This window comes from Streptomyces sp. NPDC051183 (assembly GCF_040682455.1).
Lineage (GTDB): Bacteria > Actinomycetota > Actinomycetes > Streptomycetales > Streptomycetaceae > Streptomyces.
The window spans coordinates 1-56,595 of sequence record NZ_JBFBBA010000023.1; the positions used below are offsets into that span (position 1 = coordinate 1).

The following is a 56,595-nucleotide window of genomic DNA, read 5'->3' on the forward strand; positions in this document are numbered from 1 at the left end:
ACCGCGGCGGCGACGTCGGCGGCGGCTGGCAGGGAATCGGCAAGGTCGCCGGCGGCATCACCAACGACGCCAGCAAGGTCCGCTTCGCGGACTGGAACGGCGACGGCAAGACCGACTACATCACCTTCAACGACAGCGGCGCGGTCGGCGTCTACCTCAACCGCGGCGGCGACGTAGGCGGCGGCTGGCAGCCCACCGGCACCGTCACCACCGGCGCCACCACCGACCGCACCCGCATCCGGTTCGCCGACAACGACGGCGACGGCAAGACCGACTACTACATCGTCAAGCCCGGCGGAGGCATCGACCTCTTCAACAACCGCGGCGGCGACACCGGCGGCGGATGGAAGCCCATGGGCCAGATCGCCGGCGGCCTGACCAACGACCACCCCAAGGTCCAGTTCGTCGACTTCGACGCCGACACCCACGCCGACTACATCCTCGGCGACGCCAACAACGGCGCCACCGTCTACTCCTGGAACGGCGGAGACGGCGCAGGCGGCTGGAACGGCCTCGGCAAGGTCGCCGGCGGCGCCTGACCCACCCCAGCACAACATCTCCCGGCCGGCCGCCGCGACCACGCGGCGGCCGGCCGCGGTGCGTCGCGCCCCAGGTGCGTCGCGCCCCGTCGGAGGACCTCGTATTCGAGGTGCCCTGAACCCGGAGTGCGGCCTTCCGCTTTGACAGGCGACCGCCCCGTGCATGTAATGGTGGCGGTGTCGCGTGACGCCGGCCAAAGAGCAGTGGGCCGGCCGGCAGTCGGGCGAACACCCTTCACTCAAGGGATCCGCCATGAGCTCATGCTCCGCGCCCTCTTCATGACGTAGCGCAGCCGCACGTCATTTCCCCTCCCGCACCTTTCGGCACCGCCGTGCGCGCCATGCCGTGCCGTTTGCTGTGCGGTCGCTCCGTCCTGCGTACAACACGCCTGTCATCTTCCGGAGACGCAAACCGTATGCCCACGTCTTTCAACCAGTCCGTCATAGAGGAATTCCGCGCCAACGCCGGAAAGGTCGGCGGACCTTTCGAAGGCAGCGACCTGCTCCTGCTGACGACCACCGGCGCAAAGTCGGGGACCGAGCGGACCACCCCGCTCGGTTACGTCCGCCACGGCGATTCACTGCTGCTCATCGGGTCCAACCTCGGCGCCCCGCGGCATCCCGGCTGGTACCACAACCTGCTCGCCCACCCCGTGGTGCGCGTGGAGACAGGTACCCGGACCTTCGAGGCCCTCGCGGTCCCCGCCGAAGGGGACCGGCGCGACGAACTGTTCGCGCATGCCGTGCGGATGGCTCCCGGATACGGCGACTACCAGGAGCGGACCACCCGTCGCCTGCCGGTCGTCGTACTGGAGCGCGCCGACCCCGACGGCTGGGAGGCCCCCCTCGTGGTGGGCACCCTCGCCGACAAGCTCATGGAGGTACACACCTGGCTGCGCGGGCAGTTGAGCCAGGTGAAGGCCGAGGTCGACGCCCACTTCGCCGTACGGGCGGCTCACCGGGGCCCCGGTGAGCCGCCCGTCCCGAGCCTGGGGCTGCAGATCCGCCAGCGCTGCCTGGCCTTCTGCCAGGCCCTGCAGTTCCACCACACCAGCGAGGGCGACCACTTGTTCCCCGGGATCGCCCGCCACCACCCCCACCTGGGCGATGTGTTCGACCGCCTCGGCGAGGAACACCGCACGATCGCGCGTGTTCAGGGCGACCTGGCGGCCCTGTTGACCCGCATCGGCGTCGACGAGCCGGAGCGCTTCCGCTCCGAGTTGGCCAGGATGTCGGCGGAGTTGAACGCGCACCTCGACTACGAAGAGGAATCGATTCTGCCTCTCCTGGCCGAAGTTCCCTGGCCGCCGGCCCGCCCCTCGGACACCGGGGAGGACGGTGCAGGGGTCAACGTCTGACAAGAGGACCGGATGGTCCGGACGGTGGCGCCCCCATGGGCGCGGCACGGCCGTTCGGACCACTCCGGCGGGCCACAAGGGTGAGATCGCCGGTTTGTGCGTGACCCCCGCCGCGTTCGCCTGGCACTTTTCTCGACGTGCAGACCACTGAATCCGCCGGCTACGGAGAACACCGTAGGCCGAAGTCCGGTAACTGCTTCTGCGGCATCCTGCCGCCCTACATCCTCAAGAAGCTCGCCCACGCACGCGACCCCAAGGTGCGCGAAGCCGCCGAGAACACCCTCGCCATCGACGCCGCGTTCCGGCAGAAGCGGCAGGAAGCGCCCAAGACCGCGGCACCGACGGTCGGCCCGGCCGTCCTCGACCGAACGGTCTCCGACACCCACCACACCCGTGCGCTGCCCGGCGACGTCGTCAGGGCCGAGGGGGCCGACCCCGTGGAGGAGGGCACGGCCAACCGCGCCTACGACAGTCTCGGTCTCACCTTCGACTTCTTCGACAAGGCCTACGGGCGGCGCTCGATCGACGACGCCAACCTCCCGCTGGACGCGACCATCCACTACCGCCGCCAGTACAACAACGCCTTCTGGGACGGCGAGCGCATGGTCTTCGGCGACGGGGACGGTCTGGTCTTCAACGACTTCACCATCTCGATGGACATCGTCGCCCACGAACTCACCCACGGCATCACGCAGTACACAGCGGATCTCGTGTACGAGGACCAGTCGGGGGCCCTCAACGAGTCGATGTCCGACGTCTTCGGCTGTCTGGTCAAGCAGTTCACCCGCGGTCAGACCGCGGAGGAGGCCGACTGGCTGATCGGCGCGGGCCTGTTCACCCCCGCGGTGCGCGGACAGGCCCTGCGCTCCCTGAAGGCGCCGGGCACGGCGTACGACGACCCCATGCTGGGCGGCAGGGATCCGCAGCCGGACACCATGGACGACTTCCTGGAGACCAGCGAGGACCACGGCGGCGTCCACATCAACTCCGGCATCCCCAACCACGCGTTCTACCTGGTCGCGACCGCCCTCGGCGGCCCCGCCTGGAAGCGGGCGGGGCAGATCTGGTACGACGCGCTCACCTCCGGCGAAGTCTCCAAGAACGCCGACTTCAAGGAGTTCGCGCAGGCGACGGTCACCGCGACGCGGAGCCGCTTCGGTGCGGGCGAGGAGCTGGAGGCCGTCCTCAAGGCCTGGGCCCATGTGGGTGTGAACGGCAACGGCAATGGCTGATCCGCTCCCCACGGCGCCATGCGCATCCGGGTGACCAGGAGCGGCGGCATCGCCGGGCTGACCCTGAAGGCCGAACTGGAGACGTCCGGCCTGCCCGACGCGGCCGACCTCGAGCGCCTCGCGCTCGAGGTCGTCGCCGGAGGCCGGCCCGGGCCCGTCTCCGGTGTGCCCGACGGCTACCACTACACCGTGACGGTGGACGACCGTACGGTCGAATTCGCCGACCCCGACATCAGCGACGCCCAGGAGGATCTGGTCGAGCGCGTGCTCCGGGACGGCGCGTAGTCGCTCCCCGGGCCCCCGCCCCGAGGCGGTCCGTTTGGGCCGTCCGGGGGGTGCGGGGCCGTGCGGGGAGGGTGATGTGCGGGATGCGAGCCCCGGGCCGGCGTGCGATAACGGCACCATGACCGAGTCCCCGACAGCCAGGTCCGCGGAAATCAAGATCAGCTTTTCCGGCGTGGAGGCCGGGGCGGCCTTCGAAGCGCTGGAGCTCGACCGCGAGGACGGGCGCCGTCGGGCCATCCACTTCTGGGACAAGCCCCGGAGGTCGGCCGCGGCCGGAGTCGTACTGCCCCTCCTGGACCGGAAGGTCATCCTGCGCCTGCGCCGCGACCACGAGGAGCGCGGTCCCAAGACCGATGCGGACATGACCGTCAAACTGCGTCCGTGCCCCGCGCTGCCGCCCCCGTGGCAGGAGGACCTGGAGGGCGAGCAGTGGGAGTTCACGATCGAGGAGGACCGGACCGGTCCCGCGTTCACCACCGTCGTGGCGGCCTCGCTGCAGGCCGAGCGGGAATTCGCAGTGGCGTTCAAGGCCGCCGAGCGCGGCTCCCTGGACCACGTGCTGATCGAGCCGCAGCTGGAACTGCTGCGGACCGCCGGGGTGGCCGGGGAAGAGCTTGAGGACCTGACGGCGCTCGGCCCGGTGCGGGCGGTCAGGTGGAAGCAGGACTGGGACGCCGTCCCCGGCACCGTGGTGATCGAGGAGTGGACCACGGTCAGCGGCCTGCGCTTCCTGGAGGTCTCGGTGCGCGCGGACCTCGACGACGCGGCCGAGGTCCAGGCGCAGCTCGGGCGCACGCTGCGGGAGCTCGACATCACCCCACCGTTGTCCGGGGAGACCAAGACCCGGTCCGTGATGCTCGCCCTCGCCCGCGACCTGCTGCTCTGACGCCCGCGGTCGCACCGTCGTCGGCGAGCACGTCGCCCGCCGCGTCCCTGACCACCCGCTCCCCCGCGTCGGCCGCTCGGCGGCCCCCCGCGGACGAGCGCCGGAAAATCACGTGCCCGGAGCCGGTGTGCTCCCTAGACTCGCCGAGCGCGCTGCCCACGAGGACCGCACCGCGCAGTTGCCGCCGAGTCGAAGAGAAGGGGAACCGGGCCATGTGCATTCACCGCACCGCCGCCTTCGTTCCCCCGTCGCGGTACGACGTGATCCCGGTGTCTCGCAGTGCGCGGTGCCGGCCGCGCGGCCGTCACCGTATGCCCGTGTCACACCTTTAGCCTCCGCCTCCGCCTCCACCGCTGCCCGTACGCCGCCACGCGCCGTACGACGACGCGCGGACGGACGGGCGGAGCCGTGGCCGGGAATCGCGCCGCCCTCTTCCTCGTCGTTCGAAAGGCCTCGGGCCATGCGCACCAACAGGCGACCCCTCGCCGTCACTTCCCCCACCACCGTCCGGAACCTGGGCATCCTCGCCCACGTGGACGCGGGCAAGACCACGATCACCGAACGCATCCTGTTCGCGACCGGCGCCATCCACAAGCGGGGCGAGGTCCACGACGGGAACACCGTCACGGACTTCGACGCCCAGGAACGGGACCGCGGCATCACCATCTTCGCCGCGGCCGTGAGTTGCACCTGGGACGGACACCGCGTCAACCTGATCGACACCCCGGGCCACGTCGACTTCTCCGACGAGGTCGAACGTTCCCTGCGGGTGCTGGACGGGGCGGTGGCGGTGTTCGACGCCGTCGCCGGCGTCGAACCGCAGAGCGAGTCGGTGTGGCGGCAGGCCGACCGGCACGGTGTGCCTCGGATCGCGTTCGTCAACAAGCTGGACCGGGCGGGCGCCGACCTCGACGCGGCGGTCGCCTCGATCCGGGAGCGGCTGGGCGCCGTACCCCTGGTGGTCCAGCTGCCCATCGGACGGGAGGACGGCTTCACCGGCGTCGTCGACCTGCTGGGCATGCGCGCGCTGATCTGGCACGCCGGCGCGGACACGTACGAGACGGGGCCCGTCCCCGAGCCGCTGCGGGAGGAGGCGGACCGGCGTCGCCGGCTCCTGGAGGAGACCGTGGCCGAGCTGCATGCGGACGCGCTGGAGGAGTTCTGCGCGGCTTCGGCGCTGACCGGGCAGACCCTGGCCCGCGCTCTGCGGGAGCTGACCCTCCGCGGGGACGGCGTGGTGGTGCTGTGCGGCTCGGCGTACCGCAACCGCGGGATCGAGCCGCTGCTGGACGCGGTCCTGGCGTACCTGCCGTCGCCCGCGGACATGCCGCCGGTCCGCGGCACGGTGGACGGCGCGGTGGGCGGCGCGGAGCAGGAGCGCGCCGCCGACCCGGCGGAGCCGCTGGCGGCGCTCGCCTTCAAGGTGACGGCGACGGCGACCGGGCGGCTCACCTACCTGCGCGTCTACGCGGGAACCCTCCGCAAGGGCGCGTCCGTACTGGATGCGGCCACGGGCCGCACGGAGCGGGTCGGCCGGATCCTGCGGGTGCAGGCCGACCGCCACGAGGAACGGGAGGAGGCGGTGGCGGGTGACATCGTCGCCGTGGTCGGGCTCAAGGCCGCCCGTGCCGGGACGACCCTGTGCGCGCCGGGTGCGCCGCTGGTCCTCGAACCGCCCTCGGTGGCCGAACCGGTGGTGTCGGTGGCGGTCGAGGCGCGTCGCAGCAGCGACACGGGCCGGCTCGCGACCGCGCTGGCGCGGCTCGCCGAGGAGGATCCGTCGCTGGTCGTGCGGTCCGACGCGGAGACGGGCCAGACCGTGCTGTCGGGGATGGGCGAACTGCATCTGGAGGTCGCAGTGGAGAAGATCCGCAGCGGCCAGGGCGTGGAGGTCGTCGTCGGCCGTCCGCAGGTCTCCTACCGGGAGACCGTCGTGCGCGGCGTGTCCGGCCTCGTGCACCGGCACGTCAAACAGGACGGTGGATCGGGGCAGTTCGCGCATGTGGTCCTCGACGTCGAGCCGCTGGAGGAGGCGGTGTTCGAGTTCCGGTCGACGGTCGTCGGCGGCCGGGTGCCGCAGGAGTACGCGCGGGCCGTCGAGGCCGGTTGCCGGGACGCCCTCGCCGAGGGGCCGCTCGGCGGCCATCCGGTGACGGGGCTGCGGGTGACCCTGCGCGACGGGGCGACCCACTCCAAGGACTCCTCGGAGATGGCGTTCCGGGCCGCGGGCCGCTTCGGTCTGCGCGAGGCGCTGCGCGCGAGCACGCTCGAACTGCTGGAGCCGGTCGTGGAGGTCACGGTGAGCGTTCCCGAGGACGGCGTCGGGGCGGTTCTCGGCGACCTCGCCGCGCGCCGCGGCCGGGTCTGCGGGTCCGTCACGGAGGCCGGCACCGCGGTGATCACGGCGGCCGTGCCGTTGGCCGAGCTGTTCGGGTACGCGTCGCGGCTGCGCGGCCGTACCCAGGGCCGGGGCACCTTCACCACCCGGCCGGCCGGCCTGGCGGCTGTGCCGGCGTCGGTCGCCGCCGTGCCGGCGGCGCCGGGCCGGTAGCCGCGGGGGCGCCCGTCCGGCCCGGTCCGTCCGTCCCTCGGGGCGGGCGGGCCGGTCCGGCCGCCGTCGATGCGTGCGGTGGGGTGCTGGCAGTCTTGCCGGGTGTCGATGAGCAGATTCCACGATGACCCACTGGTCCGTCGCGTGGTACGGGCCTGGGCCGGGCGCCGGTCCGCGCCGGCGCCGGCCGGCGGATGCGACGGGGAGCCGACGGCCGGAGGTGACGGGGCGCTCGCCCTACCGGGCTTCTGGGCCGGCTACTTGGCGCGGATGTGGGCCACGGACGACTCGGTGGGCCCGCTCTTCGCGGACTGGTTCGGCACGGACGCCGCCACCGCCGACGCCGCGTGGGAGGCGCACCTGCGCGACGCGGGGCGGTTCCGGGTGCCGTTCGGCGGCGGCCACTCCGTGTGGGTGGTGAGCTGCGACTTCTTCCCCACGGACTGGGGGACGGAGTTCTACGTCACCCACCCCGACTGGGCTCCCCTGCGGGGCGGCGCCCGGCGCCTCGCCACGACGGACGACGATGTGCTGCGCCGGCTCGGCTTCGACGACGACGGCTACCGGACCGGCCCCGGCCTGTCCTGGCGGGAGCTGGTGCACGTCGCGGGCACCCCGGACACCGGCGCCCCGGACGTCCACGACCCGTACTCCCGGCTGCTGCTCCTGCTGCCGGCGCTGGGTGACGCGGACCTGCCGTCCGACGCCCCCGGGGTGGTCGGCGCGGCCCTGGTCTCGGCGGGTGTCCCGGCCGCGGGCGCCGCGGGTGCGGCGGCGTTCCTCCTGGGGCGGGCCCGCTGGGAGGCGGCCCACTGGACGGTGCCGGCGGGACGGGCGCCGGGCATCGCGCGGTGCGACGTCCCGTCGAGCCCGCGGTACGGTCCGGGGCTCGCCCGGGGCCTCTCCCGCCGGCAGGTACTGCGGCTCGCCCGCGCGCTGCGGTCCTGACCCGGTCGGGGTCCCGCCGTTCGGGGACCGGCCGCTCGGGCACCGGCCGTCCAGGGACCGGCCGTTCAGGCTGCCGTCGCGCCATGGCGCAGGGCCCGGGCCGCCGGGATCAGGGCCGCGGGGAGCGCGATCACCGTACAGGCGGCGGCCACGGCGCCCAGGGCCGCCCAGGGGACCACGGGGAGCGCGGGGAGGCCGAGCAGAGCGAGGGCGGCCCCCAGGCCCGCCAGGTTGAGGCCGGTGGTCAGCAGGCCGGCGGTCGTGCCGATGGCCACGACGAGCAGGGTCTCGCCCGTCACCAGACGCAGGAGCTGGGGCTTGGTCGCGCCGGCCAGGCGCAGCGCCGCCAGGTCGGGCAGCCGGTCGCGGGCGGCCATGACCAGGGTGTTGGCGACGGCGACGGCCGAGTAGAGCAGGGCGATGCCCAGGGTCAGGAGCAGGCCGAGCCGTGTGGTGCGCTTGGTGTCCGGGGCGGCGGCCCGCAGCCACTGCGCGCGCGTGGACACTTCGGCCGAGGGGGCCGCGGCGCGCAGGGCGGCGAGGGAGCCGCCGCGGACGTCGATGCGGTCCACCGGGGCGCCGACGGCGTTGCGCGGGGTGACGTAGGCGCCGTTGCCGCCGGTGCCGGTGCGCAGCACCGCGGCGATGCGCAGGGTGCGCGGCGTGCCGTCGGGGAGCCACACGGGGACGCGTGCGCCGACGGTGTGCTGCTGCCACTCCTGGTTGACGACGATCGAGTCGTCGTCCAGGTCGCGCAGGTCGCCCGCCACCAGCGGCAATCGTACCGTCGCGGCCAGCAACGACGGCTCGGCGGCGCGGACTTCGGAGCGGACTGGCGCGATGCCGTCCTCCACGGCGTACACCGTTCCCGCGGCGGAGGGGGAGACCACCGCGCCGGGCAGCTCGCGCAGCCGCCGCAGTTGCTCGTCGGGAAGGCCGCCCGCGGGCGGGGTCACGATGAAGTCGGCGAGCGTGCGGGTCCGCAGTTCTTCGGCCTTCGCCGCGTTGATCGTGGCGGTGGTGCCCAGCAGCGATCCCGCCAGCGCCACCGTGACGAGCACCGGCGCCGCGACCGCGGCGGTGCGCCGGACGCCGGCCGCGGCGCTCTCGCGGACCAGCATGCCGAGCGCGCCGGGAAGCCGGGAGGGGAGCCAGGCCAGCAGCCGGGCGAGCGGGCGCACCAGGAGCGGTGTGAGCAGGGCGCACGCGGTGATGAGCAGGAGCGGGCGCGTCATGTAGGTCTTGCGGTGCAGCAGGTCGCCCGGGTCGTCCGCCAGCGCGAGCAGCAGGGTGACGAGCGCGGTCAGGAGCAGGGCGCCGCCGGCGGCCCAGCGCCCCGGGGTCATGACGCGGCTGTCCACGGACGCCTCGCGCAGCGCCTGCACCGGGGCGGTGCGCCCGGCCCGCCAGGACGCCGCGGCGGCGCCGAGCAGCGCGGTCGACAGACCGGTCCAGAAGGCCAGGTGGTACGGCCAGGTGTGCTCGCCCAGCGCGAACCACGCGGGGGCGAGCCGCTCCCGTACCGTCCAGGAGGCCAGCCGCGGGGCGGCGTGGGCGGCGAGCAGGCAGCCCGTGGCGGAGGCGAGGACGCCCACCGCCGCGGCCTCGGCGTTGACCATGCGCCGCAGTTGCCGCGGGGTCGCCCCGGCGGTGCGCAGCAGGCCGAACTCCCGGCGGCGCTGGGCGACGGCGAAGGAGAAGGTGGAGGCGACGACGAATACGGAGACGAAGGCGGTGACTCCTCCGGCTGTACCGAAGAGGGCGTTCAGCGCCATGAGCGCCTGACCGTCGCGGTCCGGGTCGGCGTCGGCGAGCCTGCGGTCGTCACCGGTGAGCACCTGTGCCCGTTCGCTCTGCCGCACCACTTCCCGTACCCGCTCCGCGGCGGCGTCGACGACCACCCGTTCGCTGCGGGGGGCGAGCTGTGCGGCGCGGGCGTCGGTGTAGAACACCGCGTGCTCGAAGCCGAGTCCGCGTACGGTGCCGACGATCCGTACGGTGCCCCGGTCGGTCTCCAGCCGCTGCCCGGGGGCGGCCCAGCTGCCGGTGGCCACGGCTTCGTCGTCGGCCAGGGGCGCGCGGCCCTGCTGGAGTTCGTAGCGGGCGAACGGCGCGGTCGACCAGGGGTGTCCGACGAGGTCCGCCGGGCCGCCCCGGGCCCGGACCGGGAAGGCGCGGTCCTCGGTGACCGGGCCGAGCTGCCGCAACTGCCCGATCAGTTCGGGTGGCAGCGGGTGCGGGCGGTCCAGCCTGCCGGTCTTCGGGCCCCGCCCGGTCGCCACCGGGAAGGTGTCCGCGCCCTGTACGACGACGGGTGCGGCGGCGAAGCGCTCCGGCTGCGGCTGCGGTGCGTCGAGGGAGGAGGCGAGCACGAGACCCATGACGCCGGTGAGGGCGACGCCGAGGCTGAGGGCGAGGAAGCTGCCGGCGAAGGCGGACCAGCGGGTGCGGAGCGTGGCCAGGGCGAGGGTCAGCACGGCGCGTCCTCCAGGGTGGTCATCCGGGTGGCGATGTCCGCGGCGGTCGGACCGGTCAGCTCGCCGTCGATGCGGCCGTCGACCAGGAAGAGCACCCGGTCCGCGTACGCGGCGGCCACCGGGTCGTGGGTGACCATGACGACGCTCTGGCCGTCGCGGTCCACCAGTGCGCGCAGCAGTTCCAGGACCTCCCGTCCGGTGCGGGTGTCCAATGCCCCCGTCGGCTCGTCCCCGAAGAGCACCTGGGGCGAGGTGACGAGCGCCCGGGCGAGCGCGACCCGCTGCTGCTGGCCGCCGGAGAGTTCGCCGGGCCGGTGTCCGGCCCGCTCGGCGAGCCCCACCTGAGCCAGGGCCTCGTACACGCGGCTCTTCGAGGGGCGGCGCCCGGCCAGGCGCAGCGGGAGCGCGACGTTCTGCGCGGCGGTGAGCGAGGGCAGCAGGTTGAAGGCCTGGAAGACGAAGCCGATCCGGTCCCGGCGGAGCTTGGTCAGCCGGGACTCGCTGAGCGCGCTCAGCTCGGTGCCGGCCAGGGTGACGGTGCCGGAGGTGGGCCGGTCGAGTCCGGCCGCGCAGTGCAGGAAGGTCGACTTCCCCGAGCCGGAGGGGCCCATCACCGCGGTGAAGCTGCCCCTGGGGAGGGACAGCGAGACCCGGTCCAGGGCCGTGACCGCGCCCTCCCCCGATCCGTACCTCCTGGTCACCGACCGGAGGGTGATCACGTCGTCGTCCGTGTGGTCCGTGCGTTCCTGATCCATGGGCTCCAGCCAACCGGCGTGCGGCGGGCGGCACATCATGGCCGGCCCTAGTCCTGGGGTATGCCTGGCCCTACCCCCTTCACCCCCACTGGACGGATGGTCCGGTCCGCGCGCGGCTCCTAGGGTGATCACATGCATCCGACTTCCGTGTGGCAGGCCCTGGCGCAGCGCCGTTATCTGCTCGGCTCCTGGCCGTGGCGTGCGACGGGCTACCTGCTCGGCGGGGTGTGCGTGGGGGCCGTGACGCTGGTGGCGCTCCTGGTGCTGACCCTGAGCGGAACGGTGCTGGCCGTCGTCGTGGTGGGGCTGGTGCTGCTCGTCCTCGCCGCGCTGTGCGGGATCCCGGTGGCCGCGGTGGAGCGGCGCAGGCTTCGTCCGATGGGCGCCCCGCCGGTGCCGGACGCGCATGTGGTGCCGCCCGTGCCGGGGTTGTGGGGGTGGTTGCGTACCCGGTTGCTGGAACGGGCGACGTGGCGGGAGCTGGCGCACGCGGTGCTGCTGGCGTGTGTGGTGTGGCTGCTGGAGGCGTTGCTGGTCCTGTGGGTGCTGGTCTGTCCGCTGGCGGCGACGGCCACGCCGGTGCTGTTCGCGACCGTCGGGGGCGGGCGCGAGCTGAGGGTGGTGAAGCTGTGGACGGTGACCTCGTATCCCGGAGCGTTGGGCGTCATGGCGGTCGGCCTCGTCTGCCTCGCCGCCGCCGGGTACGTGCTCGGGGTGGCGGCCGGCGCCCGGGCGGCGCTGGCCCGGGCGATGCTGGTGCGGGAGGGGCCGGAGGTACGGGAGGTCGTACGGTCCCGGGCGCGGCTGGTCGACGCGTTCGAGGCGGAACGCAGGCGGATCGAGCGCGATCTGCACGACGGGGCGCAGCAGCGGCTCGTCGCCCTGTCGATGGCGTTGGGGCTGGCCCGGCTGGACGCCCCCGCGGGACCGCTGGCCGATCGGCTGGCCGCCGCGCAGGACGAGGCCGGCAAGGCGCTGACCGAGTTGCGGGAGCTCATTCACAACATCCACCCGCAGGTGCTGGCCGACTACGGTCTGGAGGCCGCCGTCCAGGACGCGGCGGACCGCTCCCCCGTGCCCGTCGCGGTGGCCGTGGACCTTCCGGAACGGCTGCCCGAAGCGGTGGAGGCGGCCGCGTACTTCGTGGTGAACGAGGCCCTGGCCAACGTGGCCAAGCACAGTGGCGCCGACCGCGCCTGGGTGCACGGCGGGCACCGGGCCGGCAGGCTCGTGCTGGAGATCGGCGACGACGGCCGCGGCGGCGCCGACTTCGCGGCGGGCAGCGGACTCGTCGGGCTGGCCGACCGGGTTGCGGTGCTCGATGGCACACTCTCCCTGAAGGCGCCGGCGGGCGGCCCGACGGTGTTGCGAATGGAGATCCCTTGCCGCTGCGCGTAGTACTGGCCGAGGACAGCGTGCTGCTGCGCGAGGGGCTCGTCGGGCTGCTCGGCCGCGGTGGCCATACGGTGGCCGCCGCCGTCGGTGACGCCGAGTCGCTGCTCGGAGCGGTCGCCGAGCACTCCCCCGACATCGTGGTCACCGACGTCCGGATGCCCCCGGGATTCCAGGACGAGGGGCTCAGGGCCGCGGTCCGGCTGCGGACCGAGCGTCCCGGGCTGCCCGTGCTCGTACTGAGCCAGTACGTGCAGCGTGCGTACGCCGCCGACCTGCTCGACTCCGGCGACGGGACCGCGGTCGGCTACCTGTTGAAGGACCGCGTGGGCCAGGTGGAGGAGTTCCTCGACGCGCTCACCGAGGTCGCCTCGGGTGGCACGGTGGTGGACCCCGAGGTCGTACGGCAGTTGCTGCGCCGCCGCCGCGATCCGCTGGAGCGGCTGACGCCGCGCGAGCGGGAGGTGCTCGCGCTGGTCGCCCAGGGCAGGTCGAACGGGGCCATCGCCCGGGAGCTGGTGGTCTCTGAGGCGGCGGTGGGCAAGCACATCGGCTCCATCCTCACCAAGCTGGACCTGCCGCAGACCGACAACACTCACCGCAGGGTGCTCGCGGTGCTGGCGTTCCTGCGGGACTGAGGACTGCTCCCGGGAGTTGCTCCCGGCGCTGCACCTGGGGACTGCTCCTGAGGACTGCTCAGCCCTGGGTGAGCCACCACCACAGCAGCGTCATCCCGACCAGCGCGGCGCCGAGTTGCATGTGGAGCCTGGCCGGCGGGAGGGGGGCCGGGCCACTGAGCGGGTTCTCCTCCTGCGCGACGACCTGCCGTATCTCCTCGCGGCGACCGGCCAGGCCCAGGGGAACGGCCAGGACGGCGGCGCTGTACATGGGCAGCAGGTCGGCCGCACCCATCGCGCGTACCGTCATCGAGGCCAGCCCGAACGCCATCATGACGACGGGCACCAGGAGGATCTTCGCCCTGGACCGCTTCGTCGGCATGAGTCGAGGGCAGACCGCCAGGAATATCAGGGTCCCGGCCGCGGCGATGGTCCACCAGAGGCCGAGGGATATGTTCGGGGGGTTCAACTCGAAATCTCCTTCAGGCCGCCGGGCCCTGACGGGCCCGGCGGAATTGCGGTTCCCCGTGACGGCTAACTGGTGAACCAGCCGAAGACCGGCGAGGCGGCGTTACCGAAGAATCCTACCGCTTTCTTCAATCCGGAACCGGCGCCCCGTACTGCATTCCAGGTATTGCCCATCCGCACGCCGAACCGGTCGAGTGCGACTCCCATTACGGAATTCGCGAACTCTTCGCTCCGCCAGCCGTGGGCAATGAAATTGAGGCCGACGGATGCCACGCCGGTGATGAGGGAGGTGACCCCGAAAGCGGCCGCGAAGACCTGGCCGCCCGGTACCAGTGCCAGGCCGGCCGCTATCGCGCCGGTGTACATGCTCCACTTGCCCATGTAATCGGCGTAGGAGGCGGCGGTCCAGCCCTCGTCCTTCTTCTTCTCTATCAGGTCGACCTGGTCGTTCTTGGGGTCGTCGGTGGGCCGGTGGTTGTTCTTCTCGTTCTCCTGCGCCTGCTTCTGGGCCGCGGCCGCGGCGGCCTCCTGCTCCTCCTGGCGCTTGGTCTGCTCGAACTCCTTCGCCTCGCGCGCCGCCTGGTTCGCGGCCGCTGCGTCCTTGCCGGCCGCCAGCTCCGCCTGGCGGGCGCGTTCCGCCGACGCCGCCGCGTTCGAGGCGGATGCCGCGGCCTGCCGGGCCGAGGCGGTCGCCTGGTTGGAGGAGTGGTTCGCCTGACGGCTCGCGGTACGGGCGGTGGCCGCGGCCTTCTTCGCCGTCTCGGCGGACCCGGCGGCCTCCTGGGCCGACCTGTCGGCGTCGTTCGCGTGGTTCTTCGCCGCGGCGGCGTGGCCGCGGGCCTCGTTCGCCGAGTTGCGCGCCTGCTGCGCGTAGCCCGCGGCCTCCTCGGACTTGCCGCGGGCGTGCGCGGCCGCCTCGGCGGCGGTCGCGGCGTTCTCGTAGGCCTCGGAAGCGGCCTTGGCGGCGATGCTGATCTGAGCCTGGACCGCCGCGACGTGGGCGTCGGTGTCCTGGTCGGCCTGGCGCGCCCGGTACTGGACGCGGTCGACGAAGGCGCGCTGCATCTCGGGCGTGCCCTCCAGGGCCACCTGTGCGGCCATCTGCACGCTCGGGCCGCCCTGTCCCTTGATGCGCAGCGTCTCGAAGCGGTCGTCCTCCGTCTGCGCCTTCGGGTAGTGCGTCGAGAGGAACTCGTGCAGGGCGCGGGTGGAGCCGTCGTCGAGCGCCTTGGTCGCGGCCGCCTTGACGGCCTTGCCCGCGGTGTTGATGATCCGCAGCGTCTGGAACCGGTACTCCTCGCGCTGCGCCTCGTACGCGCCCTCGTTCAGGAACGCCTGGATTTCGGCGGGCCCCTTCTCCAGGGCCTCCTTCGCGGCGGTGGCGGTCCTGGCGGATCCGATCCTGGAGAAGTAGACCGCCTTCTCCCGGTCGTCCTCCTGCTCGGCCTTCAGCCGGTCCTGCTTCACCCAGTCGAGGAGGACCGCGTCCCCGCCCGACAGGGCCGCTTCGGCCGCCTTCCTGGTCCAGATGCCCTTGCTCGACAGCAGGTTCACCGCCGCCTTGCGGGCCGGCGCGACGGCGCCGTCGGGGTTGCCGCCGATCGCGGTCGCGGCGTCGGCCAGGAGCTTCGTGGTCTCGCTGTCGGTCAGGGCCGCCTGGGTCTGCTGCTTGCCGGCCAGTTCCAGCTGCGTGTCGTTGTAGCCCTTCAGCGTCCGCGCGGCCTCGACGGCGTCGCCGAGCTGCTGTTCGGCCTGCTGCTGCTCGGCCTCGCGGGCGACCTTCTCCACGTTGGCGGCCTGCTTGGCGGCCTCGCCGGCCGCCGCGGCCGCGGTCATGGCCGCTTCGGCGTGGGCGTTGGCCTTGGCGGCGGCCTCGGCCGCCTCGCCCGCGTGGGCCGCGGCGTCGTCGGCAGCCCGGGCCGCGGCCTCGGCGTGTACGGCGGCACTCTCGGCCGCGGCGTGCGTGTCACGCGCGGCCGCGGCGGCCTCGCCGGACAGGCGCACGGCCCGCTCCGCCGCCTTCGTCGCGGTGTTGGCGGCCGCGCGGGCCGTGGCGGCGGCCCGGTTGGCGCGGTCCGCCTCGGCCTTGGATATCCCGGCGTGGGCGCCCGCCTGCGCGGCCGCCTCCGCCGCGGCGGCGGCATTGTTCGCGGCGCTCGCCGCGGCCGATCCGGAGTTGCCCGCCTGGGTACTGGCGTCGGCGGCGTGCTTGGCCGCGGCGGAGGCGGTACGGGCTCCGGCCGCGGCGTCGCGTGCCTCTTGCGCGGCCTTGCGGGCGTTGGCGGCCTGTCCGGCATCGGCGACGGCCGCGTTGGCCGAGCGGTAGGCGCGCGCCGCGGCCTGTCCGGCGGCGGCCGCCGCCGAGGCCGCGTTGGCCGCTGCCTGCGCGGCCGTCCGGGCCGCGGACACCGCGGTGTTGGAGGCCCGGACCGCCGTACGGGCGGCGTCCGCCGCCCCCTCGGCGGCGCGCGCGGCCCGGGTCGCCGCCCGGCCGGCCTTCTCGGAGTCGTTCTTGGCGGCCTGGGTCTCCTGAGCGGCCTTCTGCGCGGCCTCCTTGGCCAGCCGCGCGGCGGTGTCGGCGGCCTGCGAGGCCTCCTTGGCTGCCTCCGTCTCGGCCATCGCCTGCTTGCCGGCCTCGGTCGCGAGGCGGGCGAGCTCCGTGATGGTCACGGTTTCCTGGTCCCGGGCTCGCGCCAGGTGCTGGCCCGAGCGCAGGAATTCCGCGATGTCGTCGGCCGTGCCGTTCATGGCGCGCCGGCCCGCCTGCTTCACGGCGGGGCCGCCCGCGTTCATGATGGCGAGGACGCGGAAGCGGTCGTCCTCGGCGGTCGCCTTGGCCAGACCGGTCTGCAGGAACTCGTCCAGCGCCTTCGGGCTGCCGTCGTCCAGGGCCTTGTGGCCCTCCCGGTTCACGGCCTTACCGCCTGCGTTGATCTCGCGCAGCACCGCGAACCGCCGGTCCTCCTGGAGCGGCTTCTCGTAGCCCGACTTCAGGAACTCCAGCACGTCCGCGTCGGACCCGGACAGGGCCTTCTGCGCAGCCGCCGATACACCCTTGCCGGAGTCGGCCAGGGTGCTGAGGATGCTGAAGCGGGCGTCCTCGACCTCGGCGCGGTGCATGCCGGTCGTGAGGAACTCGCTGAGGTCGGCGGGGGAACCCGTGAGCGCCTTCTCCGCCGCGCGCTTGACCGCCGCGCCACCGCCCGTCCAGGCATCGACCGCCTGGGCCCGGGAGTTCTCGGTCAACGCGGCGACTCCGAGCCGGGCGGGCACCGCGTCGGCGACGGACGTACCGAAGACAAGCGCCGCCGTCGTCAGTGCGGTGAGAGCGGTGGCTCTGCTCAACGACACCCGCCGCCGATGCGGCAAGTTTGACAGTTTCATGCCAGGAGTTCCTCTGGTTGTTCTCTCGTGACAGGGCGCCAAATAGGCCTTGACCGTGCGCCATTGACGGATCGTCGCACATGCGCGGCCGAGATAATGGATCCGTAAAGTCAGGACCAAAGTCCCGCCGCGCACCCGCTCCCGGGCCACGCATTTCTCAACTTCTCGAACCTGTGGCTGACTTAAGGAAACCGGGACGGTACTAAAGTCCCGAGACCCGTCCGCTCTCCAGCGGAAAATACTTCTCCGCCTGGTTCTCACAGCGGTTTCCGCTATGGCGAGAGGCAATACTTGTGCGGCGGGGCCGCCCAACCGCCCTGCCCATGCCATCTCTTCCAGTGAAAAGCGAGTCCTCGATGAGGCTGTCCGCACGCCTGCTCACCTTCGGTCTGGCCGGAAGCGCCCTGGTCATGACCGGCGCCGTGGCCGCCACCAGTTACGCCAGCACCGGCAGCACCGGCAGCCCGGCGAACGGCGCACGTCAGGCCGCGGAGCGGAGCTCCGAAATGCCGCCCACGGCCGTGGAGGACTTCTCGTACCCGGATGCCGAGCGGATCCTCAAGGAGAAGGACCTCAAGCTCAAGCGCGGGGACGGCAACATCGTGCTGGCCGAGTGCAGCAGCGACCCCGGCCAGCTGAAGTTCATCGCCCGCAACCGCGAGGACTTCTGCTTCAAGGTGACCGGCAGCACCGGCTACCTCAGCCTGGAAGTGCCCTCCGTGGGCGGTGTGCAGAGCGGCGACTACCGGGCCAAGGTGGAGATGCAGGTCGGCGAGGAGCAGAAGTCGTTCGACGTCCCGAAGAACTCCTGGACGGGCATCGGGGAGAACGCCGACCCGTCGGGCCGCGAGCACATGCTCCTGGAGATCCGCGCGAGCAAGTAGCCCTCGCGCCCCGAGCAACTCGCGGGGCCGCCCGGCCGCGGGCGGCCTCCCCCGCACTCCCTGCCCCACCCGAAGGAAGAACCATGCCCGTACCCCGTCCGCGCACCACGCGCTTGGCCGGCCTCCTCGGCACCACCACCGCCAAGGCCCTCTCCACGGCCACCGTCGACGGGGAGGTGCAGGTCGCCGTCACCACCGCCGACAACAAGCTCCTGCACACCACCCGCCACACCGACCGCACTTGGGCGACCACCACCACGGTCCCCCTCCAGGGGCTGCCGCAGCCCCCGGCGACCTCGCCATCACCGCCACCTGGACCCCGTAACGGTCCCCGGCAAGCGCTGATACGGCCGGCACCCGGCCGAACGCCCTGTTCCCCGCGATGCCTTCCGGCACCGCGGGGAACAGGGCGTTCGCGTGGAACCCGTGCGGCCCCCGGCGGGCGGTCTACAGGCGGACGTCCCAGCCGACCGTCGAGCGCAGGGTCCGGGCGATCTCCGGGTCACGGACCGAAGGCGTGCGGTCCTCGGCGGTGACGGACAGCCTGTGCGTCCGCAGGTCGAAGAGCCACAGGTCCGCCACCGCCACCTCGGTCCGGCCCTGCAGCCGCTTCAGCTCCCGGCCGTCCAGGTACCAGCGGACCACGAGCTGCCGGCCGTCCGCACCAGTGAGCCGGGGCACGGCCGCCTTCGCGGTGTGGCGCAACCGCAGGGTGCGGTCGGTCGGCGTGAGCGGGGTGACGGTGTTCGCGTGCCGGTGGAAGCCGGCGATCATCGACTCGACGCCGGGGAGGTTGAAGGGCTTGCCCAGGACCCGCATGAGCGAGTTGTCGGTGGGCCGTTGCAGCCCGGTGACGAAGTAGCCGCCTCCCTCGTACGCTCCGACCGTGCCGCCGTCCGGCGAGGGTTCTCCGAGCCAGCGGTACCACTTGGCGCGCTGCCCGGCCATCCGGTCGGCGGACAGGGTGGAGATGTTGGAATCGGCGGGCTCGGGGCCCGTGTACTTCTCGTAGTCCGGAACGCCGGGGTAGAAGTACTCGTCGGCGAGCTTGCCGAGCGAGTGGCCGGTCTCGTGGATGGCGACCTGGCCGGACTTCGGGTGGCCCGCGGAGGCGGTCGATATGCCCTCGTAGCCGAGGTCGGCGCTGGGCTCGTTGTAGCCCGCTCCGCCGTACTTGGCGCTGTTGGCCAGGACGATGACGAGGTCGGCCGCCGGGGCCTTCGCGACGTACGAGTCCACCTTGGGCTGGTCTATGCAGAGCAGCCGTTCGATGTCCTCGCACCAGAAGTACGCGCCGAGGGCGGTGTCGCGGGTGGTCGCCCGGTCCGGGTCGCCGGTGACGCCGGACTCCTGGGAGACGGCGTCGACGGTCCAGACGTTGAAGAGGTTGCGGTAGGTGGTGTACGGCTCGACGGCCGTCACCTCGGCCCATTTGTCCTTGGCGTCGGTGTGGAACTTGGCCAGCTCGTCCGCGGTGTAGCCGTCGCCGATGACGACGACGTCGAGGCGGTCCGCGGTGGGGCCGTTGTCGACGACCTTGGTGACCTCCCCGTCGGCAGCCCGGGCGGCCTCGGACAGCCTGGCCGCTCCGCTCCTGGCCGGGCCGCCGGCAGCGGGTACGCGGGCGTGGCCCGATCCGGCTTCGCCTCCGTGCTCCGGGCCCGGTATCTCCACCTCCACCCGCGACTTGACGGGCGCGTCCGGCACGTCTGCCGCGCGGGCGGGTCCGGCGGCCAGCAGCGCAGCGGTGGCGCAGGCCGCTGCGACGGCCGAGCGGACGGCGGTGCGGACGGTCGGGCGTTTGGACCGCGGCATGAAGTCCTCCTGGGGCAATGAGAGTTAAGCAGGAAGATAAATTCAGTGAATCGGCTGCTTAAACTAAGTGGCGCACGGGAGGTGCGCAATGGCCCGCTCCCCCTGAATACTGGGGAGTTCGAGCAACCAGGGGGACTCCATGGACGAACCGGCCGCAATCGGCCGCAGGGTTCAGCGCATGCGCAAGGAACTGGGCTTGACCCAGCGGCAGTTGGCGGAGCCCGCGTACACCCCTGCCTATGTCTCGACGCTGGAGTCGGGCAAGGTGCGGCCCTCCGAGGCCGCGCTGCGCTTCCTCGCCGGGCGCCTCGGCACCTCGTACGAGGAGCTGAGCACCGGGCGCCCCGTGCACCTGGGCACCGAGCTGCGGCTCTCCCTCACCGACGCCCAGCAGACCCTGGCCTCGGGCGCCGCCGACGAGGCCGCCGCGCACTTCCGGCGGCTGCTCGCGGACGCGCAGCACCTCGGGCTCGCCCCCGAGCAGGCGCAGGCCCTGCTCGGACTCGGCGACTGCGCCTTGGAGACGGGCGAACTACCCGACGCGATCCGGAACTTCGAGGCCGCGGAACGGCTTCTGGCCAACGAGCCGCTCACCCGCCGCGTCCGCCCGATCCGCGGCCGCGCCGTCGCGCACCTGCTCGCCGGGGAGCTGCGCTACGCCTGCTACCTCCTGGAGACCGCCATCGACGAACTGGGCGCGAGCGGACTGGCCGACCCCGAGGCGCTGGTCCTGCTCTACGCCGCGGTCATCGGGCCGTACATCGACATGGGCGCCCACGCCCGGGCCGCACACGCCGCCGAGCTCGCGCTGTCGCTGGCTCCGCAGGTCAGCGACCCGGCCCTGGTCGCCGGCATGCACCGGCAGGTCGCGCGGACCTTCCTCGCCGAGGGGCGCGTGGCCGACGCGGACGCCTCCCTCGCCAAGGCCCAGGCGATCTACGGGCAGCTGCAACTGCGCACCGACCTGGCCCACTGCCACTGGATGCGCGGCTACGTACAGGCCCAGAACGGCGAACTCGGCTCCGCCGAAGGCGAGTTGCGCACGGCCCGGGACATGCTCTCGGCCAGGCGCGCGGCCCTGTACACCGCCCAGGTGGAGGTGGAGCTGGCCGACGTACTGCGCCGGCTCGGCCGGTACGAGGAGGCCGCCGGGCTCCTGTCGTCGCTGCTGGAACTGGGGGACAGCCACGGCGCCGTGCACGCGGGCGGGGCGCACCGGCTGCTCGGGCTGATGGCGGAGGAGCGCGGCGAGACCGACGCCGCCGAGGAGCACTACGTACAGGCCCTGGCGCTGCTGGAGCGCAGCGGGGCGACGGGCGACCTCGCGGATCTGTGCCGGCTGCTGGGTGATCTGCTGCGGCGCACCGGCCGGCCCGAGGCGGCCCTGGACGCGTACCGCACGGGCCTCGGCCACCGCTCCGCGCCCGGCACCACCACCCTGGGTCCGGCGCCCGCCGCCCCGGCGTTCCCCCCGCCCCGTCCGGCGGCGCACCGGCCGGGGCCGGTCCCGTCCGAAACCGCGGTGAAGCCGGGCTGAAGCCGAACCGAAGCCGGGCGCCCGCAAGCTCTGCGGCATGACGACACCTCACGACACCACAGCCGGCCGGGCGACGACCGCCGCAGTCCACCACTTGTCTCCCGAACAGCTTCAGGACGCCGGTGCCGGTTACGCCGGCATCCGCGCCCGGGAGGGCCTGCCCCATGTGGTGCTGCCCGGCCTGCGGACCCCGGTGCGGCTCGTCACCCGCTACGAGGACGTCAAGGCCGCGCTCACCGAACCCCGGCTGGTCCGGGACCGCGGCAAGGTCCCGGGCGGCGCCGAGGGCCCCGACGCACAGGCCGAGTTGCTGGAGTCCCTCAGCGAATACCCGCCGGAATACGCACAGTTCGTCGTCGGACACCTGGCCCTCTTCGACGGCGAGGACCACGCCCGCCGCCGTGCTCCCCTCACCCGCGCGTTCACCGCACGGCGCATCGCGTCACTGCGGACCTTCGTCGAGGAGGCCGCCGCGCGGCTGATCTCCGGACTGGCGGCGAAGGAAGAGGCGGACCTGCTCGGCGAGTTCGCCTACCCGCTGGCCACTTCCGTCATCTGCGAGCTCGTCGGCGTCGAGGAGGCGGACCGGGTACGGGTCTGCGAGTGGATCCGGGACTTCGCGTACGGCGACGGAAGCAGGATGGGCGAGGGCCTCGTCGGGATCGTCGAGTACGTCAGGGCCCTGATCGAGCGGCGCAAGGCCGAGCCCGCCGACGACCTGGTCTCCGCGCTGGTCGAGGCCGTCCGGGAAGGCGGTCCCGACGCCCTCACCGAGGACGAGGTGGTCGCCATGGTGTTCCTCCTGATCGACACGGGGATCACCCCGCCGGCCCTCTTCCTCGCCCACGCGGCCCTCGCCCTGCTCGACCGCCCGGACCAGTCGGCCCTGCTGCGCGAGGAGCCCGGGCTGTTGGCACGGGCCGTTCCCGAACTGCTGCGCCACATCACGCTCGTACGCATCGGCGCCTCGATGTACGCCACCGAGGACTTCGCATTCGCCGGGAGCGACCTCAGGAAGGGGGAGACCGTCACCGTGGCCCTGCTGGCGGCGAACCACGACCCGGCCGCGTACGGGGAGGGCTGCGAACGGCTCGACATCACCCGTGAGGCGGGCCGCGGCGAGGGCCACCTGGCCTTCGGGCACGGCGCGCACTACTGCATCGGCGCAGCGCTCGGCCGCCTGGTGACCTCGGTGGTCCTCGACGGGCTGTTCGTCCGGCGGGAGGCCCCGGTGCTCGCGGTCGGCCGCGATGAGCTGGAGTTCGGCCACTGGCCCGGCGACGGCTTCCACCTGCTGCGGCTGCCGGTGCGGCTCTGACCCGGTCCGGCCGGGGTCAGGCTCGGCCGGGGTCAGGCTCGGCCGCCCGCCCCCACCAGGGCCAGTGCCACCTCCCGTAGTTCGTCCCGCTCCAGGGCGGCGTACGTCGACACCGCGTCGTCGTAGGCCGCCTTGTCGGCGCTCTCGGCCGCGTCCCGGGCGCGTGCGGAGGACATGGTCGGCTGGAAGGTGCGCCGGCAGCGGAACAGCTCGGCCAGCACGACCATGCGTACGCCCGTCCCGGTCAGCCGTTCGTCGCCGGCCCGGGTGCCCCGGTCGAGGTCGGCCGTCCCGAGCGCGAGGAGCAGCGCACCGCAGGCCGTGTGGTCCGCCAGACCCTGCCGGGGCGTTCCCGCCGGCCGGCGCAGCAGGGCCGCCGTGCGCTCCGGGAGGCGGGAGGCGAGTTCCTCGACCAGGTCGAGGCGTCCGTGCTGCGCGTGGGCGGTCACGGTGACCGCCTGGACCTCCAGCTCCCATGGTTCCAGGTCGAGTTCGACGCCGAAGACGGGTTCGGCGCCCTGCTCCAGGCGAGCCGCGGCCCCGCGCCACAGCGCCAGTCCCTGCTGCGTGTCGCCGCGCGCGAGCGCGATCTCGGCGCGCGCTCCCAGGTCGGGGGTCAGTACGTCGGCGGCCTCCTCCGGCCGGTTCAGCACCGCCAGTTTCAGCCAGTGCTCCGCCTCGTCGACGTCGCCGGTCTGGAGGTTGCCGAGCACCATGCCCCAGCGCAGGCCCATCAGGTCGGACCAGGCACCGAGCCGGTCCAGGATCCGCATGGCCTCGTGCAGGTGCAACAGCGCTTCCTCGCCCCGTTCCACGTGCAGGCACAGCTCGCCCAGCCGCAGGAGGGCCAGTACCCGGAACCACGGGATGCGGCTGCCCCCGGTCGCGGCGAGGGTCCGCCGGGCGGCCGCCAGGGCCCGCTCCGGTTCCTGCTCGCGCTCCCACAGGTAGCCGGCCAGCCCCTCGGCGGCCCCGGCGAGCAGCGGCTCGTCGCTGCCGCGGAACGCGTCCAGCACCGTGCGGTCCGGCCCGAAGACTTCCGGAGCCGCGCACAGGACGGTCGCGATGGCCCCGACCAGGGTGCCGGCCTGGGCGGGGGGCAGCCGGCGCAGGACGGCGAGGAGGCGCAGCGGCGCGGTGCCGCCGCCCAGCAGCGTGCTGACGGTGATCAGGACGCCGGCGGTCCGGGTCGCCTCGGTGCAGTCGGCTCGCGGCCGGTGGTGCGAGAGCAGCCGGCCGATGTCCGCGGCCAGGGGGATCAGCCGCCCGTAGTCCCCCTCGGTGGCCCACAGGCCGCAGAGCGCGGCGCCGGTCGCCGCGACCGCGGGCGCGTCCCCGCGGGAGAGGCCGAGCCGCAGCGCCCGTACGAGGTTGTCCTGCTCCGCCTTGATCCGGTGCCACGCGGCGAACGCGTCGCCGCCGAAGGGCGCGTCGTGGTGGGCGAGGCCGAACTCCGTCGCCCATTCGAGGAACCGGGCGGTGCGGCGCTCGGTCTCGCCGGCCCGGTCGAGGTGGGCCGCGCTGAACTCCCGTACGGTCTCCAGCATCCGGAAGCGGCAGTCGGACCCGGTGTCGGCCGCCTTGAGCAGGGAATGGTCGACCAGGTAGCCGAGGGTGCCGAGGACCTCCATCACGTCCTCGTCCAGTACGCGCGCGGCCGCGGCCGCGGTGAACCCGCCGGGGAACACGGACAGGGCGCGCAGCGCCTCCTGGGCCTGCGGTTCGAGGAGGTTCCAGCTCCAGTCGACGACGGCGTACAGGGTGTGGTGGCGCAGGGGGGCGTCCCGCGCACCGCCCCGCAGCAGCGCGAACCGGTCCTCCAGGCGCCGGGACATCTCGGCGACCGACATGATCCGCACCCGGGCCGCCGCCAGCTCCACGGCCAGCGGCAGCCCCTCCAGCCCGCGGCAGAGCTCGGCGACCTCGCGGTGGGGCAGTTCGGCATCGGGGCGGACGGCCCGGACCCGCTGCGTGAACAGCCGGACCGTGGTGGCCGCGTCCAGCTCCGGCAGCGGGTACACGGCTTCGGAGGACAGGCCGAGCGGCGCCCGGCCGGTGGTGAGGATCCGCAGTTCGCGGGTCATGGCGACCAGGGCCCGGGCCAGTTCGGCGGCCCCGTCGAGCACGTGCTCGCAGTTGTCCAGCACCAGCAGCGCCGGGCCGGTGCCGAGGGCGCCGACGATCCCGGCCAGCACGTCGGACGGCGGGCCGAAGCCGCCCGAAGGGCCCCTCCCGGCCTCGGCGGCGGCGCCCAGGGCGGAGGCGACCTCGGCGGCCACGTCCCCGTCGCTCGTGACACCGGCGAGGGCGACCAGGTGCACCGTACGCTGCTCCGCTCCCCGGGCGACGGCGGCGGCGAGCCGGGTCTTGCCGAGGCCGCCGGTCCCCACGATCGAGGTGACGCGGGAGGTGTTCAGAAGTCGGGTCACCGCGGCGATGTCGTCCGCGCGACCCAGCAGCTCGTTGGGCTCGTACGGCACGCCGCGGCGTATCAACGGGGCTTCGGCGCCCAGCAGTTCGCGGTGCAGCGAACGCAGTGCGGGACCGGGGTCGGCGCCCAGCTCGTCGCGCAGCGCGCGGCGGTGGCGGTCGTACGTCGCCAGTGCGGCGGCGGCCCCGGCGGTCTCGGCCTCGCAGCGGATCAGCTCCAGCAGCAGTTCCTCGTCCCGCGGGCGTTTGCGTACCAGCGCCGCCAGCGGCTCCACGGCCTGTGCACGGCGGCCGGTCCGCGCCAGGGCGAGGGCCCGGGCGCGGACCAGCGAGCGGTACGCCGGGTAGCGCTCTCGGCGCAGGTCGGCCACCGGGTCGCCGAACGAGCAGTCCGCGATCTCCGGGTCGCCGCCGCCGACGTACCACAGCTCCATCCCGGCCTCGGCCTCGGCGAGGGCTCCGGCGTGGTCCCCGGCCCGCGACTTCTCCGTGCACGCGGCGAGGTGCAGCAGGACCGCGGAGGAGTCGACCTGGTCCTCCCGGAGCGCGAGCCGGTACCCGGTGGGCGTGCTCGCGATGACCTCGGACCCGAGCTGTGCGCGGGCCCGCGAAACCAGGACCTGCAGCGCCTTGGCCGGATGCGCCGGCCGGTCCTCCTGCCAGAGCCCTTCGACGAGCCGCCCGGTGCCGCATCCCGCGCGCAACTCCCCCGCGAGCAGGGCCAGCAGGCCGCGCAGCCGGGGTGCGGTGATCTCCTGACCGCGATGGGTCACCGCCGTCAGGACGGTCAGCTCTATGGTCACCGGTGCAGCGTAGTCACCGCGAGGCCGGCTCCGCCCAGGGCCGGTGTCCGGGTCCGGTCGGGTGGGTGCCTGTGACGGCCATGACCACCGAATAGAGGCTGGTCTCCGCGGCGATGAAGAGGCGGTTGCGCTTGGCGCCGCCCCACGAGATGTTGGCGACCGCCTCGGGGACGTTGAGCCGCCCGATCAGGGTGCCGTCGGGGTCGTAGCAGTGCACCCCGTCGTCCATCGCCGCGGCCCACAGCCGGCCGCCGTCGTCGAAGCGGAGGTTGTCGAACCGGGCGTTGCGGCCGGTCGGCGCCTCGGCGAACACCTTGCCCTCGGAGAGCGTGCCGTCGTCGCGCACGTCGAAGACCCGGATGAGGCCCGCCCGGGTGTCGGAGACGAACAGCTGCCGCTCGTCCTGCGAGAAGACCAGCCCGTTCGGGGCGCCGAACCCGTCGGCGACCAGGCGCACTTCGCCCGTGTCCGGGTCGATGCGGTAGACGTTGTTGGCGCCGATCTCGCTCTGCGCGCGGTAGCCCTCGTAGTCGCTGGTGATGCCGAAGTCCGGGTCGGAGAACCAGATCGAACCGTCGGACTTCACCGCCGCGTCGTTCGGGCTGTTCAGGCGCTTGCCGTTCCACCGCTGCGCCAACACCGTGACGGTGCCGTCGTGTTCGGTGCGCGTCACGCGGCGGTTGCCCTGCTCGCAGGTGACCAGTCGGCCCTGGCGGTCGAGGGTGTTGCCGTTGGTGTGCCCGGCGGAGCGGCGGAAGACGCTGACGGCGCCCGTCTCCTCGTCCCAGCGCAGCATCCGGTCGTTGGGGATGTCGCTCCAGACCACCTGTCGCCAGGCGGGCAGGTAGATCGGCCCCTCGGCCCAGCGGCAGCCCGTGTACAGGACCTCCAGCGCGTCGTCGCCGTTCATGCACCGCCCGGTACGGAACCGGTCGTCGAGCATCTCGTACAGCGCGGGGCGCTCGCTCATCGTGGGCCCCTCCCTTCCCATAGATCTCACACGCCGAACCACATCTGGTCTGTAGCGAAGATTGCAGGATGGTTTATGGCAACCACAAGGTGATTCCGAATCGAGAGTTGTGGATCACACCGGGCCCCATCGCCTACGCTGCGGTAATGATCAAGCCGATAGAGCTCGTGATATTCGACTGCGACGGTGTCCTGGTCGACAGCGAACGCCTCGCCGTACGCCTCCAGGTCGCGCTCGGGGCGGAGTTGGGCTGGCCGCTGACCGCGGAAGAGGTGGTGGAGCGCTTCATCGGGCGCGCCAAGGAGTCGATCGTCGAGCAGCTCACCGAGCGGCTCGGCGCGGAGACGGCCGCGCTCTGGTGGAAGCAGCTGATGCAGCGGCACCGGGAGGCGGTGGACATCGGACTGGACCCGGTGGACGGGCTGCCCGAGGCGCTCGCCGCCCTCACCGTGCCGACCTGCGTCGCCTCCAGCGGTTCGCACGAGAAGATGCGCCACACGCTGGGGCGCACCGGGCTGTACGGCCACTTCGAGGGCCGCATCTACAGCGCGAGCGAGGTGCCCCGGGGCAAGCCCGCCCCGGACCTCTTCCTGTACGCCGCCCGGCAGATGGGCGTCGACCCGGCGGCGTGCGCGGTGGTCGAGGACAGCGGCCCCGGGGTCCGGGCGGCCCGGGCGGCGGGCATGCGCGCCTTCGGCTACTCCGGCGGCCCGACCCCCGCCGAGCGGCTCGAAGGCCCCGGCACGGTCGTCTTCGACGACATGCGCGAGCTCCCGCGACTGCTCGCCGAAGGCTAGAGGTCGATCCAGTAGCGCCGCTTGGGGCCGACCAGGGTCTCGCGGACGTCTTCCAGCACACCGCCGTTGTGCTCGATCGTGCGGATCGAGGCACGGTTGCCGGGGTCGCAGGTCAGCAGTACGCGGTCCATCCCCAGCAGCCGCGCCTCGTGCAGGACCTCGCCCAACGCCCAGGTGGCCAGGCCCCGGCCGCGCGCCGAGGGGCGGACGCTGTAGCCGATGTGGCCTCCCGCGTCGAGCAGGAAGCCGTTCAGGTAGTGCCGCAGGTCGATGGCGCCCAGGTAGGTGTCGCCCTCGGCGATCCACCAGTACGTCGCGTGGACGCGGCCGTGCTCGACCGGCACCGTACGGTCCCCGTACAGGCGCAGCCGCTCCGTCCACGCCGCGAAGCCCTCCGGGCTGTCCACGTCGTCGTCGGAGCCGAGCCCGGCGCCGTCCATGTGGGCGTCGTCGCCCCATTCCTTCTGCGCGGCGAGCCACGAGTCGTACAGGCGTGGGGTGGGTGTGATCAGCTCGGGCATAGCCGGACGATAACAGTCCGCTCGTCCGAGAGGCGGGGCTCGCGTTGGACGGTCGCCCCGCCACCGGGCGGGGTCCGGCTGACCGTCCGGGGCGTGTCAGCGCAGGGCCTCCAGGAGTTCACGCTCCCGCTCGGGGCTCAGGCCGGCCCGGCGGGGGCGGTCCAGGCCCGCCTCGCGCTCCCAGCGCAGGGTGTCCGCCAGCAGTTCCGCCCGGGGCCGGTGCCGCAGCCCGGCCGCGCTCGCCGCGGCTCCGCTGCGGGCGCTGAACCCGGCCCAGTCCGGGTCGGCCATCCACATCGCGAGCGAGTCCGGGCCCATGAACTGGGCCACCCCCTGCCCGAGCAGCCAGTCGGGGTCGGCCTCCACAACCTGCCCGGTGTGCCCGCCGATCTCCCGCGAGAGGGCCACCCACTCCGTGAAGGGCACGACCGGGCCGACCGCGTCGTACGTTCCGGTCGTCCCCTTCTGCGCGCAGTCGAGGAGCCATGCCGCGAGGTCCCGGGCGTCGACCACCTGGGTCGGGACTCCGGGAGCGCGCGGCACCAGCAGCGGCGCCAACGGCTCCCGGGCCGCGCGGCCCACCCAGTAGCCCGTGCGCCCGCTGTGGTCCCCCGGCCCGCCGATCAGCCCCGCCCGCGCGATGAGGAGCCGGTCGCCCACGGCGGCCGTCGAGGCCGCCTCGCAGGCCGCCTTGGCCTCCCCGTACTGCTCGCGGTCGACCTCGTCCAGCCCGGTCGGCGGCAGCAGTTCGGCCGACTCGTCCGCGCCGGGCCGCGCGTGCGAGGCGTAGGCGCTGACCGAGGACACGTAGGTCCAGTGGGCCGCCCGCCCGCCGAGCGCCGCCAGCGCACCGCGGACGAAGCCCGGCTGCCAGGACACTTCGATCACGGCGTCCCAGTCCCGGCCGGCCAGGCGCTCGTACGCGGACGGGTCGCGCCGGTCCGCGGCGAACAGCTCGGCGCCCTCGGCCACTTCGCCGCTCTCCCCGCGGGCCAGGCAGGTCACGCGGTGCCCGCGGTCCAGTGCCTGCCGCGAGACCTCGCGGCCCACCCATGCCGTTCCACCCAGTACCAAGATCTCCATCGGCCCACTCAAGCACGGACCTTGGGCCCGCGCGGCCCCGCTTCGCCGAGAGCGGAGCGCGGATGGGCTCGCGCGATGGCCATGGTTGGCATGCACTTCGGCACCACCGACTGGTCTTCGGTCGCCGCCTCGTCGACTGACTCCGGATCGGACCGGGGCGGGGGTTACCCCCACCCCGGGCGGCCGGGCACCCGGATGGGGGCCGGGAGCGGGATCAACAAGGCTTGCCCCATGACGACTTACGCGAAGAAGACCCTGCTGCTCGCCCTCTCCGCGGCCTCGGTGGCAGCGGGCCTGACCGTCACGGGCGCCGTCGCTACGGCAGCCGCCCACACCGGTTCCGACACCCCGCGGCTCGCCTGGCACCCCTGCGCAAGGCCGGACGGGCCGGCCGCGCAGGAGTGCGCCGAACTGCCCGTACCGCTCGACTACCGCGACCCCGCGGGCCGGCAGATCACCCTCGCCGTCTCCCGGATCCGCAGCGACCGGCCCGAGGCCCGGCGCGGCACGCTCGTCGTGATCCCCGGCGGCCCGGGCAGCTCGGGCGTACAGCGGCTGGCTCAGAAGGGCGCCGCGCTCCAGCGGGAGACGGCCGGCGCCTACGACCTCGTCGCCTTCGACCCCCGCGGGGTCGGCGCCAGCACCACCGCGAGCTGCGATCTGGCCCCCGAGGACCGCTACCTCACCACCCTGCGGTCCTGGCCGGGCCCGGACGGCGGGATCACCGAGAACGTCGCCCGCTCCCGGCGCGTCGCCGAGGCCTGCGCGCGCAACGGCGGCCCCGTGCTGCGCAGCTTCACCACCGCCAACCAGATCCGCGACCTGGACCGCTTCCGCGAGGCGCTCGGCGAGCGGAAGCTGTCCGCCTGGAGCGTCTCGTACGGTACGTACGTGGCGGCCGGGTACGCGCAGAAGTTCCCGGAGCGCACCGACCGCTGGGTCCTCGACAGCAGCGGCGACCCGGACCCGAAGCGCGTCGCGCGGGGCTGGCTGGCGAACATGGCGCAGGGCGCGGACGACCGCTTCCCCGACTTCGCGGCCTGGGCGGCCCACCCGGACCGGGACCGTGACGGCCTGCGGCTGGCGGCGCGGCCCGAGGAGGTGGAGCCGCTGGTCCTCGCGCTCGCGGCGGCGCTGGACCGCGCGCCGCGGGAGTCGACGACCCCGGGTGTGCCCCTGACGGGCAACCGCCTGCGCCAGGCCCTGCAGAGCTCCCTCTACAACGACTCCGCCTTCGCCTCCTTCGCCCGGCTGGTCAGGGCGGCGCAGGACGGGGCGCAGCCGCCCGTGCTGCCGCCCGAGCTCGCCCAGCCGCTGCGCGACGAGGACGCCGCCGTGATGGTCGGGGTGGTCTGCAACGACGTGGCGTGGCCGCGCACGTCGCAGGCCGCGTACCAGCGGGCGGTCGGCGAGGACCGGGCCCGGCACCCCCTGACGGCGGGGATGCCGGTGAACGTGCTGCCCTGCTCCTACTGGCAGGGCGCCCCGGCGCAGAAGCCGGTGCGGATCACCGACGACGGCCCGTCCAACATCCTGATGATCCAGAACCGCCGGGATCCGTCGACGCCCCACTTCGGGGCGCTGAAGATGCGCGAGGCCCTGGGCGAGCGGGCCGTCCTGGTCACGGTCGAGCGCGGCGGCCACGGCGTGTACCTCGGCAACGGCAACCCGTGCGGGGACCGGGCCGTCACCGGATTCCTCACCACCGGCGAGCGCCCCGCCGGGGACACGGAGTGCGCCGGCTGAGCGGCCTCAGCCCCCGGGCGTCGGCCGGTGCGGGTCGGCCGGGGTGGAGGAACCGCCGACCCAGCGGGCGTCGGGGTGGGCCGGGTCGAGGGGGCCGTGTTCGGCGAGGACCGCCTCGGCGTAGGCCTCGGCGTCGCCCTGCGGGGCGTAGCCGAGGGCGCGGGCCGAGGTGAGGTCCCACCAGGCACGGGTGTGGGCGCTGATGCCGTTGACGACGGTGTGGCCGACGCCGGGGGCGGTGAGGGCGGCGTGCACGAGGCGGGCGCAGTCGGCGGGGCTGAGCCCCGTCTCCACCCCGTACTTGTCGGCGTACAGCGAGGCGGGGTTCTCCCGAAGGCCTTGGAGAGGCCGTAGTACGTGTCCGGGCGGGCCGGGACCGCGCTGCCGATCGGGGCGCCGGCGGTGAGGGGGACGTAGCCGACGGCGTGGTTGCTGCCGGCGAAGACCACCCGGCGGACGCCCTCGCGCCGGACGGCCTCGTAGAGGTGGTACGTGCCCTGGATGTTGGCCTGGAGGACCGCCTCGAAGGTGTCCTCCAGGGAGATCCCGCCGAGGTGGACGACGGCGTCGACGCCGCGCACCGCCTCCCGTACGGCCTGTGCCGGTGGCCGCGTCACATCGTGCTGACATCCATCCAACCCGTCAATCCCTGTCTCGCAATCAACTCGGCGTCCATATATGTGGATTGCTTGTCGGATCTCTTGTGCACCTCCGTCGGACGCTGCTATTCCATGTCGTTAGGAAACTTTCCTTACGACTGCTCGAACGTCAACGGGATGGAGACACCTTGAGACCCCCACGCATCCGCCCGCGCTCGCTCGTCGGAGCCGGAACGCTCGTCGGCGCGCTGCTCGTCGGCCTCGCCACCGCGGCCACCGCCACGGGCACGGGCACGGCACCGGCCGCCGCGGCCGCCCCCCTCGTCCACGAGGCGGAGGCCGCCGTCATCTCGCAGGGCGCGGCCGAGTCCAACCACGCCGGCTACACCGGCAGCGGGTTCGTCAACTACGACAACACCACCGGCAGTTACGTCGAGTGGACCGTCAACGCCGCCCAGGCGGGCAGTGCCACGCTGAGCCTGCGCTACGCCAACGGCACCACGGCCAACCGCCCGATGACCATCACGGTCAACGGCACGGCCGTGGAGACCGCCAAGGCGTTCAACGCCACCGGGGCCTGGACCAGTTGGTCCACCACCGCCCTGACGGCAACCCTCAAGGCCGGCGCCAACACCGTCCGGGCCACCGCCACCACTGCCGCCGGCGGCCCCAACGTCGACCACCTGGCGGTCGACGCCGGCTCCACCCCGCCGACCCCCGGCACCACCCCGGTCGGGATCAACGGCCAGCTCACGGTCTGCGGTACGAAGCTCTGCAACCAGTACGGCAAGCCCATCCAGCTGCGCGGCATGAGCACCCACGGCACCCAGTGGTACGCGCAGTGCGTGACCAGCGGCTCCCTCGACGCCCTCGCCAAGGACTGGAACGCCGACGTCCTGCGCATCTCCACCTACGTGCAGGAGGAGGGCTACGAGTCGAACCCCAGGAAGTTCACCGACCTCGCCCACAAGTTCATCGACGAGGCGAGCAAGCGGGGCATGTACGTGATCGTCGACTGGCACATGCTCGACCCCGGTGACCCGCAGTACAACGCCGCGCGCGCCAAGACCTTCTTCACCGAGATCGCGAACCGCCACAAGGACCGCAACAACGTCCTGTACGAGATCGCGAACGAGCCCAACGGTGTCAGCTGGTCAAAGATCAAGACCTACGCGGAGCAGATCATCCCGGTCATCCGGAACATCGACTCCAACGCCCCGGTCCTGGTCGGTACCCGCGCCTGGTCCTCCCTCGGCGTCTCCGAGGACGGAACCGAGGCCGAGGTGGTCAACAACCAGGTGAACGCCTCCAACATCATGTACACGTTCCACTTCTACGCCGCCTCCCACAAGGCGGAGTACCTCGATGCGCTATCCCGCGCCGCCGACCGGATACCCGTGTTCGTCACCGAGTTCGGCACCCAGGACTACGCGGGCGAAGGGGCCAACGACTTCGCCCAGACGCAGAAGTACCTCGACCTGATGGCCGCCAAGAAGATCAGCTGGACCAACTGGAACTACTCCGACGACAACCGCTCGGGCGCGGTCTTCAAGGAAGGCACCTGCGACGCCGGCGGCCCCTTCGCCGGCACCTCCTCACTCAAGCAGGCCGGCGTGTGGATCCGTGACCGCATCCGCACGGCCGACAACTTCCCCACCGGCTGACGGACCGGTACCGCCCGGCCTCCCGGCCGCCCCCGTCCGCTCCGTGGCCCACCACGGGCGGGCGGGGGCACCGGTGCCGGCGCCGCCCTGCGTACTCGGGTACCTCGGGTACCGGGTGCAGGGATCCGGTCCCCGGTCCTCGCCGCCCGCGGCGGCCTGGAGAGCGGCGCTGACGAGGGTGGCCAGCAGGTCGATGTCGGAGCCGATGTCGAGGCGTACGGTCACCCATTCCGATCCGGAGCGCAGCCGGACGGCGGTGGACCGGTCGAGGGCGGGCCGGAGTTTCCCGATCATCGCCAGGGTGAGGTGGACATCGGCCTCGTGTTCGCCGTGGAAGTGGACGATCTCCTGCGAACCGGCGTTCAGTCCGAGTCCCGCGCCGCAGGGCGGCCGGCCTTCGCTGAGCGCGGACCAACTCATCAGCTGTTCACTGGCGTGCCTAGCCGTGTTCATACCCCGAGCGTGCCTGCCCGGAGGCGGCCACCACAAGGCCCGTGGCGCGATATCACGGTACGGGAATCCGAGTTCGGTCAGACCGCCGACGCCGTGGTGATCACCAGCGGCGGACGCTCGCGCTCCGCCGACCAGGGGCGACCGCGGGCGAGGCCGGGGTCGGCGAGACCGAGGGCCTCGGCCACGGTGGGGCGGTGCTGGACGATGTCCCGGAAGCCGGCGCGCTCCAGCAGTGTCGGGTAAAGGCCCACGGGCCAGGCGTGGTTGCTCATCTCCTGCCAGGACCCGTCGGTGCGCCGCAGCCGTACGGTGACGAGCTCCCCCGGCGCGTACGCCTCCCCGGCTTCACCGATCCGCAGCGAGGCGTACTCCGTACCGCTGCACGCGGGGTCGGTGGTCAGCAGCACGAGCGGGGCGTCCGGGCGCAGCAGTCGGCGGATCTCCGCCAACACCCCGAGCACGGCCTCCTCGGTCGGGAGGGACGCGAGCACGTGGTTGCACATCACCGCGTCCGCACAGCCGTCGGGCAGGCCGGTCACCCGCCCGTCCTCGACCAGGTGGTACTCCGCCACGGCCGTGCCCGAGGCACGCGCGAGGGCCAGCATCTCGGGGGACGTGTCCACCCCCAGCACCCGCGCCCCCAGCCGGCGGGCGGCCTGGTCGGCGACCTTGCCCGGGCCGCATCCGTAGTCCACCAGGACCCCTCGGGCGCCGATCCGGCGGGACAGCTCCCGGAAGACGAAGGGGTACCCGAGCAGCCAGTCCGTGGCCGCCTCCACCGCCGCGAAGGCCTGCGCACCCTCGCGCCCGGACCAGGCGGGCTTCTCTCCGGGCCCGGTGTGCCCGGGGTTCTGCGACCAGTCGCTCACAGCCCCACTATCGGCCCTTCCCCGCCGCGGGGCGCCCCTGCGACACGGCCTCCCGGCCGGCCGCCTGCCCGGATGGGTCAGGAGTCCGCGCGGCGGCGGCGGATCAGGGCTTCGAGCGCCGTGCCGAGTTGCTCCCGCGCCTCCGTGTCGGTGATGACGCCGTCGGCGTCCAGCATGCCGCGGTCCACGGGGATCCGTACGCAGGCCGGTTCCACGATGTCGGCGCCGGTGTAGCCCAGCACCGTTCGCAGGGTGTCCTCGGCGCCCTGGCCGCGCCCCGGGGCGGCCGCGTTCACCCAGGCCGCGGGCTTGTCGCAGATCTCGGTCCCGCCGACGGTCCAGTCGAGCAGGTTCTTGAAGGAGCCGGGCAGGGTGCCCGCGTACTCCGGCGTGCAGATCAGGACCGCGGCCGCGGCCGCGATGGCCGTACGCAACTCGGCCACGTCCGCGGGCAGCGGATCGGTGTCGTGGTCGGGGTTGAAGTGCGGGAGCCGCGCCAGGCCGTCGTAGCGGACGGTGCGCACGCCCGGTGGCGCGACGGCCTGCGCGGTGCGCAGCACGGACTCGTTGGAGGACCCGGCGCGCAGGCTTCCGGAGAGCAGGAGGATCACTGGCGGTGTGGACATCCGCCCAACCTAGCCGCTGTTGACGGAGGTGATCCGTTCGGCCTCGGGGGCGGACGGCTGCGCGGGGAGGCGGGCCAGGGTCGGCCGCGCGGGGGTCTGCGACCGGATGTCCTGGACCCCGCGGCGCAGGCCGTCGCGCAGTGCGCGTCCCAGCGGGCGTTCGATCAGCCGGTGCACGGTCCAGGCGAGCAGCACCATCCCGGCGGTCACGCCGAGGACCAGGGGGACGGGTGCCACGTCGTCGCGGAAGCGGTGGATGAGGGTCAGCCCGGCCATCATGTGCATCAGGTAGAAGGGGTACGTGACCGCTCCGGCATGCGGGAGCCAGCGCCATCGGATGCCGTCGAACGTACCGAGCGCTATGCCCGCCATGAGCAGGAAGCCCAGGGCGATGGTCACGTGGGCGGGCCAGGCGGGCGTCTCGGCGGTGACGCCGGGGCCGAGGTTGGAGATCATGCGCGAGTTCACGTAGTGCTGCGCGAGGAGGAACTGGACGCCGACCACGGCCCACAGGACGGCGTTCGGCCCGAACCGGCGCATCAGGTAGAAGGCGATTCCGGCCGTGAAGTACGGGGAGAAGGGCGGGATCGCGAAGAAGGACAGCACACCGCTGTCGGCGGTGGGGGCGACGATTCCCGCGAGGGTCCAGATCCCGCAGAACAGCACGCAGTTGCGATAGGTCGTGCCGCGCATCACGACGAGGGCGAAGAGCACGTAGAACTTCAGCTCGGCGAAGAGCGTCCAGTACGCGTCGTCCATGTGCGGGACGCCGATGCCGCCCTGGAGCATCGACAGGTTCACCACCACGTCGGTCAGGCTCGTGACGCCGCGCACCTCGGGCCAGGTGAACAGCACGGCGGAGGTGAAGGCCACGGCGACCCAGTAGGCGGGGAAGAGGCGGGAGACCCGGGACACCGCGAAGTCGCCCACGGTGCGGCCCCAGGCGCTCATGCATATGACGAAACCGCTGACCATGAAGAAGATCTCCACGCCCAGCCAGCCGTAGACGGCGAGCCGGTGGGAGACCGGGAAGACCTCGGTGTTCGGTACGCCCCAGTCCCTCGACAGGACCACGTAGTGGTAGAGGAGCACGGCGAGCGCGGCGAGGATCCGGACGCCGTCCAGGACGGCCAGGCGGGACCCTGGGGCTCCGCCGGGAGCGCCGTCCCGTGCCGGGGTCGCCGCCGGGAGCGCGGATGGCTGTCCGGCTGAAGTGCGCGCTCTCATCCCCGGACCCATCTCCTATGAATGTACGACTGTCCCAATGCCGCCGTCAGGTCAGCGGAACTGTACAGCTCACTCACAGGTCGGCCACCTGGGCGGGCGCGTGCACTCGCCCGCCCACAGGGCGGCCCTCGGTCCGGCGGCGGCGCGGCATCAGCTCCAGGACGCGCCGGCGGGCTCCTGGATGGTGGCGTTGAGCCGGTTGAAGAAGTTGGTCGTGGCGATCATGAGGATGATGGCCGCGAGCCCCTGCTCGTCGAAGTGGTCGGCCGCGTCGTCCCAGATCGCGTCCGGCACGGCCTGGCCGGTGCGGTCGGCGAGCCGGGTGGCGGACTCCGTCAGCGCCAGGGCGGCGCGCTCGGCGTCCGTGAAGAACGGCGCCTCGCGCCAGGCGGCCACCGCGTGGAGGCGCTCGTCGGTCTCGCCGGCCTTCTTGGCGTTCTCCACTCCCGCGAACACGCAGGCGCTGCAGCCGTTGATCTGGCTCGCGCGCAGGTGGACGAGCTCCATGAGCTCCTGGGACACCCCGCCCTGGTACATGGCCTTGTAGAGGTTCTGGATTCCCTTCATGGCGTCGGGCAGGACCATCGCGGGGTTCTTCATACGGGCGTTCATGCGCTTCTCTTCCATCTCTCGTGTCGTGAGCCGCCGGTGCCTGTCGCACCGGCCGGATCTCGTCATCCACCGCACTGACGGAACGGAGCGCGCGGATGTGACGGGCGAGCGAGAAAAAGATTCCGCGGTTCTGCGTCAGTCGATGGGTTCGCCGTCGTACTTGCCTCCGATGCAGGTCCACAGGCCGGTGCTGGAGTCGTACTCCACCTTTCCGACCTTGTCTGCCACGCACGTCGGTCCGTCGATGGCGGGTACGGCAGCCTGCGCGACGGGGCCGATGACGCCAAGGGCGGCCAGTACCACGGCAGCTGCGAACCCGAGAAGTCGTGCACGCATGGGAGCTCCTATGGGGATGAGCGACACCAGCACGTCGACACCAGCTTCGCCCCTGGCCACGTGGAGCGCACCCTGGCGCCGGGGCGGCGCCGGGCGACGCGGGCGGCGCCGGGCGACGCGGGCGGCGCCGGGCCCCGCTCGCGGGTGCGTGCTCCAGAGGCGCCTCCCGCCGGCGAGGGGCAGGCTGGAGTCATGGCGAACACGCCCGAGGTAACCGTGGGGGCGCCCGACGGTCTCGGCTTGCGGAAGGTCCTGATCAACGGCAAGCCCGTGGGCAAGGCGCGGTCCCCCGGGGAACTGCGAAGGATCCTGCGCCGTGCCGACCTGCCGGACGGGCAGGAAATCCGTTGGCTCGGTGCGGACGGCACCACCTGGCCGGACCGGGCGTGGCAGCGGCGGACGGAAGCCTGCTTCATGGCCGCGGGCCTCCTCGCGACCGCCTGTCCGCTCTTCAAGATCGGACAGGCCGACAGCGGCAATGCCCTGACCTATGGCGGACGGATCGCGGGAGTCACCATCCTCGCCGCGGCCGTGGTCGAATTGATCGCCGCCTTGGCCGTTTTCGACTATTGGCGCAAGCGGCGCATCCGTTACTCCGGTGTGGCCGTTCTGGCCGGAGTCGTGATCGCTTTCCTCTGCAGCGTCATCCTGCTGGTACTGCAGATCGGCGAGCAATTCAACGATTACACGCTGGCCGGGATGATCCTCCTCGCCTGGTCGTCGGTGGCCCTGTACAGACTCATCCGGTGCAAGGCCTGGAAGGGACTCCGCAACCCCAGGAAGATCGCGATCGGAGCGATCATCTCCTTCCTCCTCGCCGGCTCCAACCTCGCCTATTCACTGGTCTACGTCCCCTACGTGCGGACCCCGCTGATACTGAGCGGAGCCGAGTTCAAGGAGTCGAGCCTGGACAAGGCGAAGAAACAGATGTACGCGACGGTCCGTCTGTCCGTGAGGAACTCCGGCCAGGTCCCCGTCTACGTCCTCGGCAGCATCTACTGGATCCACGGCGGGCCCGCGAGCAGCAGCGCCGACACCAAGCCCGAGAATTTCAAATTGATCTTCGATGGCGAGTTCATCACGCCGGGCCGCGTACTGAACCCGGGGGAAGTGGTCACACAGGATGCGGTCGTCGAGATCAAGAACCCCGAAACGCTCAACTACGAAGCGATCAGGGCCCAGACCGAGGTGTACGTCATCAGGAAGGACCGGATGACGATGACCAGCGCCTACGCACGTTCCCTGGCCGGGGGCGAGAAGATCAAGAGGGAGGCCGAGAAGGGCGATCCCCTCGGCGCCACGTACAGGTACCGGTCCCAGATCTCGAACAGCAGCGAAATCCTGAACGTGACCCGCGGTCGCCAGCTCATCACGCTGTGGAGGGTGTCCAGCGGTGATTGGCCGCGCATCGTCGTGGACGTGTCGCCTCCCGGCAAGCGCATAGCCTTCGACCCCCTGTTCCCCAACGCGAACGAAAAGGCCTTCGACCGGTACGGACTCACACAGGTGCGCGGCTCTACGGCCCAGACGCCCTACCCGGAGCTACTGGAGAAGGCCCGCGCGTCCTGACGCGGGCCGTCGCCACTCCCTCTCCCGCTCTCCCGCGGACGGCCGGAGCCGTCAGGTCGTACGGCCGCTTCCGGGTCCCAGGGCGCCGACCTGCTCGCCGCCCTCGGGAGCGGGGGCGAGGCCGGCGGCGACCAGGCCGGCGAGTACCGCCTGGCCCAGGGCGTGCACGGCGGACTGGGGGCGGACCATCACCGTGAACTCCTTGACGCGGCCCGCCTCGTCGAACTGGAGCATGTCGATCCCGTGGATCTGCCTGCCGTCCACGGTGGCGCGGAACGGCAGGATCGCCGACGGGGCCTGCGCCCCGTCCGCGCTGGTCTCGGCCGCCCCCTCGAAGTGCCCGACGTAGCGGAGGTCCTCGAAGACGCGCACCAGGACGCCGAAGAGGCCCAGCACCATCGGCTTGCCCTCGAACGGGGTGAACTTCACCGGGCTGTAGAAGCGGATGTCCTCGGTGAACAGCGCGTCCAGCACGGAGAGGTCGCGCTTCTCGACGGCGGCGCGGAACCGTTCGGCAGTCTCCATGGGCCCTCCAGGCAGTCGGGTGCTTGCTTACTCACGTTCTTGCTTACTCAATGATGTGACTAGTCAGTTTTTTGAGTAGGATGCAGGAGCGTACGAGGAAAGGGAAGGGGCGGTTGCGATGGCCTTGAGACATGCCGTGCTCGCGGCACTGCTCGACGGCGAGTACAGCGGGTACCAGCTCGCGAAGGCGTTCGACATCGGCGTCGCGAACTTCTGGCACGCCCTGCCCCAGCAGCTGTACGCCGAGCTGGCCAAGCTGGAGAAGGAGGGGCTCGTCGCAGGTCGCCAGGTGGTGCAGGAGACCCGGCCCAACAAGCGCCTGTTCCACGTCACCGACGCCGGCCGGGCCGAGCTGGAGGCGTTCGCGACGGCCTCTTCGAAGCCCTCGTTCATCCGCGACGACCTCCTCGTCAAGGTCCAGTCCGCCGACCTCATCGGCACCGCGCCGGTGATCGAGCAGCTGGAGGAGCGGGCGTCCGCGTCCGCGGGCAAGATCGAGCTCCTCGGCAAGCTGCTGCGGCAGATGCGCGGCGACGCGGACGAGGAGGAGTTCCTGCGCCACGGCGAGCGGATCGGCCCGTACCTGACGGGCCTGCGCGGCCTGGCCTTCGAGCAGGAACACCTGGACTGGTGCCTGCGGATCGCGGCGGTTCTGAGAGAAAGGCAGACGACCCATGCCGAACGGTGAGTACCTGCGCTACGTCGCCCTGGGCGACAGCCAGACCGAAGGAGTCGGCGACGGGGACGACACCGCGGGCCTGCGGGGATTCGCCGACCGGCTCGCCGAGCACCTCGCGGCCGCCGGCCCGGGGGTCCAGTACGCCAACCTCGCCGTACGGGGCCGGCTCGCCGGCCAGATCCGCGCCGAGCAGCTGGCGCCCGCACTCGCCCTGCGCCCCGACCTCGCCACCGTGGTCGCCGGGGTCAACGACCTGCTGCGGCCGCGGTTCGACGCCGCGGAGGCGGTCGGGCACGTGGAGGAGATGTTCGCCGCGCTCACGACCGCCGGGGCACGCGTGGCGACCGTGACCTTCCCCGACGTGGGGAAGATCGCGCCGCTCGCACGGCCGCTCCGGTCCCGCGTGCTCGACTTCAACGAGCAGCTCCGCGCGGCCGCCGCCCGGCACGGGGTCGTGGTCGCCGAAACCGCCCTGGAGCCGATCGCCACCGATCCGCGGATGTGGACCTCCGACCGGCTCCACGCCAGCCCCCTGGGACACGCGCGCATCGCCGCGGCCGTCGCCGAGGCCATCGGGCTGCCCGGGAGCGACGACTCCTGGACCCTCCCCCTGCCGCCCCGGGCGGTCCCGACGGGACCGCAGGCCGCCGCGGCCGAGCTGCGCTGGGTGGCCGGGTTCCTCGGCCCCTGGCTCGGACGCCGGCTGCGCGGCCGGTCCTCCGGTGACGGCCGCACCGCGAAGCGCCCGCAGCTGCTGGCCGTGGGCTGACCTCCGCCCGGTCCGTCAGGTGGCCCGCCCGCCGAGGTGCCGCCACAGGAAGGTGTGGGTCAGCGCCTGGTTGAAGGCACTCTGTTCGTTGTCCGTGGCGCCGGCGTGGCCGCCGCCGGTGTGTTCGTGGAAGAGGACCGGGTGGCCCAGCTCCCGCAGGCGGGCGGCCGTCTTGCGGGCATGGCCGGGGTGGACCCGGTCGTCGCGGGTCGAGGTCGTCAGCAGCACCGGCGGGTACATCTGACCGGCGGCCAGATTGTGGTACGGCGAGTACTCGGCGAGGTGCGGGCGGTCGGCCTCGCTGTCCGGATCGCCGTACTCGGCCATCCAGGAGGCGCCCGCGAGGAGCCGGTGGAAGCGCAGCATGTCCAGCAGCGGCACGTGCACGACGATCGCGCCGAACAGCTCCGGGTAGCGGGTGAGCATGGCGCCCATGAGGAGCCCGCCGTTGCTGCCGCCGGCGATGCCCAGCCGGCTCGGGGTGGTGATGCCGCGGGCGATCAGGTCGGCCGCGACCGCGGCGAAGTCCTCGAACGCGAGCACCCGGTCCGCTCCGAGGGCGGCCTGGTGCCAGCGCGGACCGTACTCCCCGCCGCCGCGGATGTTGGCCACGACGTACGTTCCGCCGCGGCCGAGCCAGGCCCGGCCGGTGACCCCGCTGTAGGACGGGACCATGGAGACCTCGAAGCCGCCGTACCCGTAGAGCAGCGTGGGGCCGGGGTCGCACTCGCCGTCCGGGGCTGCGGCGGGGTCGGGGCCGACGACGAAGTACGGCACTGCGGTGCCGTCCGGCGAGGTGGCGAAGTACTGCCGGACCGACAGCCCGGTGGCGTCGAAGTGGGCGGGCGCGGACTTCAGGATCTCCGCGTCCGCGCCGATCTCGCCGCGGTAGAGCGTCGAGGGCCGCAGGTAGGAGTCGACGTCGAGGAAGTACTCGTCGCTCACGTCGGCATCGGTGTCGGTGACGGTCGCGCAGGCCAGCGGGGGGACGTCGGCCAGCGGCCGGCGCGCCCACCCGTCCGGGCCGGGGGTCAGGACCTCCATGCGGGTGGACACGTCCGCGAAGGTGTTGAGGATCAGGTGGCGCCGGGTCGGGGAGAACCCGGCCAGCGCGGTGTGCGCGTCCGGCACGAAGAGCACCTGCGGGCTGCGCTCCCCCGCCAGGAAGCCGTCGAAGTCGAACGCGAGGAGCGATCCGGCCGGCTGCCCCAGCCACGGCGTCCGCAGCGTCACCAGCAGCCACTCCCGCCAGGCGTCCACATCGGCGTCGGCCGGCACGTCCACCTTCACCAGCCGCACCCGTCCGCCGGCCCCGTCGGTTCCGCCGGTTCCGTCGGTGTCCGAGAGGAGGAAGACCTCGGTGGTGAAGAAGGTCGGGCGGCAGCCGACGAAGCTCCGCTCGAAACCGGGGGTCGCATCGTGCCAGCCGAAGGCGGACACGTCCCCGGCCGCCGCCTCGAAGACGAGCTCCGCCTGCTCCGGCGCGGTGCCGCGCCGCCAGCGGCGTACGGTGCGCGGGTAGCCGGAGTCGGTCATCGTCCCGGGCCCGAAGTCGGTCCCGAGGAAGACGTGGTCCTCGTCGATCCAGCCGACGTTCGTCTTCGCCTCGGGGAGCCGGAACCCGTCCTCCACGAACGCCTTCGTGCCGAGGTCGAACTCGCGGACGCAGACGGCGTCCGAGCCGTCCCGCGACAGCCGCACCAGGGCCCGCCCGTAGTCGGGGTACCGCACGGCCGCCCCGGCCCACACCCAGCCCTCCCCTTCGCCCGCCGCGAGGGCGTCGACGTCGAGGAGGACCTCCCACTCCGGGTCGTCCTCGCGGTACCGGTCGAGCGTCGTGCGGCGCCAGACCCCCTTCGGATGCCCGGCGTCCCGCCAGAAGCTGTAGAGGAACTCGCCCCGGCGGGTGGTGTAGGGGATGCGGCCGGTGTCGTCGAGCACCTCCCGCAGCTCGGTCTGCAGCGCACGGAAGCCGGGGCCTTCCGTCAGCGCCGCGCGGGTCTCGGCGTTGCGCTCCGCCACCCAGGCCAGCGCGTCCGCACCGTCAACGTCTTCGAGCCACAGAAAAGGATCATCGGTCACACCCCGATTGTGCGGCCTCCCGGTCGCGGCCGGGACCAGTTCGCCGCAGTGGCCCCCGGAGTCGCCGGTCTTGTGCTCGGCGGCCCCGGGGGCGTGGGGCTCAGAGGGTGTTCAGGTCGACGGTGTCGGCCATCGCCTTGTACCCGGCGTCGTTGAGGTGGAGGTAGTCGGGGGCGGCGTACTCCGGACGTATCTTCCGCGGGTCGGCCGGATCGGCCACGGCGCGGTCCAGGTCGACGACGCCGTCGTAGGCGCCGCTGGTACGGATCCAGTCGTTGACGGCGGTACGCACGCCCTCGCCGCGCTCGGTCCAGTGGGCGGCGTCCTCGGACCGGTACGGCGGGAGGGTGGTGCCGAGGATCCTGATGCCGCGGCTGTGGGCCTCGCGGATCAGTTGCCGGTGCCCGGCGATGATCTCCTGTGCGGTGGCCTTCTGCTCGGGGTCGTTGCAGCGGTCGGCGGGCCGGTCGGGCTGGATGATGTCGTTGGTGCCCTCCAGGACGATCACCGTGCGCACGTCCGGGCGGGCCAGGGCGTCCCGGCGGAAGCGGTCGACGCCGCTTTCGCCGTAGCAGGTGTCGGCCAGGAGCTTGTTGCCGCTGATGCCCGCGTTGAGTACGGCGCGGGGGCGGCCGGTGGCCGCGAAGCGGCCGGTGAGGGCGTCGGTGTAGCGGCGGTCGGCGCCGGGGGTCGAGCCGAAGCCGTCGGTGAGGGAGTCGCCGAACGCGACGACCGCGCCGCGGCGGCCCGCCGGGCCGCTGCTCTTCACATCGATGCCGGCCAGGTAGTACCAGGAGTAGCTCTGCTCGCCGAAGGCGTCCGCAGAGGCGTCCCGCAGGTGGTTGCCGGTGGCGCGGTAGGTGGTGGTGATGGCGGAGTTGTGGAAGGTGGCGGGGCCGGTGGGGCCCTCGAAGTAGAGGGTGACGGTGAGCTGTTCGAGAGCGGTGACGGGCAGGTCGAGCGCGTCGCTCGACAGCTCCCGGCCTGCGGGGATCGTCACTGCGCCGGACCCGTTGAAGCGGAGCGTGCGTACGCTCTCCGGCTTCACGGCGGCCCCGTCGGCACTCCGGGCGACGCTGGCGCCGGTCAGCCGCAGCGGGGCGGTGCCGTACGCGTTGGAGAGCCGTACGCGCAGTTCGGAGCCCGCGGCGCCGACGCGGATCACCTGGCGTACGGAGTGGTTGGAGAAGCCCGCCTCGGACCAGTTCGGGTACCAGTCGGTGTGCTCGGGGGCCTGGTGCGAAGTGCCCCAGGCACTGCGCCAGGGCGCCGTCTGCGCGGCGGCGGGCGTGGTCGCGACCCCGGCCACCAGGACGGCGGCGAGCGGGAGGGCGAGGGCGATCGTCTTGGAAGTCATGCCCCTCTGACCCGGCACGTACGGGAAACGTGACATGCCGGGTCGTCGGGCGGCCGATCGGTGTGTGGTCATGACGGCCACCGAAGACCAAGCCGGTGGAGTCCCGGTACAGGGCGCGGCCCCGGACGGGGAGACCGCCTGCCGTCACGCGGCGGGCGCCTCGGCCCCGCCTCCGGCCCTGACCGCGTCCAGGACCCGCTCGTGCAGCTCGGCGACGCCCGCGGCCGGCACGGGTACGGGGCTTCCCGTCAGCGTGTACCACTCGTCCGCGCCCGTGTACTGGACGTCGATCCGGGCCAGTCCCTCCGGGCCGGCCGTGGTGGTGACCGTGAGGTCGCCGGTGATGACGCCGACCTCGTCGGTCATCGCCCCGCCCGGGCCGGCCTTCACCTGGCTGCTGTGCTGTTCGCTCATGAGGGACAAGTGTTCAGCATCCCGGCCGTTTCTTCACATCGTGACGGGGCGGTGGTAGCGGCGGTAGGGGCGGTAGAGGCGGTCAGAACGGCCTGGTCGGGAGGTACTTGCCGTCGAGCGTGATGACCGCGCGCTCGCCGCCCTCGGGGTCGGCGACCTTCTTCACGTCGAGCTTGAAGTTGATCGCGCTGATGATGCCGTCGCCGAACTGCTCGTGCACGAGGGCCTTGAGGGTCGTGCCGTAGACCTGGAGCATCTCGTGGAAGCGGTAGATGGTGGGGTCGGTGGGGGTGGCTCCGTCCGTGGAACCGCGGGTCGGGATGGTCTGGAGCAGCAGCGCCGCGTCGGCGTCCAGGCCCAGGATGTCGGCGACGGCCTTCGCGGCGGCCTCGGGCAGCGGGTGCTGGCCGAGGACGGCGGCGGTGACGAACGCGACGGACAGGCCGGCGGCGTCGGCGATCTGCTGCCAGGACAGGTCCTTGCGGATCTTGGCCTCGACGGCCGTGTCGGCCAGGGTCTGACGGGCGGCGGGGGCGAACTGGGCGTGCAGCATGGGAGTGCTTCCTTTCGTAGGGGTGGAGCGAGGGAGCGGTGGGTTCAGACCGCCAGGACGGGCCGGCGGGCGGCGGCCGTGCCGAGTTCCTCGACGGTGCCGGTGGGGATGTCGTAGACCCAGGCGTGCAGGGTGACGGCCTCGGCCGCCAGGGCGCGGGTCACCGCCGGGTGGGTGGCCAGGTTCGCCAGCTGGGCGAGGACGTTCTCGCGTATGAGGGCGTCCACGTCGGCCTGCCGCGCGCCGCTGCCGGGGGCCGCGTGGCGCAGCCAGTCGGCGATGGCGGGGGCGGCGCTCAGGTCGTGGCGCTCGGCGAGGGCGGTCATCGCACCGCAGGCGGAGTGCCCGCACACGACGATGTCGGTGACGCCGAGGACCGCCACGGCGTACTCGATGCTGGCCGCGACACCGTCCGGGCCGGCGGTGCGGGCAGGGACGAGGTTGCCGGCGGTGCGGATGACGAACAGCTCGCCCGGCTCGCTCTGGGTGATCAGCTCGGGCACCACGCGGGCGTCGGAGCAGCTGATGAACAGGGTCGTCGGCCGATGGGTCGCGGCCAGGTGGGCGAAGAGCTCCGCCTTGGCCGGGTAGACGTCGCGCCGGAACCGCGTGACGCCCTCGGTGAGGTCGTGCATGGTCACTCCCTTCGGTGGTTGTCGGCCCCGTGGGGCTGACGAGATCCACCATGCATGACCTGCACTCATAGCGTCCAAGACGTAATGTCCATACCTGCCATTGGTCTCATCTATAGCCGCGCCTATAGTGATGCCATGGCTCCGGAACTGCGTCACCTGCGCTATCTGCTCGCCGTCGCCGAGCACGGCAGCTTCACCCGCGCCGCCGAGGAGCTGCGCATCTCCCAGCCCACCCTGTCCCAACAGGTCAAACAGCTGGAACGGACGGTCGGCGTACAGCTGCTGGACCGCACGGGGCGGACCGTACGCCTCACCGACGCCGGTGAAACCTACGCGCACTACGCCCGGCGGGCCCTACGGGACCTGGCGGCAGCCGAGCGGGCCGTTCTCGACGTCGCCGACCTCGCCAGGGGCCATCTGCGCCTGGCGATCACCCCGACCTTCACCGCGTACCTCGTCGGACCGCTGGTCGCGGAGCTCCATTCCCGCCACCCCGGCATCACCCTGGACGTGAGGGAGCTGACGCAGGACCGCATCGAGGCGGGCCTGCTGGCCGACGAACTCGACCTCGGCATCGCCTTCCACGGCGCGCACCTGCCCGGGATCGGCACCACCGCACTGTTCACCGAGACCCTCGGCCTGGTCACCGCCGCCCGCCCGCCCGAGGGCGGTCCCCGGGATACGCTGTCCGTACGGGATCTGGCGGAGCATCACCTGGCCCTGCTCAGCGGCGACTTCGCGACACGGGCGCACATCGACGCCTACCTCGCCGCCCACCGGGTGCTGCCGCGCATCGCCGTCGAGGCCAACTCCGTCCAGGCCCTCACCGAGATCGTCCGGCGCACCGCGCTGGCCACCGTGCTGCCCGACGCCGTCACCGACGACCACCCCCACCTGGTCCCCGTCCCCCTGGACCCGGCCCTTCCCCCGCGCACCGTGGTCCTGCTGCGCCGCGAGAGCGCGTACCAGCCGGCGGCCGCCCGCGCCTTCGCCCGACTCGCCGAGGAGCTCGTGCGCGAGCGCGGCTACGCCCCTGCCTGACCTGCACGGTCAGGCCTCACCGGCATGGCGTCCGCCATCGACAGTTCCAGATAGCGCTCGATGGCCCGGTGCTGCGCCGGCGACGGCTGGTCGGAGGCCGAGCCCATGGCCCGGGCCCCGAGCGCGAGGACGCGTTCGTCGACCTCGCCGAGGTCGGGCTCGTCCAGCACTACACCGGCCTCCCGCTCGGCGGCTTCGACCTCCGCGGCGTGTTCCGCCATCTCGCGGGCGTACCGCTCGACGCGCGGGTCGTCGACATCGGCGTCGGCCAGCTCCTCGAAGCCCGCGGCCAGCCGCAGGCCCGCCTCCTTGAGGTCCGGGCGGCCTTCCAGGAAGGCGTCGGCCCGCACCTGACCGAGTACGACACCGGGGCCGTGCGTGGCTTCGAGGAGGAGCAGGAACTCCTGCTCCTGCCTGCCGGGGGCCTGGAGCCCGGCGGCCCGGTGCGCGGCGGCCACCTCGGGGGCGAGGAGGCCGGTGGCGGCGCCGAACTCGCGCAGCCGGGCCAGCGCGGCCCGCTGCCCGCGCAGTTCCTCCTCCTTGGCGGCGAGGGTGCGCTCCAGCTCGTCGAGCAGGGGCTGGATCCCCTGGTCATCGGTCGCCTCTGCGGCCTCGCGGACGGCGTCCAGGCTCAGCCCGACGGCGGCCATCCGCCGGACCCACAGCAGCCTGGTGATCTGTTCCATGCGGTAGGCCCGGTTGCCGGCGCCGTCGCGCTCGGGCTCGGGGACCAGGCCGAGCTCGTGGTAGTGGCGGATGGCCCGGGGCGTGAGGGAGGTCAGCTCGGCGACCTCGCCGATGGACAGGGGGGCGTCGCGGAAGGCTTCGGGGTTCATTTCGCGGTTCGTTTCGGGGTTCGTTTCGGGGTTCACGGGGATCATCCCAGCACCTTCCGTCGCGTCATCCGCAACTACTTCGCGTCCCACTTCTCCGGGACGGAGCTGGTGACGACCTCGCACACCGCCGGTTCCCCCGGGGCGGGCGAGGTGCCCGAGGCGACCTCGCGGACGCCGTCGAGGAGGATCCGGCACGTGGCGACGCCGCCCTTCTCGGGCCGGACCTCGACCCGGGCCTTCTCCCCGACGTTGATCACCGTCTCCTGCGTCCACGGCAGCGCGACGGGACCGACCTGTTCGGTGGAGACCCCGTTCTTGTACCGGTCGGGGCTCCGGCCGTAGAAGATCTCCCGCGCCTGCGAGGTCTTGCCGTCGGCGCCCTTGGCCTCGTACGTCAGGGACCAGCCGGCCCCGCCGACCGCCTTCTTGAGCCAGGTCATGTCGCTCCCGACGACGGCGATTCCCGCGATGACGACCAGGGCCGCCCCCACCGCCATCCACGCGCATCCGTTGCCGCCACGTCCGCCCTGTCCCGCCGTCCTGTTCATGTACCTCACCGTATGACGGCGGACACACGGCACTCTTAGGAGCAAAGTAGGACTTTGGGTGCGCCGTGTCATACCCCAGAGGTAGCCCTTCCCTCCGGGGCGACGCCGACGCCGACGCCGACGCCGACGCCGACGCCGACGAGTGGCATCGTCAGGTGAGCCGGCGGCGCGTCCACCAGAAGCACAGGAGGGCCAGTGCCGCGCTCGGGAGCCCCGCGCCGCCGGAATGCGGGTCCTTCTCGACGTACGGGTCGAGGACCCGGGCGGCGTCCCCGACCTCGCGGGCCGCACGGTGTACCGCATCGTCCAGGAGGCCTTGACCAACGCACGCAAGCACGCGCCCAGCGCCGCCGTCCACGTCGAGGTCAGCGGCGAGGCCGATAGCGGAGTCGACGTCATCGTCCGCGCGGTCACCGACGCCCGGACGGCGGCGCGGGCCCGGCTGGAGCGGTTGGGCGGACGGGAGTACGCGGTGGCGCTCGCCGTCGGAGAGGGGCGCACCAACGCCGAGATCGCCGCGCGGCTCTACATGGGCGTACCCACGGTCAAGGCCCACGTGTCGAGCATCCTGGCCATGCTGGAAGTGACGAACCGGGTCCAGGTGGCCCTGATCGTGCACGACGCGGCACTGGAGCGGCCCGACCGGGAATGTGCCGGGCTCGGAACCCGGCACACGGTATGATCGCCGTATGCATCTTTCCTCGTGCCTGAACTGGTGGCGCCCCCTCTGAGGGTGGCCACCACATCACGCATGACCCGGGCCGCCCTGATGGGCGGCCCTTTCGTGTCCCTGGAGCAGGTGTGGACGGCCGTCCTCGGGGTGGCGTCGACCTTTCAGGAGACCCCGTGAACACCACGAGCACCGCCAGCCCTGCCAACGCCAACGCCAACACCAACACCAACACCAACGGCACCGAACCGCACACCGCCCCCGACGCCCTGGGCACGTCCACGGCCCGGGCGCGCAGCGCCGTCCTGGAGCAGGAGATCCGCCGCGATCCGGGCAGGTTCCGCATCCTGACCGGGGACCGGCCGACCGGCCGCCTCCATCTCGGGCACTACTTCGGCACCCTCCACAACCGGGTCCGCCTCCAGAACCTGGGCGTGGAGACGTTCGTGGTCGTCGCCGACTACCAGGTCCTCACCGATCGCGACATCGCCGACAACCTCACCGAGCACGTCGAGGACCTCGTCCTCGACTACCTCGCGATCGGCATCGACCCGGACCGGTCCACGATCTTCACCCACAGCGCGGTCCCGGCGCTCAACCAACTGCTGCTGCCCTTCCTCAGCCTGGTCTCGGTCGCCGAGCTGAACCGCAACCCCACCGTCAAGGACGAGATCGCCCACTCGCGCCAGTCCTCCGTCAGCGGGCTGATGTTCACCTACCCCGCCCACCAGGCCGCCGACATCCTCTTCTGCAAGGCCAACCTCGTCCCCGTCGGGCAGGACCAGCTCCCCCACCTCGAACTGACCCGCACCATCGCCCGCCGCTTCAACGACCGTTACGGCCACGGGACCCCGGTCTTCCGCGAACCCGACGCCCTCCTCTCCGCCGCCCCGCTGCTCCTGGGCACGGACGGCGGCAAGATGAGCAAGAGCCGGGGCAACGCCATCGCCCTGGCCACCGACGCCGACGAGACCGCCCGGCTGCTGCGCGGCGCGAAGACCGACTCCGAACGGCACATCACCTACGACCCCGAAGCCCGCCCCGAGGTCTCCTCCCTGCTCCTGCTGGCCGCACTGTGCCAGGACCGGGACCCGGGCGCCATCGCCGAGGAGATCGGCGCGGCGGGCTCGGCGGCCCTCAAGAAGTACGTCACCGAGGCCGTCAACGAGCGCCTGGCCCCGATCCGGGCGCGGCGCGCCGAGTTCGCCGCGGACCGGGGGTACCTGCGCCGGGTGCTCCGGGAGGGCAACGCGCGGGCCAACGCCGTCGCCGACACCACCCTCGCGGAGGTGCGCACCGCGATGAACAGCCGCTACTGAGCCGCCACGGTGGCCGTCGGCCTGCTCTGCATCGCCCTGGCCGCAGTACCGCTGGTGGCCATCCGGGGACCCAACGCCGCACCCGGGGCGGCGACCTGATCCGTACCCGGATGGTCGCCGCCCGGTGGTCACAGCCTGGCGACGGCCTCCACGAAGCGCTGGACGGCGCCCTCGGCCGTCGTCAGGAACAGGTTCGGCTCGATCAGCTCCAGCTCCATCACGACCGGTGAGCCGTCCCCGGCCAGCGCGAGGTCGACCCGCGCGTACAGCAGCGGGTTGCCCGCCGCGGGCCCCACGGCGGTCCCCAGCACGGCCAACGCCGCCTCGGCCACGGCCCGTTCGGCCTCGTCGGGGACGTGTACGACCAGGTCCGGGTGCGGTACGCGCTCGTTGTCCACGCGCCCCGTGTCCGTGAGCACCGGCCCCTTGCGCATGGCGTGGCTGAACTCCCCGCCCAGGAAGACCAGCGCGCGTTCGCCGTCGACGATCCGCTCCATGTACGGCTGGACCATCGCGGTCTCGCCGCTCCCCTGCAGCAGCCGTACGTGCGCCTCGGCCGCGTCCCGCTGCTCCTCGGTGTACCGGGCGCTGTTGCGGGCACCGGCCGAGACCGACGGCTTGACCACGATCTCACCGCGCTCCGGCAGCCGGACGTCTTCGCCGGGGGCGATGAACCGGGTCGGCACGGTCGGGACCCCGCGGGCGGCGAGTTCCGCGAGGTACGTCTTGTCGCTGTTCCAGCGCACCACCCGGGCGGGGCTGTGCAGGGCGGTCACCGCGCCGACCCGGTCGGCCCACGCCAGGAACTCCGCCAGCCGGCCCGTGTACTCCCAGGTCGAGCGGATGATCACGGCGTCCTGCGCGGACCAGTCGTACCCGGCCTCGTCCCAGCCGACCGCGGCCGCGTCGATGCCGCGCTCGCGCAGCGCGGCCACCAGCAGCGGCAGTTCCGCGTCCTGCTCGCGGCCGAACCCGTCGGTGGCGAGGGCCACCCGCCGCACCGGCCGCCCGTGCGGACCCGACCCCGCTCTCGCTCCCACCATGGCGCACCCCTACCGTTTCGCCGCGACAATTCCGTGGAGAAAGATACCGAGTACTCCGTGTAGTTCGTCATGGAGGGAAATGTCCGGATCAGCCTCGCGGGACCAGCGGTAAAGCACACCCAGGTAGACGTCGCGCAGCACGTTTCCCACTCGCTGCGGGTCCACCTCCGGTGAAATCTCGCCCACCGCGCGCCCGGTCTGGAGAATTCCGGCGAATATCTCGGCCGCGAAGGGCTCTTCGAGGAGCGGGCGACCTGCCTTCACCCAGGCGGCCAGCATCGCCCCCGCCACTTCGCGTTCCTCCTCGTTGATGTCGGCCAGTGCGGCCATGCACCGTTCCAGCTGGGAGGCCACGCTTCCGCCGCGATGCGGCTCCACCATCTCCAGACGCTCCCGCAGCTTGTGTCGGCGCTGTTCACCCCATGCGGTGATGAGGTCTTCCTTGCGGGAGAAATAGTTGAAGAAAGTCCCGCGGGCGACATCGGCACGCTCGGCGATCTCGTCGATCGTGGTCTTGTCGTAGCCCTGTTCGGCGAACAGGGCGAGGGCCGAGGTGTAGACACTCTCCCGGACTTTCTGCTTGTTCCGTTCGCGACGCCCCGGAGGGGTACGGGGGGCCGTGGAGGGGAGTGGGTCCATCGCGCTATTCCGTTCAGCAGGTCGGCATGTACTGCCCGTATATTGACTCCCAATTAACTTTAGATTGCGGTCAACGTTTCTGGCAATGCCCCTACACTCCCCTGACCTCGTCATCCGGCCGAATCCCGCACCACCTCCGCCACACTCGCCCCACCGAGGAGCCGGTCGGCCGTGATGTCCACGCCGTGGTCCTCCCGCACCCGTCGGCGCAGCCGCGTCGCCATCAGGGAGTCGAGCCCGAAATCGCGCAGCGGCCTCCTGGAGTCGAGCAGGTCGGCGGGCATGCCGAGCACCACGGCGGCGTGTGACGTGAAAGCCTCCACCGTGAGCCCGGCCTCCACCGTGAGCCCGGCCTGCGTCGGCCGCGCCGCCGGAGCCGGCTGCCCGGGTACCGGTGCCGGGGGCGCGGCGGGCGTCGGCGCGGGTGCCTGGGCCCGGGGGCGTACGGCGCCCCGCGGCTCGGGGGCCAGCCACGCGGCGGCCTCCCCCGCCAGCCCCGCGAGCGCGGACAGCAGCGCGCCCGCGCCGGAGCGCAGGGCGCTCGCGGGGGCCCCGGCCGGGCCCGCCGCGCGCAGCCGGATCCCCTCGAAGAGCGCGATCCTGCGCCCGTCGGCGGACACGACGTCCACATCGGCCCGGTCCGCGGCGGGCGTGCTGCGGGCGATGCTCCAGAACTCCCCGTCGAGCCGGTCCGGGAGCCGGACCCGGTCGAAGGAGACCGGCAGCCGCAGCTCCGCGGGCAGGGCGGCGAGCAATGGCTGGAATACCGACTCCAGCGACGCGGGATGCGGAACGTCCGGCGCCGTCATGCGGGCGATGGCCTCCGCCTCCCCGGTCCACAGCCGGCGTACGCCCTCGAAACGCGGGTCGATCGTGTAGCCGCGGTCCGCAGCCAGTTCGCGGAAGGCCGCGGCCCGGTGGAACCGCGTGCACCGCTCCAGTGCGGCGTCCACCCGGGCGGCCCCGTCGGAGCCCTCCCCGCCCGCGTCCGACCCGTCGTCCTCCGGCTCCGTCGCCCGCAGCCGGGCCCGCAGGCACTCCACGGCGGCCGTCCCCTCGCCGAAGACCTCGACGCGGACCTCCCACTCCCCGCCGTCGGGCGCGGGCAGGACGGTGGTGCGCAGCGTGAGACCGGCCGCGTCGCCCGCGTCCACGTACGTGTCACCCAGTCGGGCGTCCAGAAGCTCCAGGCCGGGGGCGGCGGTCAGCGCCCGCCCCGCGTCCAGGGCCGCCGCGAGGTAGACCACCGGCGGCACCGGTGTCAGACCGCGCACGGACACCGCGTTCCCCCACTCGCCCGAGCCCCGGGCGCTGAGCGCCGTCTCGTGTACGAAGGGGACGGGCCGGGCGGGCGGCGCCGCTGGCTCCGGCCGCCGGGCCAGCCGGAACTCCCGGGTGTCCCAGGTGTAGCGGGGCAGCGGCACGTCCTCGGGGGCGGCTCCGAACCACCGCTCCCACTCCACCCGGCCTCCGTGCGCGTACACCTGCCCGAGGGCCTGGACCAGCGCGGTCCGTTCGTCCTGCCCGCGCCGCAGCGAGGGTACGGCCCCGCCCTGCGATCCGGCCTCCTCCTGGGTCTGCTCCAGGGCGCCGACGAGCAGGGGGTGCGGGCTGATCTCGACGAACACGGGGGTGTCCGCCTTCAGGACGGCCCGGACGGTGTCGACGAACCGGACGGGCATCCGCAGGTTGTCCATCCAGTACGCCGGGTCGAGCTCGGGCCCGGTGACCCGGGTGCGCCGGGTGGTGGAGATCATGGCGGTGTGCGGCGCGGTGGGGGTCAGCGAGCGCAGCGCGTCGGGCAGTTCCTCGCGCAGGGCGTCCATGGCGGGCGAGTGCGAGGCGACGTCCACGCGGACGGGGCGGCTGAAGACCCCGCGCGCCGTGAGCTCCTCGCCTATCTGCCGCAGGGCCTCGGCGTCGCCGGCCAGGACGGTACCGAGGGGTGCGTTCTCCGCGGCCACGCAGACCGCTTCCCCGTGCGGGGCGGCGGCCTCCCGCGCTTCCTCGGCGGAGAGTTCGACGGCGAGCATGGCGCCCTGCCCGGCGAGGCGCTTCATCAGCCGGCTGCGGCGGCAGATGACGGCCGCCGCGTCGGCGAGGGAGAGCGCGCCCGCGACCTGTGCGGCGGCGGCCTCGCCCATGCTGTGGCCGATGCAGAGGTCCGGTGCGACGCCCATGGACCGCCAGGTCGCGGCGAGCGCGACTTCCATGGACCAGAGCAGCGGCTGGACCACGTCGATCTCCGTGGGCAGTTCGTCGCGCTCCAGCCAGGCGAGCGGGGACCAGCCCAGTTCGGCGCGGACCACCTCGTCGCAGGCGGCCATGGCGGCCGCGAAGGCGGGCGAGGCGGCCAGCAGGCCGCGGCCCATCAGGGGCCACTGGGAGCCCTGCCCGGGGAAGACGAAGACGGTGGGGCGCGGGGAGAAGCCCGCCTCGGCGATGCCCGCGCCCGGGACTTCCCGGCCCTCGGCGAGCGCGGTCAGGGTGGCGGCGAGCTCCTCGTGCGTGTCGGCCACGGCCCACAGCCGGTACGGGTGGGCGTCCCGGCGCAGGGCGGCGGCCGCGCACAGGTCCGGCAGGGGTACGTCGTGTCCGGGCCCGGTGGGGCCCAGGTGCGCGGCGTACGCCCGGGTCAGCGCGAGCAGCGAGGCGTGCGACCGGGCGGAGAGGACGAGCAGTTGCGGGCCGTCCGGGCCGGACCCGTCCCGGGTGAAGGCGGGTTCGGCCGCGTGATCGGCAGCGGACTCGACAACGTGCTCGGCAGCGGGCTCGGCCCGAACCGTGTCCGGCCCCGCGCTCCCCTGCTCGTACGCGCCCACGACGACATGGGCATTGGTGCCCGAGATGCCGAAGGAACTGACCCCGATCAGCGCGGCTCCGGCCCCCTCGGGCAGCGGGCGGTTGGCCGTGACGACCGCGAGCGGGGAGCCCTCGGCAGCGAGGATCTCGTGGGGCTCGGAGACGTGCAGGGAGGCGGGGATCAGGCCGTGGCGGGCGATGAGCACGGCCTTGATGAGACCGGCGATGCCGGCGGCGGCCTCCGCATGGCCGATGTTGGTCTTCACCGAGCCGATGAGGAGCGGGTCCCCGGGCCTCCGGTGTCCGGTCACGGCCTCGGCGAGCGCGCGCAGTTCGACCCCGTCGCCGGTGACCGTGCCGGTGCCGTGCGCCTCGACGTACCGCAGGTCGGCCGGATCGGCCCCGGCGCTGCGCCAGGCGGTGCGGGCGGTCTCGACCTGGCCGTCGACGGCGGGCTGGAGGAGCAGGCCGCTGCCGCGCCCGTCGTTGACCACGGCGCTGCCGCGCAGGACGGCGAGGACCCGGTCGCCGTCGCGGCGGGCGTCGCCGAGGCGCTTGAGGACGACGGCCCCGACGCCCTCGCTCCGCACGAAGCCGTCGGCGGAGGAGTCGGCGAACTTGCAGCGGCCGTCGGGGGCGAGCATGCCGGCCTGTGAGTAGGCGATGGCGTCGGCCGGGGACAGGACGAAGCTGACGCCCCCGGCGACGGCCAGGTCGCTCTCGCCGGCCAACAGGCTCTGCCGCGCGGTGTGGACGGCCACGAGGGAGGAGGAGCAGGCGGTGTCGAGGACGAGGCTGGGGCCGCGCAGGTCGAAGGCGTAGGAGACGCGCCCCGCGGTGGTGGCGCGCAGGCGGCTGCCGGCCGCGCTGCGGATGCCCGAGACGGCGTGGTCGGCGCCGACCTCGCCGTACTCGGCGGTGGCCTGGCCGACGAAGACGCCGGTGCGGGTGCCCGCGAGGGCCGAGGGCCGGATGCCGGCGTCCTCGAACGCCTCCCAGGCGACGTGCAGGAGCAGCCGCTGCTGCGGGTCCATGTCCCGGGCCTCGGCGTGCGATATCCCGAAGAACAGGGCGTCGAAGTCGAACGCCCCGGAGAGGAAGCCGCCGTGGCGCGAGGCGGTCCGGCCGGGCGGGGCCGGGGCCCGGTGGTAGACGGCTTCGATGTCGAAGCGGTCCGCCGGGACTTCCGTGACGGCGTCCGTGTTGCGGGTCAGCAGGTGCCAGAACTCCTCGACACCGTCGGCGCCGGGGAACCGGCACCCCATCCCGACGATCGCTATCTCGTCGCCCTGCTCGTGAACCGGCGTCTTCATGACTCCCCCTCAACGCAAGTGATGCGTCCAAGAATAGACGAGGAGTCAAGTTTGAGCCGCCGTCGAGGTCCCTTGTGGGCAGGTTTAACACGGCGTTGACACGGTTTCCGCGTGACTTGGGACACACAAATCTTGACCTGAAGTACAAACATGGTTTCTGATCTAACTTCCCGAAGCGAAACGGAGCACGCACCGATGGAGCACACGAAGCTCGGCCGTCAGGGTCTTGAGGTCTCACGCATGGGCCTCGGCTGCATGGGGATGAGCCAGTGGTACGGCACCCCCGACGACACCGAATCGATCCTGACCCTCCACCGCGCCCTGGACCTGGGCGTCACCCTCCTCGACACCGCCGAGGCCTACGGCCCGTACGACAACGAGGAGCTGATCGGCGCCGCCCTCAAGGGCCGCCGCGAACAGGCCGTCATCGCCACGAAGTTCGGCTTCCCCATGAAGCTGAAGGACGGCACCACGGCTCCGGTCGACAGCCGGCCCGCCCACATCGTGGAGGTCGTCGAGGCCTCGCTGCGCCGCCTGCGCACCGACCACATCGACGTCCTCTACCAGCACCGCGTCGACCCGGACGTCCCGATCGAGGAGGTCGTGGGCACGATGGCCG

The 56,595-nt window shown here is 72.8% G+C and carries 46 protein-coding genes and 4 pseudogenes (1 of these 50 only partly in view); 23 read left to right on the forward strand and 27 right to left on the reverse strand.

Going from position 1 to position 56,595, the window contains the following annotated elements; all coding sequences use genetic code 11:
* From AB0M99_RS20925 to AB0M99_RS20955, 7 genes are all read left to right on the forward strand, one after another.
* Nucleotides 1-539 (forward strand): VCBS repeat-containing protein (locus tag AB0M99_RS20925; RefSeq protein WP_365922486.1); only part of this gene is annotated, 539 nt, incomplete at its 5' end.
* Nucleotides 540-955: 416 nt separating this feature from the next.
* Nucleotides 956-1,897: a nitroreductase/quinone reductase family protein gene (locus AB0M99_RS20930; protein WP_365922488.1), complete on the forward strand. Its 942-nt coding sequence runs from the start codon at nt 956-958 to the stop codon at nt 1,895-1,897.
* A 137-nt stretch (nt 1,898-2,034) separates the two neighbouring features.
* Nucleotides 2,035-3,129: a M4 family metallopeptidase gene (locus tag AB0M99_RS20935; RefSeq protein ID WP_365922490.1), complete on the forward strand. Its 1,095-nt coding sequence runs from the start codon at nt 2,035-2,037 to the stop codon at nt 3,127-3,129.
* Nucleotides 3,130-3,147: 18 nt separating this feature from the next.
* Nucleotides 3,148-3,414: a protealysin inhibitor emfourin gene (locus tag AB0M99_RS20940; protein WP_365922492.1), complete on the forward strand. Its 267-nt coding sequence runs from the start codon at nt 3,148-3,150 to the stop codon at nt 3,412-3,414.
* Between the two features lie 118 nt (nt 3,415-3,532).
* Entirely contained in the window at nt 3,533-4,300 is a 768-nt protein-coding gene (locus AB0M99_RS20945; protein WP_365922494.1) for a hypothetical protein, read from the forward strand.
* A 460-nt stretch (nt 4,301-4,760) separates the two neighbouring features.
* A complete protein-coding gene (gene fusA / locus AB0M99_RS20950; protein ID WP_365922496.1) occupies nt 4,761-6,851 on the forward strand; it encodes an elongation factor G in 2,091 nt (696 codons plus the stop codon).
* Between the two features lie 108 nt (nt 6,852-6,959).
* Nucleotides 6,960-7,799, forward strand: coding sequence for a hypothetical protein (locus AB0M99_RS20955; RefSeq protein WP_365922685.1), 840 nt, complete (start codon nt 6,960-6,962; stop codon nt 7,797-7,799).
* Between the two features lie 65 nt (nt 7,800-7,864).
* Here AB0M99_RS20955 and AB0M99_RS20960 read toward each other — a convergent pair whose 3' ends face one another.
* Nucleotides 7,865-10,276, reverse strand: a complete 2,412-nt coding sequence (locus AB0M99_RS20960) for an ABC transporter permease (protein ID WP_365922498.1) — start codon at nt 10,274-10,276, stop codon at nt 7,865-7,867.
* A complete protein-coding gene (locus tag AB0M99_RS20965) occupies nt 10,270-11,031 on the reverse strand; it encodes an ABC transporter ATP-binding protein (protein WP_365922499.1) in 762 nt (253 codons plus the stop codon). Before AB0M99_RS20965 ends, AB0M99_RS20960 begins: the two co-directional genes overlap by 7 nt.
* Nucleotides 11,032-11,163: 132 nt before the next feature.
* Between AB0M99_RS20965 and AB0M99_RS20970 the strand changes: the two genes are divergently transcribed.
* Together AB0M99_RS20970 and AB0M99_RS20975 are read left to right on the forward strand one after the other, a co-directional pair.
* A complete protein-coding gene (locus tag AB0M99_RS20970; RefSeq protein WP_365922501.1) occupies nt 11,164-12,429 on the forward strand; it encodes a sensor domain-containing protein in 1,266 nt (421 codons plus the stop codon).
* Complete coding sequence (locus AB0M99_RS20975; protein WP_365922503.1) at nt 12,414-13,061, forward strand: response regulator transcription factor; 648 nt, start codon at nt 12,414-12,416, stop codon at nt 13,059-13,061. The genes AB0M99_RS20970 and AB0M99_RS20975 overlap by 16 nt, the downstream gene beginning before the upstream one ends.
* Before the next feature lie 58 nt (nt 13,062-13,119).
* On the opposite strand, the gene AB0M99_RS20980 is transcribed toward AB0M99_RS20975, so the two are convergent.
* Both AB0M99_RS20980 and AB0M99_RS20985 read right to left on the reverse strand, forming a co-directional pair.
* The gene (locus AB0M99_RS20980; RefSeq protein ID WP_365922505.1) at nt 13,120-13,509 is read right to left on the reverse strand and encodes a hypothetical protein; all 390 of its coding nucleotides are present in this window, start codon (nt 13,507-13,509) and stop codon (nt 13,120-13,122) included.
* A 65-nt stretch (nt 13,510-13,574) separates the two neighbouring features.
* Entirely contained in the window at nt 13,575-16,853 is a 3,279-nt protein-coding gene (locus AB0M99_RS20985; RefSeq protein WP_365922507.1) for an ALF repeat-containing protein, read from the reverse strand.
* Between the two features lie 395 nt (nt 16,854-17,248).
* Here AB0M99_RS20985 and AB0M99_RS20990 point away from each other — a divergent pair, with 395 nt between their 5' ends.
* Complete coding sequence (locus AB0M99_RS20990) at nt 17,249-17,776, forward strand: hypothetical protein (protein WP_365922509.1); 528 nt, start codon at nt 17,249-17,251, stop codon at nt 17,774-17,776.
* A 447-nt stretch (nt 17,777-18,223) separates the two neighbouring features.
* Here the strand turns inward: AB0M99_RS20990 and AB0M99_RS20995 are convergent, their stop codons facing one another.
* Nucleotides 18,224-19,591 (reverse strand): M64 family metallopeptidase, encoded by a 1,368-nt coding sequence (locus AB0M99_RS20995; RefSeq protein ID WP_365922510.1) that lies wholly within the window; start codon nt 19,589-19,591, stop codon nt 18,224-18,226.
* Nucleotides 19,592-19,730: 139 nt separating this feature from the next.
* Here AB0M99_RS20995 and AB0M99_RS21000 point away from each other — a divergent pair, with 139 nt between their 5' ends.
* Both AB0M99_RS21000 and AB0M99_RS21005 read left to right on the forward strand, forming a co-directional pair.
* A complete protein-coding gene (locus AB0M99_RS21000) occupies nt 19,731-21,128 on the forward strand; it encodes a helix-turn-helix transcriptional regulator (RefSeq protein ID WP_365922512.1) in 1,398 nt (465 codons plus the stop codon).
* 37 nt (nt 21,129-21,165) lie between these two features.
* Nucleotides 21,166-22,446, forward strand: a complete 1,281-nt coding sequence (locus AB0M99_RS21005; RefSeq protein WP_365922514.1) for a cytochrome P450 — start codon at nt 21,166-21,168, stop codon at nt 22,444-22,446.
* 32 nt (nt 22,447-22,478) lie between these two features.
* On the opposite strand, the gene AB0M99_RS21010 is transcribed toward AB0M99_RS21005, so the two are convergent.
* Both AB0M99_RS21010 and AB0M99_RS21015 read right to left on the reverse strand, forming a co-directional pair.
* Nucleotides 22,479-25,679: a BTAD domain-containing putative transcriptional regulator gene (locus AB0M99_RS21010; protein WP_365922516.1), complete on the reverse strand. Its 3,201-nt coding sequence runs from the start codon at nt 25,677-25,679 to the stop codon at nt 22,479-22,481.
* Nucleotides 25,680-25,692: 13 nt separating this feature from the next.
* Nucleotides 25,693-26,649 carry an SMP-30/gluconolactonase/LRE family protein gene (locus AB0M99_RS21015; protein ID WP_365922518.1) on the reverse strand — a complete coding sequence of 319 codons (957 nt, stop codon included), beginning with the start codon at nt 26,647-26,649 and terminating at the stop codon, nt 25,693-25,695.
* A gap of 146 nt (nt 26,650-26,795) precedes the next feature.
* On the opposite strand from AB0M99_RS21015, the gene AB0M99_RS21020 reads away from it, so the two are divergent.
* Nucleotides 26,796-27,446: an HAD family hydrolase gene (locus AB0M99_RS21020; RefSeq protein WP_365922520.1), complete on the forward strand. Its 651-nt coding sequence runs from the start codon at nt 26,796-26,798 to the stop codon at nt 27,444-27,446.
* On the opposite strand, the gene AB0M99_RS21025 is transcribed toward AB0M99_RS21020, so the two are convergent.
* The gene (locus AB0M99_RS21025) at nt 27,443-27,967 is read right to left on the reverse strand and encodes a GNAT family N-acetyltransferase (protein ID WP_365922522.1); all 525 of its coding nucleotides are present in this window, start codon (nt 27,965-27,967) and stop codon (nt 27,443-27,445) included. The two genes, AB0M99_RS21020 and AB0M99_RS21025, sit on opposite strands and share 4 nt — an antisense overlap.
* A gap of 96 nt (nt 27,968-28,063) precedes the next feature.
* Nucleotides 28,064-29,050: an NAD-dependent epimerase/dehydratase family protein gene (locus tag AB0M99_RS21030; protein WP_365922524.1), complete on the reverse strand. Its 987-nt coding sequence runs from the start codon at nt 29,048-29,050 to the stop codon at nt 28,064-28,066.
* Between the two features lie 231 nt (nt 29,051-29,281).
* Here AB0M99_RS21030 and AB0M99_RS21035 point away from each other — a divergent pair, with 231 nt between their 5' ends.
* On the forward strand, nt 29,282-30,796 hold the full coding sequence (locus AB0M99_RS21035) for an alpha/beta hydrolase (RefSeq protein ID WP_365922526.1): 1,515 nt from the start codon (nt 29,282-29,284) through the stop codon (nt 30,794-30,796).
* 6 nt (nt 30,797-30,802) lie between these two features.
* Here AB0M99_RS21035 and AB0M99_RS21040 read toward each other — a convergent pair.
* A pseudogene (locus AB0M99_RS21040) lies at nt 30,803-31,395 on the reverse strand (NAD-dependent epimerase/dehydratase family protein); the annotation flags it as partial.
* A 104-nt stretch (nt 31,396-31,499) separates the two neighbouring features.
* On the opposite strand from AB0M99_RS21040, the pseudogene AB0M99_RS21045 reads away from it, so the two are divergent.
* Both AB0M99_RS21045 and AB0M99_RS21050 read left to right on the forward strand, forming a co-directional pair.
* Nucleotides 31,500-32,075, forward strand: a pseudogene (locus AB0M99_RS21045) (CBM35 domain-containing protein); the annotation flags it as partial.
* Between the two features lie 45 nt (nt 32,076-32,120).
* Nucleotides 32,121-33,059 (forward strand): annotated as a pseudogene (locus AB0M99_RS21050) (glycoside hydrolase family 5 protein); the annotation flags it as partial.
* On the opposite strand, the gene AB0M99_RS21055 reads toward AB0M99_RS21050, so the two are convergent.
* The 6 genes from AB0M99_RS21055 to AB0M99_RS21080 all read right to left on the reverse strand — a co-directional run bounded on the left by AB0M99_RS21055 (nt 32,991) and on the right by AB0M99_RS21080 (nt 37,182).
* Nucleotides 32,991-33,512: a luciferase family protein gene (locus AB0M99_RS21055; RefSeq protein ID WP_365922528.1), complete on the reverse strand. Its 522-nt coding sequence runs from the start codon at nt 33,510-33,512 to the stop codon at nt 32,991-32,993. The pseudogene AB0M99_RS21050 and the gene AB0M99_RS21055 overlap by 69 nt on opposite strands.
* A gap of 77 nt (nt 33,513-33,589) precedes the next feature.
* Entirely contained in the window at nt 33,590-34,381 is a 792-nt protein-coding gene (locus AB0M99_RS21060; RefSeq protein WP_365922530.1) for a class I SAM-dependent methyltransferase, read from the reverse strand.
* A 77-nt stretch (nt 34,382-34,458) separates the two neighbouring features.
* Nucleotides 34,459-35,007, reverse strand: a complete 549-nt coding sequence (locus AB0M99_RS21065) for an NADPH-dependent FMN reductase (protein ID WP_365922532.1) — start codon at nt 35,005-35,007, stop codon at nt 34,459-34,461.
* Nucleotides 35,008-35,016: 9 nt separating this feature from the next.
* On the reverse strand, nt 35,017-36,234 hold the full coding sequence (locus tag AB0M99_RS21070) for an acyltransferase (RefSeq protein WP_365922534.1): 1,218 nt from the start codon (nt 36,232-36,234) through the stop codon (nt 35,017-35,019).
* A 150-nt stretch (nt 36,235-36,384) separates the two neighbouring features.
* Nucleotides 36,385-36,846: a carboxymuconolactone decarboxylase family protein gene (locus AB0M99_RS21075; protein ID WP_365922687.1), complete on the reverse strand. Its 462-nt coding sequence runs from the start codon at nt 36,844-36,846 to the stop codon at nt 36,385-36,387.
* Between the two features lie 135 nt (nt 36,847-36,981).
* Complete coding sequence (locus AB0M99_RS21080; protein ID WP_365922536.1) at nt 36,982-37,182, reverse strand: hypothetical protein; 201 nt, start codon at nt 37,180-37,182, stop codon at nt 36,982-36,984.
* A 60-nt stretch (nt 37,183-37,242) separates the two neighbouring features.
* Here AB0M99_RS21080 and AB0M99_RS21085 point away from each other — a divergent pair, with 60 nt between their 5' ends.
* On the forward strand, nt 37,243-38,751 hold the full coding sequence (locus AB0M99_RS21085) for a hypothetical protein (protein WP_365922538.1): 1,509 nt from the start codon (nt 37,243-37,245) through the stop codon (nt 38,749-38,751).
* Between the two features lie 51 nt (nt 38,752-38,802).
* On the opposite strand, the gene AB0M99_RS21090 is transcribed toward AB0M99_RS21085, so the two are convergent.
* Nucleotides 38,803-39,276, reverse strand: coding sequence for a nuclear transport factor 2 family protein (locus AB0M99_RS21090; protein WP_365922540.1), 474 nt, complete (start codon nt 39,274-39,276; stop codon nt 38,803-38,805).
* A gap of 118 nt (nt 39,277-39,394) precedes the next feature.
* Between AB0M99_RS21090 and AB0M99_RS21095 the strand changes: the two genes are divergently transcribed.
* Nucleotides 39,395-39,964 (forward strand): PadR family transcriptional regulator, encoded by a 570-nt coding sequence (locus AB0M99_RS21095; RefSeq protein WP_365922542.1) that lies wholly within the window; start codon nt 39,395-39,397, stop codon nt 39,962-39,964.
* The gene (locus tag AB0M99_RS21100; protein ID WP_365922544.1) at nt 39,951-40,724 is read left to right on the forward strand and encodes an SGNH/GDSL hydrolase family protein; all 774 of its coding nucleotides are present in this window, start codon (nt 39,951-39,953) and stop codon (nt 40,722-40,724) included. The genes AB0M99_RS21095 and AB0M99_RS21100 overlap by 14 nt, the downstream gene beginning before the upstream one ends.
* Nucleotides 40,725-40,739: 15 nt before the next feature.
* On the opposite strand, the gene AB0M99_RS21105 is transcribed toward AB0M99_RS21100, so the two are convergent.
* From AB0M99_RS21105 to AB0M99_RS21125, 5 genes are all read right to left on the reverse strand, one after another.
* Nucleotides 40,740-42,806, reverse strand: a complete 2,067-nt coding sequence (locus tag AB0M99_RS21105; RefSeq protein ID WP_365922546.1) for a prolyl oligopeptidase family serine peptidase — start codon at nt 42,804-42,806, stop codon at nt 40,740-40,742.
* 100 nt (nt 42,807-42,906) lie between these two features.
* Nucleotides 42,907-44,163, reverse strand: coding sequence for an SGNH/GDSL hydrolase family protein (locus tag AB0M99_RS21110; RefSeq protein ID WP_365922548.1), 1,257 nt, complete (start codon nt 44,161-44,163; stop codon nt 42,907-42,909).
* Nucleotides 44,164-44,307: 144 nt separating this feature from the next.
* A complete protein-coding gene (locus AB0M99_RS21115) occupies nt 44,308-44,577 on the reverse strand; it encodes a hypothetical protein (protein ID WP_365922550.1) in 270 nt (89 codons plus the stop codon).
* Between the two features lie 82 nt (nt 44,578-44,659).
* Entirely contained in the window at nt 44,660-45,130 is a 471-nt protein-coding gene (gene cynS, locus AB0M99_RS21120) for a cyanase (protein WP_365922552.1), read from the reverse strand.
* Nucleotides 45,131-45,174: 44 nt separating this feature from the next.
* Nucleotides 45,175-45,765, reverse strand: a complete 591-nt coding sequence (locus AB0M99_RS21125; RefSeq protein ID WP_365922554.1) for a carbonic anhydrase — start codon at nt 45,763-45,765, stop codon at nt 45,175-45,177.
* Nucleotides 45,766-45,900: 135 nt separating this feature from the next.
* Between AB0M99_RS21125 and cynR the strand changes: the two genes are divergently transcribed.
* Nucleotides 45,901-46,806, forward strand: coding sequence for a transcriptional regulator CynR (gene cynR / locus AB0M99_RS21130; RefSeq protein WP_365922556.1), 906 nt, complete (start codon nt 45,901-45,903; stop codon nt 46,804-46,806).
* Here cynR and AB0M99_RS21135 read toward each other — a convergent pair.
* Together AB0M99_RS21135 and AB0M99_RS21140 are read right to left on the reverse strand one after the other, a co-directional pair.
* A complete protein-coding gene (locus AB0M99_RS21135) occupies nt 46,791-47,642 on the reverse strand; it encodes a MerR family transcriptional regulator (protein ID WP_365922558.1) in 852 nt (283 codons plus the stop codon). The genes cynR and AB0M99_RS21135 overlap by 16 nt on opposite strands.
* 74 nt (nt 47,643-47,716) lie before the next feature.
* Nucleotides 47,717-48,190 carry a hypothetical protein gene (locus AB0M99_RS21140; RefSeq protein ID WP_365922560.1) on the reverse strand — a complete coding sequence of 158 codons (474 nt, stop codon included), beginning with the start codon at nt 48,188-48,190 and terminating at the stop codon, nt 47,717-47,719.
* 430 nt (nt 48,191-48,620) lie between these two features.
* Between AB0M99_RS21140 and AB0M99_RS21145 the strand changes: the two are divergent.
* Nucleotides 48,621-48,872, forward strand: a pseudogene (locus AB0M99_RS21145) (LuxR C-terminal-related transcriptional regulator); the annotation flags it as partial.
* A gap of 257 nt (nt 48,873-49,129) precedes the next feature.
* The gene (gene trpS / locus AB0M99_RS21150) at nt 49,130-50,179 is read left to right on the forward strand and encodes a tryptophan--tRNA ligase (protein ID WP_365922689.1); all 1,050 of its coding nucleotides are present in this window, start codon (nt 49,130-49,132) and stop codon (nt 50,177-50,179) included.
* Between the two features lie 128 nt (nt 50,180-50,307).
* On the opposite strand, the gene AB0M99_RS21155 is transcribed toward trpS, so the two are convergent.
* The 3 genes from AB0M99_RS21155 to AB0M99_RS21165 all read right to left on the reverse strand — a co-directional run bounded on the left by AB0M99_RS21155 (nt 50,308) and on the right by AB0M99_RS21165 (nt 55,976).
* A complete protein-coding gene (locus tag AB0M99_RS21155) occupies nt 50,308-51,222 on the reverse strand; it encodes a hypothetical protein (protein ID WP_365922562.1) in 915 nt (304 codons plus the stop codon).
* A gap of 9 nt (nt 51,223-51,231) precedes the next feature.
* Nucleotides 51,232-51,861, reverse strand: a complete 630-nt coding sequence (locus tag AB0M99_RS21160; RefSeq protein ID WP_365922564.1) for a TetR/AcrR family transcriptional regulator — start codon at nt 51,859-51,861, stop codon at nt 51,232-51,234.
* A 110-nt stretch (nt 51,862-51,971) separates the two neighbouring features.
* The gene (locus tag AB0M99_RS21165; RefSeq protein WP_365922566.1) at nt 51,972-55,976 is read right to left on the reverse strand and encodes a beta-ketoacyl synthase N-terminal-like domain-containing protein; all 4,005 of its coding nucleotides are present in this window, start codon (nt 55,974-55,976) and stop codon (nt 51,972-51,974) included.
* Between the two features lie 195 nt (nt 55,977-56,171).
* Between AB0M99_RS21165 and AB0M99_RS21170 the strand changes: the two genes are divergently transcribed.
* Nucleotides 56,172-56,595: the start of an aldo/keto reductase gene (locus tag AB0M99_RS21170; protein ID WP_365922568.1), read on the forward strand. It continues 566 nt past the right edge of the window; only the first 424 of its 990 coding nucleotides appear in the window; the start codon lies at nt 56,172-56,174; its stop codon lies off the right edge, out of view.

What these genes read in the sequence shown, in the direction of transcription:
- AB0M99_RS20940 (WP_365922492.1), top strand. Translation starts at nt 3,148, where the DNA reads ATGCGCATCCGGGTGACCAGGAGCGGCGGCATCGCCGGGCTGACCCTG.
- AB0M99_RS21140 (WP_365922560.1), bottom strand. Translation starts at nt 48,190, where the DNA reads ATGAACAGGACGGCGGGACAGGGCGGACGTGGCGGCAACGGATGCGCG.
- AB0M99_RS21095 (WP_365922542.1), top strand. Translation starts at nt 39,395, where the DNA reads ATGGCCTTGAGACATGCCGTGCTCGCGGCACTGCTCGACGGCGAGTAC.
- AB0M99_RS21135 (WP_365922558.1), bottom strand. Translation starts at nt 47,642, where the DNA reads ATGAACCCCGAAGCCTTCCGCGACGCCCCCCTGTCCATCGGCGAGGTC.
- AB0M99_RS20970 (WP_365922501.1), top strand. Translation starts at nt 11,164, where the DNA reads ATGCATCCGACTTCCGTGTGGCAGGCCCTGGCGCAGCGCCGTTATCTG.
- AB0M99_RS21075 (WP_365922687.1), bottom strand. Translation starts at nt 36,846, where the DNA reads ATGAACGCCCGTATGAAGAACCCCGCGATGGTCCTGCCCGACGCCATG.
- AB0M99_RS21020 (WP_365922520.1), top strand. Translation starts at nt 26,796, where the DNA reads ATGATCAAGCCGATAGAGCTCGTGATATTCGACTGCGACGGTGTCCTG.
- AB0M99_RS20930 (WP_365922488.1), top strand. Translation starts at nt 956, where the DNA reads ATGCCCACGTCTTTCAACCAGTCCGTCATAGAGGAATTCCGCGCCAAC.
- AB0M99_RS20955 (WP_365922685.1), top strand. Translation starts at nt 6,960, where the DNA reads ATGAGCAGATTCCACGATGACCCACTGGTCCGTCGCGTGGTACGGGCC.
- AB0M99_RS21080 (WP_365922536.1), bottom strand. Translation starts at nt 37,182, where the DNA reads ATGCGTGCACGACTTCTCGGGTTCGCAGCTGCCGTGGTACTGGCCGCC.
- AB0M99_RS21100 (WP_365922544.1), top strand. Translation starts at nt 39,951, where the DNA reads ATGCCGAACGGTGAGTACCTGCGCTACGTCGCCCTGGGCGACAGCCAG.
- AB0M99_RS21005 (WP_365922514.1), top strand. Translation starts at nt 21,166, where the DNA reads ATGACGACACCTCACGACACCACAGCCGGCCGGGCGACGACCGCCGCA.
- AB0M99_RS21000 (WP_365922512.1), top strand. Translation starts at nt 19,731, where the DNA reads ATGGACGAACCGGCCGCAATCGGCCGCAGGGTTCAGCGCATGCGCAAG.
- AB0M99_RS20990 (WP_365922509.1), top strand. Translation starts at nt 17,249, where the DNA reads ATGAGGCTGTCCGCACGCCTGCTCACCTTCGGTCTGGCCGGAAGCGCC.
- AB0M99_RS21115 (WP_365922550.1), bottom strand. Translation starts at nt 44,577, where the DNA reads ATGAGCGAACAGCACAGCAGCCAGGTGAAGGCCGGCCCGGGCGGGGCG.
- AB0M99_RS21125 (WP_365922554.1), bottom strand. Translation starts at nt 45,765, where the DNA reads ATGCACGACCTCACCGAGGGCGTCACGCGGTTCCGGCGCGACGTCTAC.
- cynS (WP_365922552.1), bottom strand. Translation starts at nt 45,130, where the DNA reads ATGCTGCACGCCCAGTTCGCCCCCGCCGCCCGTCAGACCCTGGCCGAC.
- AB0M99_RS21160 (WP_365922564.1), bottom strand. Translation starts at nt 51,861, where the DNA reads ATGGACCCACTCCCCTCCACGGCCCCCCGTACCCCTCCGGGGCGTCGC.
- AB0M99_RS21165 (WP_365922566.1), bottom strand. Translation starts at nt 55,976, where the DNA reads ATGAAGACGCCGGTTCACGAGCAGGGCGACGAGATAGCGATCGTCGGG.
- AB0M99_RS21025 (WP_365922522.1), bottom strand. Translation starts at nt 27,967, where the DNA reads ATGCCCGAGCTGATCACACCCACCCCACGCCTGTACGACTCGTGGCTC.
- AB0M99_RS21065 (WP_365922532.1), bottom strand. Translation starts at nt 35,007, where the DNA reads ATGTCCACACCGCCAGTGATCCTCCTGCTCTCCGGAAGCCTGCGCGCC.
- AB0M99_RS21110 (WP_365922548.1), bottom strand. Translation starts at nt 44,163, where the DNA reads ATGACTTCCAAGACGATCGCCCTCGCCCTCCCGCTCGCCGCCGTCCTG.
- cynR (WP_365922556.1), top strand. Translation starts at nt 45,901, where the DNA reads ATGGCTCCGGAACTGCGTCACCTGCGCTATCTGCTCGCCGTCGCCGAG.
- AB0M99_RS20995 (WP_365922510.1), bottom strand. Translation starts at nt 19,591, where the DNA reads ATGCCGCGGTCCAAACGCCCGACCGTCCGCACCGCCGTCCGCTCGGCC.
- AB0M99_RS21055 (WP_365922528.1), bottom strand. Translation starts at nt 33,512, where the DNA reads ATGAACACGGCTAGGCACGCCAGTGAACAGCTGATGAGTTGGTCCGCG.
- AB0M99_RS21030 (WP_365922524.1), bottom strand. Translation starts at nt 29,050, where the DNA reads ATGGAGATCTTGGTACTGGGTGGAACGGCATGGGTGGGCCGCGAGGTC.
- AB0M99_RS21070 (WP_365922534.1), bottom strand. Translation starts at nt 36,234, where the DNA reads ATGAGAGCGCGCACTTCAGCCGGACAGCCATCCGCGCTCCCGGCGGCG.
- AB0M99_RS21155 (WP_365922562.1), bottom strand. Translation starts at nt 51,222, where the DNA reads ATGGTGGGAGCGAGAGCGGGGTCGGGTCCGCACGGGCGGCCGGTGCGG.
- AB0M99_RS21035 (WP_365922526.1), top strand. Translation starts at nt 29,282, where the DNA reads ATGACGACTTACGCGAAGAAGACCCTGCTGCTCGCCCTCTCCGCGGCC.
- AB0M99_RS21015 (WP_365922518.1), bottom strand. Translation starts at nt 26,649, where the DNA reads ATGAGCGAGCGCCCCGCGCTGTACGAGATGCTCGACGACCGGTTCCGT.
- fusA (WP_365922496.1), top strand. Translation starts at nt 4,761, where the DNA reads ATGCGCACCAACAGGCGACCCCTCGCCGTCACTTCCCCCACCACCGTC.
- AB0M99_RS21090 (WP_365922540.1), bottom strand. Translation starts at nt 39,276, where the DNA reads ATGGAGACTGCCGAACGGTTCCGCGCCGCCGTCGAGAAGCGCGACCTC.
- AB0M99_RS20945 (WP_365922494.1), top strand. Translation starts at nt 3,533, where the DNA reads ATGACCGAGTCCCCGACAGCCAGGTCCGCGGAAATCAAGATCAGCTTT.
- AB0M99_RS20965 (WP_365922499.1), bottom strand. Translation starts at nt 11,031, where the DNA reads ATGGATCAGGAACGCACGGACCACACGGACGACGACGTGATCACCCTC.